Here is a 55,200-nt window from a genome sequence, read left to right as displayed (position 1 = left end):
GAGGCGGCCGCCACCGAGTCGGCGTACTTGTCCAGGCACCGGCCCCGGAAGTAGGCCCGGGTGTCCTCCGGCGGGTGGTCCACCGCACGGCGGATCTCGGCGTCGGTGGTGATCCGCTCGAACCGGCCGCGGGCCGCCAGCCGCTGGTAGAGGCCCTTCTCCGGCCGCACGTCGGAGTACTGCAGGTCGACGAGCTGGAGCCGGGAGGAGTCCCAGTCCAGGCCGTCCCGCTTGCGGTAGCCGAGCAGGATCTCGTACTTGGCGACCCAGTCCAGCTCCCTGGACAGCGTCATGGGATCGCGCTCCAGGCGCGTCAGGACCGACTCCCAGCGCTCCAGGACGTCCTTGGTGACGTCGTCCACGTCGGAGCCGTACCGGTCCTCCACGAACTTCCGGGCCTGGTCGCAGTACTCCATCTGGAGCTGGACCGCGGTGAGCTTGCGGCCGCTGCGCAGCGTGACCAGCTGCCGCAGCGTGGGGTCGTGGCTGACCTGGTGCAGGGTCCGCACCGGCTGGTCCACCGACAGGTCGGTGGACAGGAACCGCTCCTCGATCATGGCCAGCACCAGCGCCGTGGTGCCCATCTTGAGGTAGACCGAGATCTCGGCCAGGTTGGCGTCGCCGATGATGACGTGCAGCCGCCGGTAGCGCTCCGGATCGGCGTGCGGCTCGTCCCGGGTGTTGATGATCGGCCGCTTGAGCGTGGTCTCCAGCCCGACTTCGACTTCGAAGAAGTCGGCCCGCTGGGAGATCTGGAAGCCGTGCGCCCGGCCGTCCTGGCCGACGCCGACCCGGCCGGCCCCGCACACCACCTGGCGGGAGACGAAGAACGGCGTGAGGTTGCGCACGATGTCGGCGAACGGCGTGGTCCGCTGCATGAGGTAGTTCTCGTGCGACCCGTACGAGGCGCCCTTGTTGTCGGTGTTGTTCTTGTAGAGGTTGATCGGCGCCGTCCCGGGGATCTCCGCGGCCCGGCGCGAGGCCTCGGCCATGATCCACTCGCCGGCCTTGTCCCAGATCACGGCGTCGCGGGGGTTGGTGATCTCGGGCGAGGAGTACTCGGGGTGCGCGTGGTCGACGTAGAGCCGGGCCCCGTTGGTGAGGATCACGTTGGCCAGGCCGGCGTCCTCGTCGGTGAGCTGGCTGGCGTCGGCGATGTCCCGCGCCAGGTCGAAGCCCCGGGCGTCCCGGAGGGGGTTCTCCTCCTCGAAGTCCCAGCGCGCGCGGCGGGCCCGGTGCATGGCCGCCGCGTAGGAGTTGACGATCTGGGAGGAGATCAGCATCGCGTTGGCGCCGGGATTGCCCGGCACGGAGATGCCGTACTCGGTCTCGGTGCCCATGATTCGCCACACGCTCATACCGGCCACCTTATTCCGCGGGACTGACGTGTGGCAGTGCCTTGTGCACGGTTTCTGGGGGTGCGATGGGGTGCCACTCGGTGTGTGTACCCGGAGGGTGATCATCGAATCGTGGCCCGGGCGCCGCGAAGCGATCCCGCCCGAAGTCCGCCGATACCGCCGTGAACAGGGTAGAGCCATCGGAACACGACCGCCCCCGGGGCCGCGAGGCGGTCCCGGGGGCGGTCGGCGCCGGACGGGCTACAGGTACTGCCCCGTGCTGGCGATCGTGTCGATCGAGCGGCCGGTGTCGCTGCCCCGCTTGCCGGTGACCAGCGTGCGGATGAACACGATCCGCTCGCCCTTCTTGCCGGAGATGCGGGCCCAGTCGTCGGGGTTGGTGGTGTTCGGCAGGTCCTCGTTCTCCTTGAACTCGTCGACGCAGGCGCCGAGCAGGTGGGAGACGCGCAGGCCCTTCTGCTTGTGGTCGAGGAAGTCCTTGATCGCGGTCTTCTTGGCGCGGTCGACGATGTTCTGGATCATGGCGCCGCTGTTGAAGTCGCGGAAGTACATGACCTCCTTGTCCCCGTTGGCGTACGTCACCTCCAGGAACCGGTTCTCGTCGATCTCGCTGTACATCCGCTCGACCGTGGCCTGGATCATCGCGCCGACCGTGGCCTCGCGGTCCCCGCCGTGCTCGGCGAGGTCCTCGCTGTGCAGCGGCAGCTCCGGCGTGACGTACTTGCTGAAGATGTCCTTCGCCGCCTCGGCGTCCGGGCGCTCGATCTTGATCTTCACGTCCAGCCGGCCCGGCCGCAGGATCGCCGGGTCGATCATGTCCTCGCGGTTCGAGGCGCCGATGACGATGACGTTCTCCAGGCCCTCGACGCCGTCGATCTCGCTGAGCAGCTGCGGGACGATGGTGTTCTCCACGTCCGAGCTGATCCCGCTGCCCCGGGTCCGGAACAGCGAGTCCATCTCGTCGAAGAACACGATGACCGGCGCGCCCTCGCTGGCCTTCTCCCGCGCCCGCTGGAAGACCAGGCGGATGTGCCGCTCGGTCTCGCCGACGTACTTGTTCAGCAGCTCCGGACCCTTGATGTTGAGGAAGTAGCTCTTCACGTTGTCCGAGCCGGTCACTTCCATGACCTTCTTGGCCAGCGAGTTCGCCACCGCCTTGGCGATCAGGGTCTTGCCGCAGCCGGGCGGGCCGTACAGCAGCACGCCCTTGGGGGGCCGCAGCTGGTGCTCCTTGAACAGGTCAGGGTGCAGATACGGCAGCTCGACGGCGTCGCGGATCAGTTCGATCTGCCCGTCCAGGCCGCCGATCTCCTCGTAGGAGATGTCCGGCACCTCCTCCAGCACGAGGTCCTCGACCTCGGACTTGGGGATGCGCTCGTACACGTAGCCGCTGCGCGGCTCCATCAGCAGCGCGTCGCCGGGACGCAGCTTCACGTCCAGCAGCGGCTCGGCCAGCCGGACCACGTGCTCCTCGTCGGTGCGCCCGGTGACCAGGGCCCGGGTGCCGTCCTCGAGGATCTCCTTCAGGCTGACGATCTCGCCGACGCTCTCGAAGCCGAAGGCCGCGACGATGTTCAGCGCCTCGTTCAGCATCACCTCCTGGCCCGGGCGCAGGGTGTCCGGGTCGATGGAGGGGCTGACCGACACCCGCATCTTGCGGCCGCCGGTGAAGATGTCGGCGTTGCCGTCCCCGGCGTCCTCCAGGAACACGCCGAAGCCGCTCGGCGGCTGCGCGAGCCGGTCGATCTCCTCCTTCAGCGCCACGATCTGGTCGCGCGCTTCGCGCAGCGTCGCCACCAGGCGCTCGTTCTGGCTCGTGAGCCCGGCCACGGTGGCCTGCAGCTCGTTGATGCGCTCCTCCACGGCCCGTCCGCCCCGCGGGGCGTCCGCCGTGTCCCGGAGTCTGCGCCGAAGGACGGCGATCTCCTGCTCCAGGTACGTGACCTGGGCAGCGAGGTCCTCCGAACCCCGCGCCGAGCGCCCACTGCCCTCGCGGATGTCGTCGTCGTGTGCTGGCACGGTCCTCACCTCCCGCCGGAAGCTGCGATCATCAAGAACTTCCTTGCTGCCTTCCTGCGCCGCGGAGGCGTTCTTGAAACCGCTGAATGTTGTGCACTTGCCGCCGAGGCCGGACGCGCCGCACCGCGCGGATCCGGAACCCGGGTGTCGGTCGTAGGAACAACAAGGCTTGTCGTCATCACGATTCCCCCTCACTCGGCTGGTTATGTGGAAGCCGGTCCGGAGCTATGGCCCGATCCTTGCACCCCGCCGTCAGTGGATCAACGGATAACTCCCGCTGAAGGTTCTCCTTGAGGAGAAAACAGTGCGTAGCTCGATGAGGGGTGGAGGTCGGGCGACGGGTGGGCTTGATAGCGTCTTGAATCATGACCGCCACTACCGACACGGATGCACTGGAAGTCTGGATCGACCACGACCTCTGCACCGGGGACGGCATCTGCGCCCAGTACGCACCAGACGTCTTCGAACTCGACATCGACGGTGTGGCCTATGTCAAGGACCATCCGGGAGGCGAACTGCTGACGGGCGCCGAAGCGCGCGTCCCCGTGCCCTCTGACCTGGTGTTGGCCGTCATCGACTCGGCCAAGGAGTGCCCGGGAGAGTGCATCCGCGTCCGGCGTGTCGCGGACCAGGTGGAGATCGCCGGACCCGGCACGAACGAACAGTAAAAAAGTGGTAAGAAAGCCCGGCGGACCCGCCGCTTCCGACGGCGGGTGACCGGTTCCGCCCCAGCCCGGCACCAGTCCCCGCCGTCGCGCGTCCCCGTTTCCCTACGCCCGAGTCCGTGACGCGCCCGCTGTCGCACAGCGCGTCACGGCTAAGGGACGTTCCAGGACCCACCCAGGTTCCAGATCAAGCACCGGTAATTCGGACCGGGCTCCCGCCCAGGTCATAGGCCCGTGCCAGCTCCGGCAGCAGGCGCCGGGGCCCACCCACCGGGTGCAGCAGCTCCGGCGCGCCGGTGTGGATCGGCACCACGGTCCGCGGCGCCACCCGGTGCACCAGGGTGTGCAGGTCGTCGGAGGTGGCGTGGCCGAACGACCCGATGCGGCGCAGCGGGATGCCCAGGACCTCCAGCCACTCCACGAACAGGTCCCAGCGCGACTCGAACGGCCCGAGCGGCTCGCCGTTGGCGTGCAGCCACACCGTGCCGGGCCCGACCGGCAGGTCGGCCAGGTCCGGGATGCCCCGCAGGTCGCGCAGGTCCGGCTGGTAGACGAAACCGCCGGGATCGTCCTTGATCCCCTCCAGCCCCGGCTCGGCGTGGCCGACGGCGTCCTCGACGCCCAGCTCCCGCAGGAACCGGGCCACGGCGTCGCCCCAGACGATGCGGCGGCCGGCCGCCGCCGCCACGTCGAGGAACTCGCGCACCCGCTCCAGGTCGCGCGGGTACATCGCGAGCAGCACCAGGTCCCCGCGGGCCGCCTCGAGCGCTTCAGCGAAGTCGCGGACGACGTCGTCCTCCGTGCGCACCGGCCCCGGGAACACCGGCAGCCCCAGGGCCGTGCCCTCGGTGACGAACATCTCACAGCCCGCGGCCCGCTCGGCCAGCCGCCAGGCCCGCTCCGGCGCCCGGCCGTGGAACCGGATGTCGCCGGTGAACGCCAGCACCCCGTCCGAGGTCGTGACCAGGTAGCCGCTGGCCCCCGGCACGTCGTGGTCGACGGTCACCCGCTCGACGGTCAGCGGTCCGAAGGCCAGCGGCGTCTCGTCGGCCAGCGGCCGCCAGTCCGGCTCTCCGCCGGGCAGGCCGTCCCCGGCGGCCGCCAGCGCCTCCATGACCGCGATGGTCTCCGGGGAGGCGTGGACGGCCGTGCCCGGCCGCAGCGTGCCCACCAGGCCGCAGTGGTCGATGTGGGCGTGGCTGACGAACACCGCGGTCCGCGGCCCCTGCTCCCCAAGCCCGTCGCCGGGGTCGAGCATCGCCGGGTCGTACACGCCGGGCAGCCGCGGGGCCGCGCCGACCCGCAGCCGGTCGGCGAGGTAGCGCTGCGGACGGGGGACGACCGGCGGCCGGAACAGATCGCTGCCGCGCGGGATGTCGAGGCCGAAATCGAGCAGGACGCGGTGGTCGCCCTCGGTGATCAGGACCTTGCTGGAGCCGATGACGCCGACCCCGCCCCAGAACTCGACGGTGGTTGCCATGTATATACGTGTTCTCTTCCTATGAAATGACGGTGCGCACTAGGAACCGACCGTGCGCACCCACGCGAAGATCCCGGGCAGGACGTCCTCGACCGCCTCGGCGGTCACCGTCGCGGGCCCGTCCGCGCGCCCGAACCGGTCGATGTAGCCGGCGCGCGCGCCGACCGCCATCGCGGGCTCGATCTCGTTGAAGTAGTGGTCGCCGAGCGAGAACAGCTCGCCGGGCGGCCGGGCCGCCACCTGCCAGGAGATCCAGCGCCGCAGCCCGTCGGGCTTGTTGGAGCCGGGGCGCACCTCGTCGAACAGGCCGGTGACCCCGAGCCGGTCCAGCAGCGGCGCCAGGCCCTCGGCCGGACTGTTGGTGGCCAGCACGATCCGCACCGGCCCCCGCAGCTCCTCGAAGGCCTCGACGAGCGCCGGGATCGCGGTGACGGCGCACTCCGCGGTCAGCATGAACTTCCGGCTGGCCAGGAAAGCCGTCTCCAGCGCCGCACCGTCGACACCGTGCAGCGCCCCCAGGCCGGCCGCGGCGCCCCAGGCGTCGACCGAGCTGCTCAGCACGGCCGCCTCGGTCTCGTCGGCGGCCCCCGCGGCGGCCGCCACGCCCTCGGCGAGGTAGGCCTCGAACCGGTCCAGCATCCGGGCGCGGGCCGCCGCCGGCAGGGTCGCGGCGGCGTGCTCGGCGTAGAACCGGACCGGCGCGTCGTCGCGGTAGACGGTCCCGTCGAAGTCCACCACCAGCAGCGGCTTGCAGGGGGGAAAGGTCTGCTCAGCCACGCACACCCCCGGCGGCCGACAGCGCGCCCCGGATGAACTGCCGCTGGAGCAGCAGGAAGAACACCATGACCGGCAGCGTGGTGAAGGTGACCGCGGCGGCCAGGCCCGGGAAGTCCGTGCCCTCGGCGTTCGCGAAGGTGGACAGCCCCACCTCGATCGGCTGCACGGTGTCGCCGGACTCCATGTTGGTGTTCGTCATGATCACCGGCCACAGGAACGAGTTCCAGGAGCCCAGGAAGACGTTGATGGCGATGATGACCAGCGCCGGACGCACCATCGGGATGCCGATCGAGCGCAGGAACCGCAGCCGCGAGGCTCCGTCCAGCGCCGCGGCGTCCAGGATCTCCGCGGGCATGGTCAGGAAGAACTGGCGGACCAGGAAGATCCCGAACACGCTGGCGCCCCACGGGATGATCTGGATCCAGTAGGTGTTCAGCAAGTGCAGGTCGTTGGCCAGCACATAGTCCGGGATGATCAGAACCGTGCCGGGCATCATCAGCACCGAGAGCACGACCAGCGTCAGGAGCTTGCGACCCGGGAAGCGCAGCACGCCGAAGGCGAAACCGGCCAGCAGCGAGGTGATCAGGCAGAGCACGACCGTGCACGAGGCGATCAAAACCGTGTTGCCGAACAGGCGCAGCCACGGGGCCGAGTGCCACGCGCGGGACCAGTTCGACCAGTCCCAGTGCGGGACCAGCACCGGCGGGAAGTTGCTGAACTCGCCGGGGTGCCCCAGGGAGATGACGACCGTCCAGTAGAACGGGAAGACGAACGCGACACCTATGAGGACGGCCAGCGCGCGCCGGGCGTAACGCCCGGCGCGGCTGGCGCCCGCCATGCCGCGGGAGGCGGAGGGCTTGCTCACCCCCGCGTCACCCCTGCGCCTTCGCGGCCGCGCACGCGGACTGCGCGGTGTTCAGCGCGTCGGCGGGCTGCTTGCCGTTCTCCAGCGCCTCCTGGATCGCGGTGGCCTCGTAGCCCTGGCACTTGAAGATCCACGAGAAGCCGGGCAGCGCGAACGCGGTGTCCAGCTCGGAGACGGCGGCGGTCTCGTACGGGTTCTTCGCGATGAAGTCCTTCAGCGCCGGCTGGTCCAGCGCCTGGCCGGTCACCGGCAGGTAGCCGGAGGTGGCGGCCCAGCCGGCCTGCTCCTCGGGGCTGGTGATGAACTTCAGGAACGCCCAGGCGGCGGCCTTCTGCTCGGCGCTGGCCGACTTGAAGACCACGATGTTGGTGCCGGTGAGCTCGTTGGCGGCGCCGGCCGGACCGGAGGGCAGGGCGGTGATGCCCAGCTTGAACTTGCCGCCGACGGTCTTGTTCTCGAAGCCGTAGCCGGCCGCCGAGGAGATGTCGAACATGCCCTTCTGGGCGCCCAGGGCGGTCTCGCCGGGGTAGTTCTTGCCGGTGGCCAGCGCGTTGGCGTCCTTCAGGTCCTTCATGTACTGCAGGGCCTTGACCACCCCGGCGTCGCTGAGGTGCGGGGTGCCGTCCTTGTCGTACAGCGTCGCGCCGTTGGCCTTGGCGAGGATCTCGAACCACTGGGTGCCGAAGGCGGCGGCGGTGGCCGAGCCCGGGTCGATGGTGGAGCCGGTGACGCCGTCCTTGGAGACCGCCTTCATGACGCCGGCGTAGTCGTCCCAGGTCTTGGGCTCGCTCTGGCCGTCCTTGGCCATCAGGTCGGCGTTGTAGAACAGGATCAGCACGCTCTTGTTGAACGGCCACATCCAGGTCTTGCCGTCCGGCAGCTTCATGTCCTCCTGGATGCCCTTGTAGAACGTGGACATCGAGGCCGGCGTGTCGGTGCCGGCCAGCTCGCTGATCGGGGTCAGCACCCCGGAGCCCTGGAAGTAGGAGGCCCAGCTCTCGTACGCCTGGCCGATGGTCGGGGCGTTCCCGGCCTGCACCTCGGCCTTCTCCTTGGTGTACATCGTGGCGTAGTCCGGCTCGCCCTGGAGCTTGACCGTGATGTTCGGGTACTTCGCCTGGAAGTCCGCGACCAGCTTGTCCATCGCCGGCTTCAGGGTGCCGATCGTCATCGCCTCCTCGAAGGTGATGGTGACCGGGCCGGTGGGGACGGCGAGCTCGGTGCCGGAGCCGCTGGTCTTGCCGCCGGCGGCCGCACCGCCATTGGACGTGTCGGACTTCGGCGTCGAGGTGCCGCCGCCGGCGCAGGCCGTCGCGGTCAGGGCGAGGGCGGCCAGGCCCGCGGCTGCGGAGATGCGCTTACGCATGGTTTTTCGGGTCTCCCGGTGTGGAGGTGGGTGGTGGGGATCAGACGAGAGCGTGGGACTCGCCCGTGGCGGTGCGCCGGCGGACGAGGGTGAAGAAGACGGTGATGGCGAACAGGACCACGGCCAGCGCCGCGCCGTAACCGGTGTCGCTGAAGACGAAGGCTTCTTCGTAGACCAGATAGCTCAGGGTGGTGGTGGCGTAGGCCGGACCGCCGGCGGCCAGCTGGTAGAACTGCGTGAACGCCTGCAGGCTGGTGATCGCGGTGATCGCGACGACGAACACCGTGACCGGCTTGAGCTGGTGCCAGGTCACGTGCCAGAACTCCTGCCAGGCCGAGCAGCCGTCGACCCGGGCCGCCTCGGACAGCTCGTCCGACAGCATGGCCAGGCCGCCGAGGAACACCACGGTGGTGAAGCCGACTTCGTGCCACAGGCTGTAGATCACGACCGCGGGCATCGCCGAGGACGAGGACTGAAGCCACTGCGACGTCGGCAGATGCAGGCTGTGCAGGACCCAGTCAGCCAGACCGAACTTGTAGTTGAAGATCCAGGTCCAGATCATCGAGGTCGCGATCACCGGGGTGGCGTGCGGCAGGAACACCGCCACCCGGGTGCCGTTCAGGAGGGCGCCGCCACGCTGGAGCAACAGGGCCAGCGCCAGCGAGATCGCCGTCCCGCCGAGCACCATGGCACCGGTGAAGTACAGCGAGTGCCACAGGCTGCTGAGGAAGGACGGCTGCGTCGACTCCCACAGCCGCCGGTAGTTGCCCAGGCCCTTGAACTTCGACAGCGCCGGGTTCAGCGCGTTCCACTTCCACAGCGAGACGTAGAACGTGTACCCGGTCGGGACGATCACGAAGGCCAGGAAGACCAGCACCGCCGGGGCTGAGTAGGCCCAGCCCCAGCGGGTGGCGCGGAAGTCACGGGCCGCACCGCGCCGCGCAGGGCGGGTCGGCGCGGCGGCGGCCGGCGAGGCCTGGGTCGCGGTGGTCACGAGGTGAAACTGTCGCGGGCGTTGATGACACTCCGGCGACGTTTCGGTGAACAGTCAGCTACAAGGCTTCTTATATTCGTGATCTTGTGATGTCCTGGAATGTTGGCCAGTCCCTAACCCAGCCGGACCGGTCCAACTCCGCCCTGCCCCGCGGCCACACCCGCGTGCGCGGGCGGCCCGCGCCGGGCGCGACCGGTCCGACTACGGGAGCACCCGGCGCGCGACGCTCGACGTCACGGTGCCGTCCTCGTTGAACTCCGGGTCCGGCATCGTGCCGTCGGCGGGCGTGGCGCCCTCGGCGAGATAGTCCGCCGCGTAGGCACCCTTGGACGGCCGACGGCGTCGCACAGGCGGGGTGACGCCGTCGGCCAGCCGCCGCGCGGTCACCAGGAAGCCGGTGTGGCCGATCATCCGGTGGTCCGGTCGCACGGCCAGACCCTCGACGTGCCAGCCGCGCACCATCGACTCCCAGGGCTGCGGCTCGGTGAACGCGCCGTGCGACCGCAGCGTCTCCACGGTGCGCGACAGCTGAGTGGTGGTGGCGACATAGCAGCAGATCACACCGCCGGGCACCAGCGCCTTGGCGACCGCGTCCACGCAGTCCCACGGCGCCAGCATGTCCAGCACGACACGGTCGACCTCCTCGTCGGCGAGCTTCTCGGCCAGGTCGCCGATGGTCAGCCGCCACGCCGGGTGCTCCGCGCCGAAGAAGGACCGGACGTTCTTCGCGGCGATCTCCGCGAACTCCTCCCGGCGCTCGTAGGAGTGCACCATGCCGCTGTCCCCGACCGCCCGCAGCAGCGAGCAGGTCAGGGCGCCGGAGCCGACCCCGGCCTCGACCACGCGCGCGCCGGGGAAGATGTCGGCCATCTGCACGATCTGCCCGGCGTCCTTCGGGTACACCACCGCGGCGCCGCGCGGCATCGACAGCACGAAGTCCGACAGCAGCGGCCGCAGCGCCAGGTACTCGTTGCCGCCGGAGGTCTTGACCACCACGCCCTCCGGCGAGCCGATCAGCTCGTCGTGGTCGAAGGCGCCCTTGTGCGTGTGGTACTGCTTGCCGGCCTGCAGGGTGATGGTGCTCATCCGGCCCTTGGCGTCGGTGAGCTGAACCTGGTCTCCGGCCTTGAACAGGCCGCGGCGGTGTTCGGCGCCGGTCGGAACGGTGGAGGTGGGCGTGCTGTCCATCCCTCCAGCCTACCGGCGCGGGGATGACCGCCCGACCGCCGCCGGACGGCCTGGAAAGGGCCCGGGGACGGGCTGGGAGAGGCCTGGCTAGCGCTGGGGCGCCATCCGCCGCGGCGCCGGCGGCGGGCCGGGCGGCCGGCCCAGGAACGCGGCCTGCACGTCCGAGGCGGCCAGCACCCCGACGATGCTCCCGTCCGGCTCCACCACCAGGTACTCCGGCGCCGGGTTCGCGCGCAGCACGTCCAGCAGCGCCTCGCCGGTCAGCTCGGCGGCCACCATGAGCCCGGCCTCCAGCGGCCGCGCCACGTCCCCGGCCTCCACCCACGGCCGGCGCTGCTCGGGGGTGGCGATCACCTGCGCCTCGTTCATCAGCCCGGTCGGGCGCCCGGTGCCGTCCACCAGCACGATGCCGCGGGCGTCCACCTCGTGCGCCCGACGCAGCGCCTCGGCCAGCGGCACCCGCGCCTCGACGCTGATCGCGCGGCGGGTCATGGCGCGCGCCGACAGCCCCGGGATGCGCTGCCGCAGCTTGGCCACCACCAGCGCCTGGGAGGCGCCGAACCAGATGAACATCGCCATGAACACCGCCAGGCCCAGCCCGAACGGGTCGATGGTCCCGTCGCGGACGTAGACCAGGTTCATGACGACGAAGACGGCCAGCGCCAGCCCGCGGCCGGCCCAGGCCGCGGCCGTGGTCCCGGTCATCGCCTTGCCGGTCATCTTCCACACCGTGGCGCGCAGCATCTGGCCGCCGTCCAGCGGCAGCCCGGGCAGCAGGTTGAACAGCGCGACCAGCAGGTTCGAGGCCCAGAAGCCGAAGACCAGGGTGGCGGCGACCTTCTGCCCCAGGCCCACGGTGTCGCCGTGCGGGATGAGCTGGTACACGCCGAAGCCCAGGGCGGCCAGGACTCCGGAGGTCAGCGGCCCGACGAAGGCGATCCAGAAGGCCTTGCCGGGGGCGTCGGACTCCTTCTCGATCTCCGACACGCCGCCCAGGAAGTGGATGACGATCCGCCGCACCGGCAGGCCCAGCCGCTTGGCCAGCGCGGAGTGCGCGAGCTCGTGGACCACGACGGAGGCGTAGAGGAAGACGGCGTAGGCCAGGGACATGACGTAGCGCCAGGCGCCCAGCTCGTTGCCGAAGTCGTTGGCCGGGTCGGACGTGTCTCCGTGCTGCGGCGCGAGCAGGACGGTGATGAAGGCGGCGATGACGAACCAGGACGGGGAGACGTAGATCGGGATGCCGAACGGACGGCCCAGGCGGATCCCGGGCCCGGGGGCTACCGGTGGCTCGCTCTTCGTGTTTTCGGGCAGCCGCGCGCCGTCGTTCTGCTTGCCCTCTTCGTCCGCCACACCATCGACTCTATGCGTAGCCCAAGTAAGTAGACCACTCACCGCGCGGTAGGTTCTTCTCACACCGGCGACACACCGCTCGACCGAAGTGTCGGCACCGGGGCGTAAGGTCGTGCCCCATGGACGCGACGGACGCCGCTCTTGAGACCCCTGTGTCGACGAACCCTGTGACGCTGCCGATGGCGCTTTCGCCGTCCCGCGCCTCGGATTTCATGACCTGCCCGCTGCTGTTCCGCTTCCGCGTCATCGACAAGCTGCCGGAGCGCAAGAGCGCGGCCGCGACCCGCGGCACGCTGGTCCACGCCGTCTTGGAACGCCTCTTCGACCTGCCCACCGGCGACCGCACGCCGACCTCCGCGTCGCAGATGCTCTCGCCGGAGTGGGAGCGCATGGTCGCCGGCGACCCGGAGCTGAAGGCGCTCGCCGAGGAGGCCGGCGGCGACGACGCGTGGCTGGCCGGCGCGGTGGAACTGCTCGAACGCTACTTCCGCCTGGAGGACCCGAACCGGCTGGAGCCCGCCGAGCGTGAGCTGTTCGTGCACACCCGCATCGGCGACGGCCTGCTGCTGCGCGGCTTCGTCGACCGCCTGGACGTGGCCCCGGACGGCGCGCTGCGGGTGGTCGACTACAAGACGGGACGCGCACCGGGGCCGGCGTTCGAGGGCAAGGCCCTGTTCCAGATGAAGTTCTACGCGCTGGTGCTGTGGAAGACCCGCGGGGTGGTCCCCCGGCGCCTTCAGCTGATGTACCTGGGCGGCGACAGCCAGATCGTCACCTACGACCCCGACGAGCAGGACCTGCGCGCCACCGAGCGCAAGGTCGCCGCGCTGTGGACCGCGATCCGCGCGGCCGCCGAGCGGGGCGAGTGGCGGGCGAACCCGTCCCGGCTGTGCGACTGGTGCGATCACAAGGCGCTGTGCCCCGAGTACGGCGGCACACCCCCGATCCTGCCGCGGGTCGAGGTGATCGAGGCTGCTGACACGGTGCCGCGCCCGAAGGGGGCGGGGGCCGCTGCGGAGGTGGCCGCGGTGGGCACCGCGGAAGTCAGCGAGCCCGTCGAGGCCTGAAGGACCCGCTGGCCACGGAGGGCGAGCATTCCGCACCCCACGGCGAGCGGGAGCTCGACGGCCGCGGCCAGACCCAGAGCCCGGCCGAACGCCGGGCCGCGGACGTCACAACGACGAACCAGGCGTCGACCGCGAGCATCGCCGCCAGGACGGCGGCCACCAGCGGCAGGCACGCGTCCCGCCGGGCAGACCAGCCCGGACGCGATGGCCGAACTCGCCGTCGTGGGCAACCTGCTCGGCGACGCGCCGCTGGCAGCGTTACGACGGATGGCCCAGGCGAACCGCTCGACGGAAAGCTTCCGGCGCCGAGCCGCCGAGCCGCCGAGCCGCCGAGCCGTCGAGCCGTCGAGCCGTCGAGCCGTCGAGCCGTCGAGCCGTCGAGCCGTCGAGCATCAGCCCTCTACGGCACCAAGTCCACCCCGCCGACCGTCCCCGGCCGGCACCTCCGCAGCCGCCCCACCGCCAGCCGCGCGCCCCGCAGCGCGCCATGCCGCCGCAGCGACTCGGCCGCGTACGCCGAGCACGTCGGCGTGTACCGGCAGCCCCCATAACCCGGCCGCCGCGCGCTGAGCCGCAGCTGGTAGTACCGCACGCCTCGGTGTAGCGCCGCCGCCATCGGCGAACGCGGCGCCCACGCCTCGCTCCTGAGCCGCCGACCCGTCGCACCGGTCCCCGTCACAGCCGCTGCCAGGCCGCCCATCGCACCGATCAGCGTCATGAAACTCGCCAGCAGACACGGGTCGAATTCCCCGAGGCAGCCGAAGTCGCCGCAGCCGTCACAGCCGAGTGCCCAGTCCGGCCCGCAGTACAGCGGCGTGTCGCAGCAGTCTTCGCCGCGCCGCCTCCGCTGCCTCCGTCTCCGTCGGCCCTCTTGATCCCCCTGGTCTTGCCCCGGCACATTCCCGGTACCGAAGTCCTCGCCCACGAAAGCTCCCCCCTCAGGTCCCCGCGACGCACAGCCTCCGGGGGCCAGTTATCTGATATCCCCGGTCTCGTCGAACAGGCGGCGCAGGAACGCCAGGTTCACGCGTCGGAGCGAGTCCACGATAGTCACCCGTTCGCGCGGTTCCACCTCGGCCACGTGCGGGACGGCGACCACGCGGCAGCCGGCCGCGTGGCCGGCCGCGGTGCCGGTGGGTGAGTCCTCCAGGACGACGCAGGCGGCCGGGTCGACGCCCAGCAGCTGCGCCGCCTTCAGGTACGGGTCCGGGTTGGGCTTGCCGCGCGCGACGTCGTCGCCGGAGACCGTGAAGCGGAAGTGGTCGGCGCCGATGGCCGGGAGACAGGCGTCGACGATGCGGCGGGAGGAGGCGGAGACCAGGGCGAGGGGGATGCCGGCGGATTCGAGGGCGACCAGGAGCTCCTTGGCCCCGGGCATCATGGGGACGCCGTCACGGAGGCGCTCGATCATGGCGAGTTCGATGCCGTTCTCGAACTCGGCGGCGGCGACCGGGTGGCCGGTGATCTCCAGCAGGTAGGCGGTGGAGACCTCAAGGGGCTTACCCAGGACGTGCGGGTAGTGTTCCTCGCCCAGGGTGTGGCCATAGCCGGCGAGCATGTCCACCTCGGCCTGGAACCAAGTGGGTTCGGAGTCGATGAGCAGGCCGTCCATGTCGAACAGGACGGCGGCCGGGGGCACAGGCTGGGTCATGGCGATCAAGATACCAATCGGCGAATGACTGCCATCGACGATGGCGCGGGCCGCTATGCGCCGAACCCGAGAAAGACCGGCGCGGCGCGACTAATCTTGGGACTTGTGACCACCACCGACGCCTCCCATCGCGCCGGCCGCACCCGCGGCGAGGATCGCGAATGGCTCAGCACCGCCGTCGACCTCGCCTGGCGCTGCCCGCCGTCCCCGTCCGCGTTCAACGTCGGCGCCGTCATCGTCGACGCCGATGACCGCGAGCTGGCCCGCGGCTGGTCCCGGGACACCGATGAGACCGTCCACGCCGAGGAGTCGGCGCTGCTCAGGCTGGGCCCGGACCACCCGCGCCTGCCCGGCGCGACGATCTACTCCTCGCTCGAGCCGTGCTCCGTGCGCCGCTCCCGCCCCGCCAGCTGCACCCAGCTGATCATCGCCTCCGGCATCCGGCGGGTGGTCTTCGCCTGGCGCGAGCCGTCGCTCCTGGTCGAGGACTGCCAGGGCGTCGAGCAGCTGGAGGCGGCCGGTATCGAGGTGATCGAGTTCCCGGAGTTCGCGGCGCAGGTCCAGGCCGCCAACGCCCACCTGCTGCGCGAGCAGTAGATCGAGGTAGCACCTACCCCCAGGGCGGCTACGCCCCCGCGCCGCCGCCCTTCTTCCGCACCGACCGCCGCACCGCCGCCCGCACCGCCCGCCGGGTGGCCGGCCCGAGCTCGTCCAGGTACTCGATCAGAGCCCCGAGCTGGTCCATCGCGCGGAACGCCGCCTCGTCCCCGTCCGGGTCCACGACGGCCATCAGCTCCATCCCCATGAACGACGCCGACACCGCGCGCGCCAGCCCCGGCACGTCCGCCACCTCGCCCAGCGGCGAGTCGGCCAGCACCCGGATCAGGACCTGCTCGATCTCCACGACCCACAACTGCACCGCTTCGCGGGTGGCCGCCGCGAACACCGGGTTGGTCTGCGCCCCGGCCAGCATCTGCCCCAGGACGGCGACGTTCCCCTCCGCCCGCTCCTGCGCGTGCAGCGCCCGGCCCACGCCCTGCAGCTCCCGCAGCGACCGGACCCCCTCAAGCCGCTCGCGGTACTCCTCCACCTGCTTCCGGGTCGACCACAGCGAGGCCGCGACGAGCAGTTCGTCGACGCTCCCGAAGTGGTAGAACACCAGCGCCTGGTTCACCCCGGCCGCGGCGGCGATGTTGCGGGCCGACACCCCGGCGATGCCCTGGGCCCGCAGGGCGTCGATCGTGCCCTGCAGGAGACGGGTCCGGGTGTCGGTGCTCATGAGGCGACCGTACCGGATCGCGCTTGTCGGTCCGTCTTAGGAAGATGAGGACATGACGCCCGACATGACGCCTGATGAGGAGCACGCCGCGCTGGAGCGCCTGCGCGCCGTCTGCATGACGTTCCCCGAGGTCGAGGAGCGCCTCAGCCACGGCGAGCCGACCTGGTTCGTCCGCGGCAGGCGGACCTTCGTCATGTTCTGCGACCACCACCACGGCGAGCGCCTGGGCTTCTGGTGCCCGGCCGCCGAGGGGGTCCAGGAGCTCCGCATCGAGGAGGATCCGGACACCTTCTACCGCCCGCCCTACGTCGGCGTCCGCGGCTGGCTCGGAGTCAACCTCGACAACGCCCCGGACTGGGACGACGTCGAGGAGATCGTCCGCGCCGCCTACCTGAAGGTCGCGCCGAAGACGCTGGCGGCCCGCCTTGCCTGAGCTCCGCGTCCACGCCGACGTCGCCGTGCCGGCCGAGCGCGCCTGGGCCGCGATCGCCGACTGGGAATCGCAGGGCGCGTGGATGATCGCGACCCGGGTGAGCGGTGCGGCGGAGGCCGTCGGCGGGCGCCTGGAGGGCTGGACCGGCCTCGGGCCGATCGGCTTCCTGGACACGATGACGGTCACCGAGTGGGATCCGCCGCACCGCTGCGTGGTCCTGCACACCGGCCGCGTCGTCCGCGGCACCGGCGGCTTCGAGGTGGCGCCGAACGGCGAGAACCGGTGCCGGATCACCTGGTGGGAGCGCGTCGACCTGCCCCTCGGCGCCGTCGGACGCGCGGGATGGCTGGTGGCCGGGCCGCTGACCCGCCTGTTCTTCGCCGCGTCGCTCCGCCGGCTGAAGAAGATCCTGGAGGGTGCTTGATCAGTCCAGCATCCCGGCCAGTTCTTCGACGGTCCGCGCCGCCGCGTTCCGCAGCCCGGCCACCGACGGCCCCTCGCGCAGGATCTCCCGGCTGCTCGACGGCACCACGTTCCGCGCCCCGGCCCCGAAGATCCGCCGCACGTCGGCCGCCGTCGCGCCCTGCGCGCCGATGCCCGGGACCAGGTAGGGACCGTTGAGCCGCCCCAGGTCGAAGTCCGGGGTCGCGACGGTGCCGCCGACCACGACCCCGATCGGGCCCATCGGCGAAGCCCCGGCGTTCCGCTCGGCGGCGGCCATGACCATCTCCTCCGCCACGCTGCGCCCCGACGCCCCGACCGCGCTCTGGACCTGCGCGCCTTCGGGGTTCGAGGTCAGTCCGAGCACGAAGACGCCGGCGCCGTTCTTCTCCGCCAGCGCGTACAGCGGCTCCAGCGAGCCGAAGCCGAGGTAGGGGCTCGCCGTCAGGGCGTCGGAGAACAACGGCGAGGCCGGGTCGAGGTAGGCGTCCGCGTACGCCGCCACCGTCGAGCCGATGTCGCCGCGCTTGGCGTCCATGATCACCACGGCGCCGGCCGACCGCGCGTCGGCGACGACCCGCTCCAGCACCGCGATCCCCCGGCTGCCGAAGCGCTCGAAGAACGCGGACTGCGGCTTCAGCACCGCCACCCGGTCGGCGAGCGCCTCGACCACCGTGTACGAGAACTGCTCCAGGCCCGCGACGTCGTCATCGAGGCCCCACTGCGCCAGCAGCGAGGCGTGCGGGTCGATGCCCGCGCACAAGGGGCCGCGGGTGTCGAGAGCCGTTCGCAGGCGTGCACCGAAGGTCTCCATGGCAAGGCTCCTCACTAAGTTCTCGATGTACCTCGACTCCGATGTACCTCGATTTTTTATGTACCTCGATTCCGATGTATTTCGGCTTCGATGTACCTCGGCCGCGGTATACATCGGTCTCGATTCAGGTTCTAGGGAACCCGGGCCGCCTCCACGGCGTCCCGCAGGTTCGTGTAGCCGCCGGCCCGCACCTTCTCGGCGATGCCGCGGTTGATCCGCGCCGCCCACGCCGGCCCCTCGTAGATGAACCCCGTGTAGCCCTGCACCAGGTCGGCCCCGGCGACCAGGCGCTGCCAGGCGTCGGCGACGGTCTCGACGCCGCCGACCGAGATCAGGGCCAGGCGGCCGTCGGTGCGCTCGCGCAGCCGCTTCAGGACCTCCAGCGAGCGGGCCTTCAGCGGTGCGCCGGACAGCCCGCCGCCGCCGGCCGCCTCGACCTTCGCCGCGGAGGACTTCAGCCCGCCGCGGCCGATCGTGGTGTTGGTCGCGATGATCCCGTCCAGGCCCAGGTCCAGCGCCAGGTCGGCGACCGCGTCGACGTCGGCGTCGGCGAGGTCCGGCGCGATCTTGACCAGCAGCGGCACGTGCCGGCCCGGGACGGCCGCGTCGGCCGCCGACCGGACCGCCGTCAGCAGCGGCCGCAGCACCTCCACGGCCTGCAGGTTCCGCAGGCCCGGCGTGTTCGGCGAGGATACGTTCACGACCAGGTAGTCCGCGTAGGGCGCCAGCAGCCTCGTCGAGGCGACGTAGTCGGTGGCGGCCTCGGACTCCGGCACCGTCTTCGTCTTGCCGATGTTGACGCCGACCACCGGCGGCACCTTGTCCCAGCGCTCGGGCTTGGCCACCCGCCGCTTGAGCCGCCGCGCGGCCTCCTCGGCGCCGACGTTGTTGAAGCCCATGCGGTTGACGACCGCGCGGTCGGCGATCAGCCGGGCCAGGCGCGGCCGCTCGTTGCCGGGCTGGGCCCGCCCGGTGACGGTGCCGATCTCCACCGAGCCGAACCCGAGGGCGGCCAGGGCGTCGATGCCCTCGGCGTTCTTGTCGAAGCCGGCGGCCAGGCCGAACGGCGCCGGGAACTCGACCCCGAACACGGTCTGCTTCAGCACCGCGTCCCGGGCCGGGAACGCACGCTCCAGCAGCGCCAGCCCGGTGCCGGCGGGCAGCGCGCCGACGGCCCGGATCGCGCCGAAGCCGAGGCGGTGCGCCCGCTCCGGATCCATCCGGCGGAACACCAGGTTGAACAGCTTCGGGTAGATCCGCACCTCAGGCACCTTTCCTTGGACAGCGGTCGCGGGCGCCCGCCGCCCCGCGCGGGGCGGCGGGCAGAGGCCTCAGCCCTCGGCGCGCGAGGCGTTGATCTTCTCGGCGTACTCCTGCAGCGACCCGATCTCGATCTCGCCGCGCTGGAGCGCCTCGATCCCGTGCACCGCCGCGGCGAAGCCCTGGACCGTGGTGATGCACGGCTTGCCGGCCTGCACCGCCGCGGTCCGGATCTCGTAGCCGTCCAGGCGCGAGCCCACCCCGAACGGGGTGTTCACGATCAGGTCGATGTCGCCGTCGACGATCATCTGCACGATGGTCGGCTCGCCGTCCGGGCCGGTGCCCTGCGACAGCTTGCGCACCGTGGTGGCCGGGATGCCGTTGCGCCGCAGCACGTCGGCGGTGCCGTCGGTGGCCAGGATCTCGAACCCGAGGTCGTGCAGGGCCTTGACCGGGAACACCATGGAGCGCTTGTCGCGGTTGGCGACCGAGACGAAGGCCCGGCCCTTGAGCGGCAGCGAGCCGTAGGCGCCGGCCTGCGACTTGGCGAAGGCCTTGCCGAAGTCGGCGTCGATGCCCATGACCTCGCCGGTGGAGCGCATCTCCGGGCCGAGGATGACGTCCACGCCCTGGCCGTCCCGGGTCCGGAAGCGGGACCACGGCATGACCGCCTCCTTCACCGAGATCGGCGAGTCCGACGGCAGCGTGCCGCCGTCGCCCTCCCGGGGCAGCAGGCCCTCGGCGCGCAGCTGGGCCACGGTGGCGCCCATCCCGATCCGGGCGGCGGCCTTGGCCAGCGGCACCGCGGTGGCCTTGGCCACGAACGGCACCGTGCGCGAGGCGCGCGGGTTGGCCTCCAGCACGTAGAGGATGTCCCCGGCCAGCGCGTACTGGATGTTGATCAGGCCCCGCACGCCGACGCCGCGCGCGATCGCCTCGGTGGAGGCCCGCAGCCGCTTGACGTCGTGCCCGCCCAGGGTGATCGGCGGCAGCGCGCACGCCGAGTCGCCGGAGTGGATGCCGGCCTCCTCGATGTGCTCCATCACGCCGCCGAGGTAGAGCTCCTCGCCGTCGTACAGGGCGTCGACGTCGATCTCGATCGCGTCGTCGAGGAACCGGTCGACCAGCACCGGGTGCTCCGGCGAGATCTCGGTGGCGCGGCCGATGTAGTCCCGCAGCATGGTCTCGTCGTAGACGATCTCCATGCCGCGCCCGCCGAGCACGTAGGACGGCCGCACCAGCACCGGGTAGCCGATCTCGTCGGCGATGGCCTTGGCCTCGGCGAAGGAGAACGCGGTGCCGTGCTTGGGGGCGGGCAGCCCGGCCTCGGCCAGCACCCGCCCGAAGGCGCCGCGGTCCTCGGCCAGGTGGATCGCCTCCGGCGAGGTGCCGACCACCGGCACCCCGGCGTCCTTCAGCGCCTGCGCCAGGCCCAGCGGCGTCTGCCCGCCGAGCTGCACCACGACGCCGGCCACCGGTCCGGCGGCGCGCTCGGCGTCGACGATCTCCAGCACGTCCTCCAGGGTGAGCGGCTCGAAGTAGAGCCGGTCGGAGGTGTCGTAGTCGGTGGAGACGGTCTCCGGGTTGCAGTTGACCATCACGGTCTCGTAGCCGGCGTCCCGCAGCGCGAACGAGGCGTGCACGCAGGAATAGTCGAACTCGATGCCCTGCCCGATCCGGTTCGGCCCGGAGCCCAGGATGATCACCGCGGCCTTGTCGCGCGGCTCGACCTCGGTCTCCTCGTCGTAGGAGGAGTAGTGGTAGGGCGTGCGCGCGGCGAACTCGGCGGCGCAGGTGTCGACCGTCTTGTAGACCGGCCGCACCCCGAGCGAGTGCCGCAGCTCGCGGACCACCGGCTCGGACAGGCTCCGGATCTCGGCGATCTGCTTGTCCGAGAAGCCCGTGCGCTTGACCCGGTGCAGCAGCTCGGGCGAGAGCCGCTCGGCGTCCCGCAGCTCGCACGCGGTCTCGTGGATCAGCAGCACCTGGTCCAGGAACCAGGGATCGATCTTGGTGGCCTCGTGCAGCTCGGAGATGGAGGCGCCGGCGCGGTAGGCCTCGACCAGCAGGTTGATCCGGCCGTCGGTGGGCCGCGCGGCCTCGGCCAGGACGGTGGCCTTGTCGCGGATCGGGCCCACCCAGGTGAACTCCGAGCCCTTGCGCTCCAGCGAGCGCAGCGCCTTCTGCAGCGCCTCGGGGAAGGAGCGGCCGATGGCCATGGCCTCGCCGACCGACTTCATGGTGGTGGTCAGGGTGCTGTCGGCGACCGGGAACTTCTCGAAGGCGAACCGCGGCACCTTCACCACGACGTAGTCCAGCGCCGGCTCGAACGAGGCCGGGGTCTCGCGGGTGATGTCGTTCGGGATCTCGTCCAGGGTGTAGCCGACGGCCAGCCGGGCGGCGATCTTGGCGATCGGGAAGCCGGTGGCCTTGGACGCCAGCGCCGAGGAGCGGGAGACCCGCGGGTTCATCTCGATCACGATGATCCGGCCGTCGGCCGGGTTGACCGCGAACTGGATGTTGCAGCCGCCGGTGTCGACGCCGACCGCGCGGATCACGGCGATGCCGATGTCCCGCAGCCTCTGGTACTCGCGGTCGGTCAGGGTCATGGCCGGCGCGACGGTGATCGAGTCGCCGGTGTGCACGCCCATCGGGTCGAAGTTCTCGATGGAGCAGACCACGACGACGTTGTCGTGCTTGTCGCGCATCAGCTCCAGCTCGTACTCCTTCCAGCCGAGGATGGACTCCTCCAGGAGCACCTCGGTGGTCGGCGACAGGGCCAGGCCGGTGCCGGCGATGCGGCGCAGCTCCTCCTCGTCGTGCGCGAAGCCCGAGCCGGCGCCGCCCATCGTGAACGAGGGCCGGACCACGACCGGGTAGCCGCCGAGCTGCTCGACGCCCGCCAGGCAGTCGTCCATGGAGTGGCAGATCACCGAGCGCGCGGACTCGGCGCCGATCTTGTCGACGATCTGCTTGAACTTCTCGCGGTCCTCGCCGGACTGGATCGCGGCGATGTTCGCGCCGATGAGCTCGACGTTGTACTTGTCGAGCACGCCGTTCTCGGCGAGCGCGACCGCGGTGTTCAGCGCGGTCTGGCCGCCCAGGGTGGGCAGCAGCGCGTCCGGGCGTTCCTTGGCGATGATCTTTTCGACGAACTCCGGGGTGATCGGCTCGACGTAAGTGGCGTCGGCGACCTCCGGGTCGGTCATGATCGTCGCCGGGTTGGAGTTCACCAGGATCACGCGCAGGCCCTCACTGCGCAGCACGCGGCAGGCCTGGGTGCCGGAGTAGTCGAACTCGGCGGCCTGCCCGATGACGATCGGGCCGGAGCCGATGACGAGGACGGACTTCAGGTCTTGGCGCTTCGGCATCTCAGCTCTGGCCCTTCTTCTTGTTCTCGGCCATGAGATCGGCGAATCGGTCGAACAGGTAGGCGGCGTCGTGCGGTCCGGCCGCCGCCTCCGGGTGGTACTGCACGCTGAAGGCCGGGACGTCGAGCGCCTTCAGGCCCTCGACCACGTCGTCGTTCAGGCACACGTGGGAGACCTCGACCCGGCCGAACGGCGTCTCGGAGACCCGGTCCAGCGGGGCGTCCACGGCGAACCCGTGGTTGTGCGCGGTGACCTCGACCTTGCCGGTGGCGCGGTCCTGCACCGGCTGGTTGATGCCGCGGTGGCCGTACTTCAGCTTGTAGGTGCCGAAGCCGAACGCCTTGCCGAGGATCTGGTTGCCGAAGCAGATCCCGAACACCGGGATGCGGCGCTCCAGGACCGCCCGGACGATCGGGACCATCGTCTCCTCGGTGGTCTCCGGGTCGCCGGGGCCGTTGCTCATGAAGAAGCCGTCCGGGTTCAGCGCCAGGACGTCCTCCAGGGTCGCGGTGGCGGGCAGCACGTGCACCCGGGCGCCGCGCTCGGCCATCCGGTGCGGTGTCATGGACTTGATACCGAGGTCGTAGGCCGCCACGGTGAACTTGTGCTCGCCGATCGGGTCGACCACGTAGCCCTGCTTGGTGGTGACGTCACCGACCAGGTCGGCCCCGGCCATCTCCGGGCTCGCCTTCACCTTGTCGACCAGCGCCGTCGGGTCGGCCGAAGCCGCCTCGCCGGAGAACACGCCGCAGCGCATCGCACCGCGCTCGCGCAGGTGCCGGGTGATGGCGCGGGTGTCGACGCCGGAGATCCCGACGATGCCCTGGTCCTGCAGCTCCTCGTCCAGCGTGCGCTGCGAGCGCCAGTTGGAGGCGATCCGGCTGGGATCGCGCACCACGTAGCCGGCGACCCAGATCTGCCGGGACTCCGGGTCCTCGTCGTTGACGCCGGTGTTGCCGATGTGCGGCGCCGTCATCACGACGACCTGCCGGTGGTAGGAGGGGTCGGTGAGGGTCTCCTGGTAGCCGGTCATGCCGGTGGTGAAGACCGCCTCGCCGTAGGTCTCGCCGACCGCGCCGTACGCGTCGCCGCGGAAGGTCCGCCCGTCCTCCAGGACCAGGATCGCCGGGGGTCGCATGCTCATTCGGACGGCCTTTCTGTTGTGCTTACCGCGAAGTGGGCCTCGAGCGCCTGGACCAGTTCACCAGTCCCGTGCCGGGGCTTGAGGCCGGTGTCCAGCGTGCGGTCACCGTGCTGCCAGGTGATGACGACCAGCCCCTCCTCGCGGAGGTACTTGCCGGCCATGCCGGTGGCGAGGCGGACGCCGCGGACCGCCGCGGCCGGGATGAAGACGTCGGAGGCGCCCTCACGGTCGATCAGGACACCGCGCGGGGCGACGTGGACCAGGGCGTTGCTGCGCTGGCCCAGGCTGTGCACGGCGATCCGGTCGAGCCAGTCGCCCTCGGAGGTCGTGGACACGTAGACGGCCTCGACGCCCTCGCCGGTGAACGCCCCTTCGGGCACCTCGTTCAGCGGCGGCACGTCGGCCTGCCGGGCCTGGCGCTTCTTCCACCCGCGCCACATCAGCAGGTAGATGCCGGCCAGCACGACGAGGGTGACGACGGTCCACAGGATCCGCTCGCCGATGTGGGTGACGGGCGCGGAGTGCTTGGCGGCCAGGAAGGCCGCGGAGTGCGGGTAGTTCAGGTTGTCCATGGTCACGCGAGCTTCCCGTCGAGCACCGTCGCGGTCCCCCGCAGGAAGGTGGCGACGACCGCGCCCGGCAGCTCCATCCCCTGATACGGGGTGTTCTGCGACAGCGAGGCCAGCGCGGTGCGGTCCACGGTCCGCCGCGCCCGCGGGTCGACGAGCACCAGGTTGGCGGGCTCGCCGGCGGCGATCGGGCGGCCGTGCCGGTCGTCGACCTGGCCGATGCGGGCCGGCCGCACCGACATCCGGTCGGCGACCTCCTCCCAGGTCATCAGGCCGCTGTCGACCATGGTGTCCTGGACGATCGACAGCGCGGTCTCCAGGCCGAGCATGCCCATGGCGGCCGCGGCCCACTCGCAGTCCTTGTCCTCCTGCGGGTGCGGGGCGTGGTCGGTGGCCACGGCGTCGATCGTGCCGTCGGCCAGGCCGGCGCGCAGCGCCTCGACGTCCGCGGCGGTGCGCAGCGGCGGGTTCACCTTGTAGATCGGGTCGTAGCCCTTGACCAGGTCCTCGGTCAGGATCAGGTGGTGCGGGGTGACCTCGGCGGTCACCGGCCAGCCCTTGGCCTTGGCCCAGCGGATCAGCTCGACCGAGCCGGCCGTGGAGACGTGGCAGACGTGCAGGCGGGACTGGGTGTGCGCGGCCAGCAGGATGTCGCGGGCGATGATCGCCTCCTCGGCGACCGCCGGCCAGCCGGCCAGGCCCAGGACGCCGGACAGCTCGCCCTCGTTCATCTGCGCGCCCTCGGTCAGCCGCGGCTCCTGCGCGTGCTGCGCGACGACGCCGTCGAAGGCCTTCACGTACTCCAGCGCGCGCCGCATCAGGTTCGCGTCGGAGACGCACTTGCCGTCGTCGGAGAACATCCGGACGCGGGCGGCGGAGTCGGCCATCGCGCCGAGTTCGGCCAGGCGCTCGCCGCCCAGGCCGACGGTGACCGCGCCGACCGGGAAGACGTCGCAGAACCCGGCCTCCCGGCCCAGGCGCCAGACCTGCTCGACGACGCCGGCGGTGTCGGCGACCGGGTCGGTGTTGGCCATGGCGTGCACGGCGGTGAACCCGCCGAGGGCGGCGGCGCGGGTGCCGGTCTCGACCGTCTCGGCGTCCTCGCGGCCGGGCTCGCGCAGGTGGGTGTGCAGGTCGACCAGGCCCGGCAGGGCGATCAGGCCGGTGGCGTCGATCTCAACGGCGCCCTCGGCGGCCGCGACAGATCCGACCTCTGCGATGACTCCGTCGCGCACCAGGATGTCTTCCGCGTCGCCACCCAGGATGCTCGCGTTCTTGATCAGGTAGGTGGTGGTGCTCACGCGGCGGCGCCCTTCTGCTCTGCTCTCTTGGTGTTTTCCGCGGACAGGTTCTCGGCGACGTCGGGGCCGATGGCGGACTCGCTGCCGGACAGCAGCAGGTAGAGGACGGCCATGCGGACGCTGACACCGTTGGCGACCTGCTCGACGATGACCGAGCGGTCGGAGTCGGCGACCTCGGCGGAGATCTCCATCCCGCGGACCATCGGGCCGGGGTGCATGACGATCGCCTTGTCCGGGAGCCGGGCCATGCGCTGGGCGTCCAGGCCGTAGCGGCGGCTGTACTCGCGCTGGGTGGGGAAGAAACCGCCGTTCATCCGCTCGCGCTGTACGCGCAGCATCATGATCGCGTCGCTGTCCGGCACCACCGCGTCCAGGTCGTAGGAGACCTCGCAGGGCCAGTTGCCGATCCCGACCGGGAGCAGCGTGGGCGGCGCCACCAGCGTCACCCGCGCGCCGAGGGTGGCCAGCAGGTGCACGTTGGAGCGGGCGACCCGGGAGTGCAGGACGTCGCCGACGACGGTGATCCGCCGGCCGTCGAAGCCGCCGAGGTGGCGGCGCAGGGTGAAGGCGTCGAGCAGGGCCTGGGTGGGGTGCTCGTGGGTGCCGTCGCCGGCGTTGACCACGTGGCTGGAGGTCCAGCCGGCGTTGGCCAGCCGGTAGGCGGCGCCGGAGGCGCTGTGCCGGACCACGACCGCGTCGGCGCCCATGGCCTCCAGCGTCAGCGCGGTGTCCTTCAGGGACTCGCCCTTGGAGACGCTGGAGCCCTTGGCGGAGAAATTGATCACATCGGCGCTCAGCCGCTTGGCCGCGACCTCGAAGGAGGTCCGGGTGCGGGTCGAGTCCTCGAAGAACAGGTTGACCACGGTGCGGCCGCGCAGCGTGGGCAGCTTCTTGATCGGCCGGGCCGACAGCCGGGCGATCTCCTCGGCGGTGTCCAGGATCAGGACGGCGTCGTCCCGGGAGAGATCGGCGGTGGACAACAGGTGGCGCCTCATATGACCGTCTCGCTCTCGATCCCCAGGTAGACGGCATCATGCTCCACACCGTCGTGTTCGCGCAGCCGGACCTTCACGCTCTCGCGCTGCGAGGTCGGCAGGTTCTTGCCGACGTAGTCGGCGCGGATCGGCAGCTCGCGGTGGCCGCGGTCGACCAGGACCGCCAGTTGCACGGCCCGCGGGCGGCCGAGGTCGTTCAGGGCGTCCAGGGCGGCGCGGATGGTGCGCCCGGAGTACAGGACGTCGTCCACCAGGACGATCAGGCGGCCGTCGACCCCCTCGTCCGGGATCTCGGTGCGCTCCAGCGCGCGGGCCGGCTTCAGGCGCAGGTCGTCGCGGTACATGGTGACGTCGAGCGAGCCGACCGGGACGGTGGTGCCCTCCACGTCGGCGACGCGGGCGGCGAGGCGCTTGGCGAGGACCGCGCCGCGGGTCGGGATGCCCAGGAGCATGACGTCCTCGGCACCCTTGGCGCGTTCGAGGATCTCGTGGGCTATCCGGGTCAGCGCCCGGGAGATGTCCGCCTCATCGAGGACGGCTCTTGCACCCTGCGGTATTGCGGGCATACGAAATAGACCCCCTTCTCTGCCTCACGGGACAGATCGTTAAAGGACTCGGCCGTCATCGACTCTACCAGGGTGATCACCGTGGTCCGGCAGCCGCACTCCGCCATCCGAGTGCGGAGCACTGCTCTGAGTGACATAAGCTGATTGGACCAGACCACCGGCAGTCATCGGTTGTCTTGACCGTGATGGGACTTGCGCAGACGAACAAGCGCGCGTACCGTCACGCTAAGTCACCAACGGGTCATACCGGGGAACTGCCGATCCGCTGAACTGTGCCAGCCGTGTGGCGAGGGGAACACGTAAGGCCGCAGTTGTGTCTATGGGGAGCTACATGTCCACCGAGTACGCGAAAGCGCTGGGCGTCCGACTGCGCGCCATCCGGTCCCAGCAGGGCCTGTCCCTGCACGGCGTGGAGCAGAAGTCGCAAGGGCGCTGGAAGGCTGTCGTCGTCGGCTCTTACGAGCGCGGCGACCGGGCCGTCACCGTGCAGCGCCTGTCCGAGCTGGCCGAGTTCTACGGGGTTCCGGTCCACGAGCTGCTGCCGGGCACCGGCGCGCCGTCGTCCGCGAGCCACGAGCCCGGCGGCAAGCTGGTCCTCGACCTCGAGCGCCTGAAGGCGCTGCCGGTCGAGCAGGCCGGTCCGCTGCTGCGCTACGTCGGCAGCATCCAGAGCCAGCGCGGCGACTGGAACGGCCGCGTCATGACCATCCGCGGCGAGGACCTGCGGACGCTCGGCGTCATCTACGAGATGGCCCCGAACGACCTGGTCAAGATGCTCACCGAGTGGGACGTCCTGAACCCGGCCGCGGCCCGTCCGTTCACGGACGAGGACGGCGAGTCCGGCGGTTTCGCCGGCGGGTTCGCCGACGAGGACGAGGCGTAGAACACCTCGGCGCTCTCGCCTACCGGCAAGGCTTTCAGCCCGCCCGCGCTCCGGCGCGCGGCGGGCTTTAGGCTGTTCGGGGGATTCCCGCCGCCCCGAAGAAGTCCAGCAGGATCAGCCCGGCCAGGTCCGCCTGCCCCTCGGGCAGCAGCCGTGACGGCCCCGGCAGCACCGCCAGCCGCCCGTCCGGCACCGTCCTGGTCAGCGCGGCACTGTGGGCGACGTCCAGAGCTTCGTCATCGCCCTGCAGGACCAGCAGCGGCGTGGTCATGGCGGCCAGGGCCGCCAGCCGCACCCGGCACGGGAGGCCGTCGCCGGTCGGCAGCGGACCGATCACCGCGAGCCGGCGAACCAGGTCCGGGCGCTCCAGCGCGAGGCGGAGCGCGGCCGACGCGCCCTCGCCCCAGCCGATGAGGCGGACCGGTCCCACGTCGAGGTTCTCGATGAAGGCGGCGAGGGTGGCGAGCGGGCCGGCTGTGGCCTGATCTCCACGGACCGGCTGACCGACCGACGGATCGGCGAGGTCGGCCGCTCCTCCGACCCAGTCGGGGGCGAGGAGCTGGAACCAGTCGTTCAGCAGCCCGAAGTCGGCGGGGTCGGCGGGGTCGCCGATCACCACCACCGGGTCGCCCTCGCCGGTGGTCTCGTAGGACATCTTTCGGCCGTTCACGTCGGCGCTCGCCTGCATGGCCGCTCCCCCTCTTGCTCACAGCGGGACGGGATTCCCACCGCGTCCACCGTCGCGCGGGCGGCTGGTATAGCGCTGACACGGGGCTGACAGCGGGCGTCAGCGCTGGTCGGCGGCCGCCTGTCTGCGGGCCCGGTGGGCGCGGACGCGGCCGCGGCTGGCGCAGGCCGGGGAGGGGCACCAGCGGCGGCGGCCCTCGGGATCGGCGAAGACGCCGCGGCAGTCCGCTTCGGGGCAGGACTTGAGGGTGTGGCGCTCGGGGCCGGTCAGGTGGTCCGCGGCCTGGCGGGCGATGCGGGCGAGGGAGGAGGCGGCGGTCGGCGGGGCGGCGCGGGTCAGGCCCGGGGGCTCCGGAGCCGCCGCCAGGTCCAGCGGGTCGTCGTGAGCCTCCAGGAAGGCGATCAGGTCGCGGGCCGCGCCGGGCGACGGTGCCTCTCCGGTGGCGGCCGCCAGTGCCAGCGGCCGCAGGGTCTCTCGCAGGGAGACCGCCAAGCCCAGATCCTCGGCGGTGATCGGCGCACCGGGTGTGAGCTCCACCGCTTCCAGCCAGTCCGCGAACCGTTCCGGCGTGGGAATGCGCTCCACCGGGTGCTTGCCGAAGGCGCTGCCGCGCGTCGCGAGCAGGTTCAGCCAGGTCGCGCCGGTGTCGAGGCGGAAGGGGATCGGCTCCATGCGATGAGGGTAACGCCTTCGCCGTTACATCTGCTACGTTCTCACGTAACGCTTGAGCCGTTACACACTCTGGGGAGGACCACCATGCCCTTCGAACCCGCGACCCTGGACCGCGACGCCGGATACGCCTTGCTCGACGTGCTGCAGGACGAGCGGACCCAGCGCGCCGCGCTGCCGGCGCTCGAGGGGCTGGCGCCGGGCTTCGCCGACTGGATCGTCACAGCACTGTTCGGCGGCACCTACCAGCGCCCGGGGCTCGACCTGCGCGAGCGGCAGATCGCGAACCTGGCCGCACTGACCGCGCTCGGCGGCGTGGAGCCGCAGCTGGTCGGGCACGTGAAGGCCAGCGAGCGGATCGGCATGAGCCGTGAGGAGATCGTCGAGGTGTTCGTGCACCTGGCGCCGTACGTCGGCGTGCCGAAGGCGCTGGCCGGCCTGCGGGCCGCGGCCACGGCGTTCGAGGCGGAGGCCGCGAAGTGATCCGCACCGTCCTCGGCGACATCGCGCCCGACGCGCTGGGCGTCACCGACTCCCACGATCACCTCTTCTTCGCCTCGGTGAAGCTGCCGGGCCAGGAGCTCGACGACGTCCCGGCGGCCGAAGCCGAACTCCGGGCGTTCGCGGCGGCGGGCGGCCAGGCCCTCGCGCAGTGGACCCCGATGGGCCTGAACCGCCGCGCGGAGGAACTGCCGGCGCTCGCGCGGGCGGCCGGCGTGCACATCATCGCCGCCACCGGCCTGCACCAGGCCGCGAACTACCGTCCGGAGGTGCTCCCGCGCCTGCTGGACGGGCTCGCGGACCGCTTCGTCGCGGAGCTCACCGAGGGACTGCGCCTCGACGCGGACCCGGACGGCGAACCGCTCCCCGCGCGCGCCGGCCTGATCAAGATCGCAGGGGACTTCCACCACCTTGACTCGCACGCACAGACGGTGTTCGCGGCCGCGGCGGCCGCGCACCACGCGACCGGCGCCACCATCGCCGTCCACCTGGAGGGCGGCACCCACCCGCTGGGCGTCCTGGACGAGCTGCACGGCCGGCACGCCGTCCCGGCCTCGTCGATCATCCTCGGCCACCTGAACCGCTTCCCCGACACCGCGCCCCACCGCGAGGCCGCCGAAGCCGGGGCCTGGCTCGGCTTCGACGGGCCCTCCCGCGGGAACCACGCCACCGACTGGCGTCTGTTCGACCTGCTCACGGCCCTGGTCGCGGCCGGCCACGCCGACCGGGTCCTGCTCGGCGGGGACACGACGACCGCCGCCGCGCGCGGGTCGAGCGGCGGCGGTCCCGGCATCCCGTTCCTGCTGACCGGCATCAGGGCCCGCGTGATCCGGGAGCTGGGGACCGAGGCCGCCGACGCCTTCTTCCTCCGGAACCCGGCGCGCGCGTTCGACGTGGACTGGCGGGGCTGAGGCGGACGGACCGGAACACATGGAAGGGCCCGTTCCCCGCATTCTCGGGGGAACGGGCCCTGCGTCGTGGGGCGACCGAACGCTAGCGCGTCGTGCGCTCCTTGACTTCGGCGATCCGCGCCAGCAGTCCGTTGACGAACTGCGGCGACTCGTCGGTCGACATCAGCCGGGCCAGCGAGACCGCCTCGTCCAGCACCACCGCGTCCGGCACGTCGGCCTGCCACAGCAGCTCGTAGACGCCGATCCGCAGCACGTTGCGGTCCACCGTGGGCATCCGGTCCAGCGCCCAGCCCTCGCTGTGCTCCTCCAGCAGGTCGTCGATCTTGTCGACGTGCTCCAGCACGCCCTCGACCAGGGTCGCGGCGTACGGCTGCACCTGCGGGATGGTGCCCTCGGGCCCCTGGGCCCGCACCCGGGCCTGGGTGTCGGCCAGGACGGTGCGCGGGTCGACGCCCCGCAGATCCGCCTCGAAGAGGATCTCCAGGGCCCGCTGCCGGGCCTTGCTGCGCGGGGAGGCCATCAGCTGCTGATGCGGCCGAGGTAGGAACCGTCGCGGGTGTCGACCTTGACCTTCTCGCCGGTGGTGAGGAACAGCGGCACCTGGATCTCGTAGCCGGTCTCCAGCTTGGCCGGCTTGTTGCCGCCGGTGGAGCGGTCGCCCTGCAGGCCCGGCTCGGTGTACTCGATCACGAGCTCGACGGCGGCCGGGAGCTCGACGTACAGCGGGGTGCCGTCGTGCGTGGCCACCAGCGCCATGGTGCCCTCGAGCATGAAGTTCGCCGCGTTGCCGACGACGTCGCCGCTGACGTGCAGCTGGTCGTACGTGTCCATGTCCATGAACACGTAGTCGGCGCCCTCCTTGTAGAGGTACTGCATGTCGCGCCGGTCGACGTTGGCGGTCTCGACCTTGACACCGGCGTTGAAGGTCTTGTCGACCACCTTGCCCGAGAGCACGTGCTTGAGCTTGGTGCGCACGAAGGCGGGGCCCTTGCCCGGCTTGACGTGCTGGAATTCCACAACGGACCAGAGCTGTCCGTCGAGGTTGAGCACCAGGCCGTTCTTCAGATCGTTCGTGGTCGCCACGTCGGTGAGTACTCCTGCGTCCGACTGCCGGCCCTGGCGAGCAAGGCCGTCGGCGGCCTACAGCACCAGCAGTTCCTTGGTGGTAATGGTGAGCAGCTCCGGACCGCCCTCGGCCTTCGGCCTGACCACGAGCGTGTCCTCGATGCGGACGCCGCCCCGGCCGGGCAGATAGACCCCGGGTTCGACGGTGACCGGAGTGCGATCATCCAGTGTACCCGGCAGACCTGCGCCGAGACGCGGGTCCTCGTGGATCTCCAGGCCGACGCCGTGTCCGAGGCCGTGCCCGAAGTACTCCCCGTACCCGGCGGCCTCGATGACCGACCGGGCCGCGGTGTCCACGTCCGCGCACCGCGCTCCCGGCGCCAGCGCCTGCCGCCCCGCCTTCTGGGCGGCGAAGACCAGGTCGTACACCTCGACCTGCCAGTCCGCCGGCGCCCGGCCGACCACGAAGGTCCGGGTCATGTCGGCGTGGTAGCCCTGGTAGCGGGCTCCGAAGTCGATCTTGAGGAACTCGCCCTCGCCGACCCGCCGCTCCCCGGGCCGGTGGTGCGGCACCGCGGCGTTGGGCCCGGAGGCCACGATCGTGTCGAAGGCCCGCCCGTCGGCCCCGTGGTCGGTCATCCGCCGCTCCAGCTCCTGCGCGATGTGCCGCTCGGTGCGCCCGATCAGGATGGACTCGGTGAGCTCGGCCAGCGCCCGGTCCGAGATCGCGCACGCCTCCCGGATGAGGGCGATCTCCCGCTCGTCCTTGACCCGGCGCAACTCCTCCACCGCGTGCCCGAGCCCGGTCAGGACCGCCGCCGGCGCGGCCGCGGTGAGCTCCGCGGACAGCTTCCGGTGCTCCTCGACCGTGATCTCGTGCTCCTCGACCGCGATCCGCCGCAGCCCGTCCTTCGCCGCCCGCTCGACCAGCGCCGGCGCGCAGTGCCGCACGATGATCCGTTCGACGTCCGGCACCTCGGCCGCGGCCTGGGTGTCGTACCGGAAGTCGGTGCAGAAGACGACCCCGTTCCTGGTGACCAGCACCGCGCCGTTGGACCCGGTGAAGCCGGTGAGATAGCGGACGTTGACCAGCTTGGTCACCAGCGCCGCGTCCGCGTCCACCGCCTCCAGCCGGGACCGCAGCCGCTCACGGCGGGCGGCGTACGCGTCGGGTTCGATGACGACGGGGGCGGAGACGGTGCGGTCTGCGGTCATGCCCCCCAGACTACGAAGCCGGGCTCACTCCGGCAGCTCAGACAGGGCCCTCAGTGCGAGCAGGTACGAGTTGACGCCGAACCCGGCGATCGTCCCCGAGGCCACGGCCGCGATGACGCTGGTGTGCCGGAACGCCTCCCGCGCGTAGGGGTTGGAGATGTGCACCTCGATGAGCGGGGCGGTGCGCTGGGCCGCGGCGTCGCGAAGGGCGTAGGAGTAATGGGTGAACGCGCCCGGGTTGATGACGACGGGCGTCCGGCCGTCGGCGGCCTCGTGCAGCCACCGGACCAGCTCGCCCTCGTCGTTGGTCTCCCGCACCTCGACCTCGAAGCCGAGCTCGGCGCCGGCCTCCTCGCACGCCTTCACCAGGCCGGCGTAGGACGTGGAGCCGTAGACGTCGGGCTCGCGGCTGCCGAGCCGGCCCAGGTTGGGCCCGTTGAGAACCAGCACCTTGCTCACAGGTCCACTCCATGGGATGGGTTCCGGCCGCGGCCCCCGGCACCGCTCTCCTCGGCGACCTCTCCGTACGCCGCGACGAGCAGCGACGGGTCCGGACCCTCCAGCACCGACGGCTTCGCCAGACCGTCCAGCACGATGAAGCGGAGGACGTCGGCCCGGGACTTCTTGTCCACCCGCATGGCGTCCAGCAGTTTGGGCCAGGCGTGGGCGTCGTAGCCGGTCGGCAGCCCGAGCTCGGTCAGGATCTCGCGGTGCCGGGCCGCGGTGGCGTCGTCGAGCCGTCCGGCCAGCCGCCCCAGCTCGGCGGCGAAGACCATGCCGACGCTGATCGCCGCACCGTGCCGCCAGCGGTAACGCTCGTTGCGCTCGATCGCGTGGCCCAGGGTGTGGCCGTAGTTGAGGATCTCCCGGCGGCCGGCCTCCTTCAGGTCGGAGGACACCACCTCCGCCTTGACCTGGATGGCCCGCTCGACCAGCTCCCGCGTGTGCGGCCCGTCGAACCGCCCGGCCCCCGCGACGTCGGACTCGATCAGCCGCAGGATCTCCGGGTCGGCGATGAACCCGCACTTCACCACCTCGGCCATCCCCGCGACGAAGTCGTGCGGGGGCAGCGTCTGCAGGGTGTCCAGATCACACAGCACGCCGGCCGGCGGGTGGAACGCCCCGACCAGGTTCTTGCCCTCGGCGGTGTTGATGCCGGTCTTGCCCCCCACGGCGGCGTCGACCATGCCCAGCAGGGTGGTCGGCAGGTGCACCACGCGCACGCCCCGCAGCCACGTCGCCGCGGCGAAGCCGGCCAGGTCGGTGGTCGCGCCCCCGCCGAGCCCCACGATCGCGTCGGTCCGCGTGAAGTTGGACTTGCCGAGCACTTCCCAGATGTAGGCCAGGACGTGAACCGACTTGGCCTCCTCCGCGTCCGGCACCTCGATGGTCAGCGCCTGGTACCCGCCGTGCTCGGCCAGGTCGTCGCGCACGGCCTCGGCTGTGGCCGTCAGGGCGCGCGGGTGGACGACCGCCACCCGCGCCGCCTTGGGCCCGATCATCGAGGGAAGTTCGGCAAGCAGGCCGTTGCCGACGACGACGTCGTAAGGGGCCTCGCCCCCGACCTTGATACGGGTCTCGGTCACTTCTCCAGGCTTTCGACGATCTCGGCCGCGACCTCTTCGGGCTCGCGGTCGGTACGGACGGTCAGAACGGCGACCTCCTCATAGAGGGGACGGCGCTCGTCCATGAGCTTGAGGAGGGTGCCCCGCACATTGCCCAGCAGCAACGGCCGGTCCCGGTTGAGCCCCACCCGCGACGCGGCGTCTGCCAGCGTCACTTCGAGGAAGGCGACCCGGTGCTCCTTCAGGAGCACTCGCGTGTCGGCGTCCAGGACGGCACCGCCGCCGAGGGCCAGCACTCCGTCGTGACTCGCCAGCGCTTCCTTCACCGCGGCCTTCTCCAGCGCGCGGAAGTGCGGCTCGCCGTACTCCACGAAGATGTCGGAGATCTTCCGGCCGGCGGCGGCCTCGATGTCCTCGTCGGAATCGCGGAACCCGGTCCCCAGCCGCTCGGCGACCAGCCGCCCCACCGTCGACTTCCCCGACCCCGGCGCGCCGACCAGCACCACGACCGGGCTCATGCCTGCGCTCCCGCCGAGTGCTCCGGCCCCGCGACCCGCACCGGCAGCCCGGCGAGGTAGGCCTGGTAGTTGCGCCGCGTCTCCTTGACCGAGTCGCCGCCGAACTTCTCCAGCACCGCGTCGGCGAGCACCAGCGCCACCATCGCCTCGGCGACGATGCCCGCCGCCGGGACCGCGCAGACGTCGGAGCGCTGGTGGTGCGCGACAGCCGGCTCGCCGGTGGCGGTGTCGACGGTGCCCAGCGCCCTCGGCACCGTCGCGATCGGCTTCATCGCGGCCCGCACCCGCAGGACCTCGCCGGTCGACATGCCGCCCTCGGTCCCCCCGCTGCGCCCGGTCCGGCGCCGCACCGCGAGCGGGTCGTGCGAGGCGACCTCCATCTCGTCGTGCGCCTGCGACCCGGGGATGCGGGCGAGTTCGAAGCCGTCGCCGACCTCCACGCCCTTGATGGCCTGGATGCCCATCAGCGCGGCGGCGAGCCTGGCGTCCAACCGCCGGTCCCACTGCACGTGCGACCCCAGGCCGGGCGGCAGTCCGTAGGCGAGGACCTCGACCACGCCGCCGAGCGTGTCGCCGTCCTTGTGGGCCTGGTCGATCTGGGCGACCATCGCCGCGCTGGCCTCGGAATCCAGGCAGCGGACGGGGTCCGCGTCGAGCCGGTCGACGTCCGACGGCAGCGGCACCACCCCGCGCGGCGCCTCGGCCGCCCCCAGCCCCACGACGTGGGACACCAGCTCGATCCCGATGGCCTGCCGCAGGAAGTCGCGCGCCACCTCGCCGAGCGCCACCCGCGCGGCCGTCTCCCGCGCCGACGCCCGCTCCAGCACCGGCCGGGCGTCGTCGAAACCGTACTTCTGCATTCCGGCCAGGTCGGCGTGGCCGGGACGCGGCCGGGTGAGGGGCGCGTTCCGCGCCTGAGCCTCGAGGACGTCGTCGGGCACCGGGTCGGCCGCCATGACCGTCTCCCACTTCGGCCACTCGGTGTTGCCGACCTGGATGGCCACCGGCCCGCCCTGCGTCAGGCCGTGCCGCACGCCGCCGAGGATGGTGACCTCGTCCTGCTCGAACTTCATCCGCGCGCCCCGTCCATAACCGAGCCGGCGCCGGGCCAGGGCGTCGGCAATGGCCTTGGTGGACGTCTCGACCCCGGCGGGCAGCCCTTCCAGGACTGCGGTGAGCGCGGGACCGTGGGATTCCCCTGCGGTGAGCCAGCGTAGCGACATGCCGTGATTCTCCCATGTCTCGCCTGACGAGCCGGACCGTGTCCGAAGATCGGACCTCCGGCGGCGGCCGCCGAATCCCGTTGCGTCACACCCCACGCCCTGGCAGAGTCGCAAGTTCGCCCCTGGAAGGACACGACTGTGAAGAACACGACCGTGCCCGTCTACACCCTCGTCGCGCGTCAATCCTTCCGCCGCTACGTCACCTACCGGGGCGCCATGCTCGGCGGTGTCGTCACCAACACCGCCTTCGGCGCGGTGAAGGCGCTCATCGTCACCGCCGTCTGGCGCCAGCGGACCGCCATCGGCGGCTACGACCTCGCCGACGTGCTCACCTACACCTTCATCGCGCAGGCCCTGATCGGGCCGATGTCGCTGCTCACCAACAACCTCGACATCCCCGCCCGCGTCCGCTCCGGCGACATCGGCACCGACCTCTTCCGCCCCGTCGACTTCCAGGCCTACTGGCTCGCGCAGGACATCGGCCGCGCCGCCTTCACGGTCGTGGGCCGCGCCCTGCCGCCCTTCGTGGTAGGCGCCCTACTCTTCCGGCTGCGGGTGCCCGCCGACCCCCGGGTGTGGGCCGCCTTCCTGGTGGCCGTCGTCCTTGGTGTCTTCGTGAGCTTCGCGCTGCGCTATCTCGCGGCGATGTCGGCGTTCTGGCTGCTCGACGAAAAGGGCATCACCGGCTTCATGAACATGCTGACGATGTTCTTCGGCGGCTTGACGGTCCCCGTGGTGTTGTTCCCGGGATGGCTGGGCTCCCTCGCCAGGATGCTGCCCTGGGCCTCGGTGATCCTCGTGCCTGTGAACACGTTGCTCGGGAAGCTGTCGGGGGCGTCGCTGCTCGGGGCCTACCTGTTCGAAGCGTCGTGGGCGGTGGCGCTCCTGGCTCTCGGCCGCCTCGTCACGAAACGGGCCCGGCATCGCTTGGTGGTGCAAGGTGGCTGAGCCGGCCGGCACCCCGGGTCCTGTCACGACCTATCTCGCGGCGATGCGCATGTGGGCCCGCTCCGCCATGCAGTACCGGGCCTCGCTGGTCCTCCTGATGGTGAACGCGACGCTCATCGCCGGGCTGGAGTTGGCGGCGCTGCTCGTGGTCTACGGCAACGTCCCGTCGCTCGGCGGCTTTTCGCTGTCTGAGGCGCTCTACCTTTACGGGACCGCTCAGGCCGCCTTCTTCGCCAGCGACCTCCTGTTCACCGGAACTGAATACCTCGGCGCACGGATTCGCATGGGAACCTTCGACGCGCTGCTGGTCCGTCCCGTAGCGGTCCTCCCGCAGGTCTTCGCCGACCAGTTCACACCCCGCCGCTTCTGCCCTCTGATCCCGGCGTTCGGTGCGATGACGGCCGGCCTGGTCACGGCCCCCATCCGCTGGACCTGGCTCAGGGCCGCGCTCGTGCCCTACACGCTCCTCACCGGCGTCGCGGTCTTCGGCGCGATCTGGATATTCGTCGGAGCGTTCCAGATCATGGTGACCGACGCCTCCGAAGCGATGAACGTCGTCACCTACGGCGGCCAGTACATGACGTCGTACCCACTGTCCCTCTACGGCCGGAACCTCATGCTGTTCCTGACTTTCGGAGTCCCGCTGGGCTTCGTGAACTGGCAGCCCACCCTGTACGTCCTGGACCATCCCGATCCCCTGGATCTGCCCTCGGTGTTCCGCTTCGCCGGGCCGCTTTTCGCGGCCGCATTGTGGGGCCTGGCCTTGCTCGCTTGGCGCGGGGCGTTGCGCCATCACCGTTCCACCGGGAGCTGACCGTGACCATGCTGATCGAAGCCGAACGCCTCTCGAAGACGTATACCCTCCGCAAGAAGACCAGCCGCCTGAAACGGGAACGGACCACCGTGGAGGCGGTCCGCGACCTCAACCTCGCCGTCCCCGAAGGCGAGCTCCTCGGCTATATCGGTCCCAACGGCGCCGGCAAGTCCACCTCCATCAAGATGTTCACCGGCATCCTCTCCCCCTCCGGCGGTCGGCTCCGCGTCGCAGGCCTGGAACCCATCCGCGACCGCAAGCAGCTGGCCCGCCGCATCGGTGTCGTATTCGGTCAGCGGACCACCCTCTGGTGGGATCTCCCTCTAAGAGATTCCTTTGCACTGCTGCACCGCATGTACGCGATCCCCGACGCCCGCTTCCGCGAGAACCTCGCCCGCTACGTCGACCTCCTCGACCTGGGCCCGCTTCTCGACACCCCCGTCCGCCAGCTCTCCCTCGGCCAGCGCATGCGCGGCGACCTCACCGCCGCCCTCCTCCACGACCCGAGCGTCCTCTACCTCGACGAGCCCACCATCGGCCTGGACGTCACCAGCAAGATGGTCGTCCGCGACTTCCTCGCCGAGCTGAACCGCGAACGCGGCACGACCATCGTCCTCACCACCCACGACCTCGACGACATCGAGCGGCTCTGCCGCCGTGTCGTCGTCATCGACCACGGCACGGTCGCCTACGACGGCGACCTCGCCGCCCTGCGCGCCCGCGTGGCGGCCGACCGCACGCTGGTCGTCGACCTCGTCGCACCGGGGCCCGCGATCGACGTCCCCGGCACCGTCGTCACCCGCCTCGACGGGCGCCGCCAGTGGCTGGCGTTCCCCGTCGAGACCAACGCCGCGGCGCTGATCGCCACGATCGCGTCCCGATACGGTCTCGTCGACGTCTCGATCCGCGAACCCGACATCGAGGACGTCGTCAGACAGCTTTATTGCAGGTGATACGGTGTCTCGCGCAAACTGGCGCGTGGCTGCAGAAGCAGGGGGGAAGCACGTTGACTGGTTGGACTGTGCCCGGCTACACCGAGACCGCGTCCCTCGGCTCCGGCGCGACCGGCCGGGTGGTGTCGGCGGTCGAGGACGCCACCGGCGTCCCCGTCGCGATCAAGTATCTGAGCGGCAAGTTCCTCGACGACGAAGCCTTCCTCGAACGCTTCCGCGCCGAGGCCGAGCTGCTGGCCGGCCTGGACCACCCGAACGTGGTGCGCTTCCACCGCTACGTGGAAGCTTTCGACGCACCCGAGGCCGCCGCGCCCGAGGCCGCCGCGCCCGAGGTTCCGGCGCCCGAGGCTCCCGCGACGCCCGATCCGGCGGCGGCGACCGTGATCATCGACGCGTCCGCACTGTCCGAGGAGGCGGACGCGCCCGACGGCGCCGACGCCCCACCGACGGCTTCCGACGGCCCCGTCCGCGGCGCCGCCCTCGTCATGGAGCTCGTCGAAGGCGCCACCCTCCGCCGCGTCCTGAAGTCCCGCGGCCCGGTCTCCCCCGAAGCCGCGCTGTCCATCATGCGCGGCTCGCTCCTCGGTCTCGACGCCGCCCACGGCCTGGGCATCGTCCACCGCGACTACAAGCCCTCCAACGTCCTCCTCACCACCGACGGTGTCAGCAAGCTCGCCGACTTCGGCATCGCCGAGAAGGCCGGAACCGAGATGCCGGCCATCGGCACTCCGTCCTACATGGCCCCCGAGCAGTGGGAAGGCGCGCCGGCCGAGCCGGTCACGGACATCTACGCCGTCACCGCCTCCTTCTACGAGTGCCTCACCGGCCACGTCCCCTACGCCGCCGACACGGTCTTCGAGCTCGAAGAACTCCACCGCACCGCCCCGATCCCGCTCGCCGACGTCCCGCCCGCCGTCCGCGGCCTGGTGGCGCACGGCCTGGCCAAGGAAGCGGGCCTGCGCCCGGCGGACGTCTCGACGTTCATCGCCGAACTCGAAGAGGCCGCGATCTCCGAGTACGGCGTCGAGTGGGAGGAGCAGGGCCGCCGCGATCTGGCGGTCTTCGTCTGGCCGCTCTCCTCCGGCAGCGCCGGAGGCGGCTCCGGCGGCCCGGCCGGCCCCGAGCAGGGCGGCGGCGCCTTCCCGCAGCCCGACGGCGACTTCTTCGACGGCATCGGAGGCCCCGAAGAACCGGAAGGCTTCGAAGAAGACCCGGGCCGCTCCTGGAAGCGCGTCGGCCGCGGCACCAAGGCCGGCCTCGCCGCGGCGGCCGTCGCCGTGATCGGCAGCGCCCTCGCGGCGATGGCGTTCGGCTCCGACACCACGGGCAAGGCCCCCGTCGCGGGCAGCACCGGCATCACCGTGTCCGCGCCGTCGTCGGCCTCGCTCAGCGGAACCCCGTCGTCGACCCTCGCCGCCGGCACCAACGCGCCGACGCCCGGCACGCCGACGCCGACCAGTCCGACGACGACCTCGAGCAGCACCAAGCCGACGCCCACGCTCAAGACGCTGACGTCGAGCTCGTCGCTGAACATCCTGCCGCCGGCGTCGCCGCCGTCGTCCGCCGGCGTCCCGACGCCCACCGGTCCGGCCCCGAGCTCGCCGTCCTCGCCGTCCTCGGCGCCGACGTCCCCCGCGCCGACGACCCCGACGTCGTCGTCCTCGACGCCGGCCCCGGTGACGATCGTCGCCCAGCTGGAGCTGGTCAAGAGCGCCCCGGCCCAACCGTGCCCGCCGGCGGATCTGCCGACCTACCGGGTCACGTTCACCGTTCGCGGGCTGCCGGCCGGGACCACGATCCCGATCAGCTACAGCTGGCGCCTGCAGAAGGCCGGCACCGGCGGCAAGGGATCGCTGAACGCGGGCGACGGCGCCAGTTCGGGCGACTTCTCAGTCGGCGCGCGGACCACGAGGTCGATCTCCGACTCCGTCGTCGTGACGTGGAACGCCGACGGCCAGAGCGGCACCACGAACTCGCAACCGGTCGACATCTACTGCGAAGTCATCGGCTGACGACGCCCGCCACCACCCGCCGCACCTCCGCCGGCCCCGGCGGCACGTCGCCGTGGTCGGCGTAGGTCATGTGCACGGTGCCGATCAGCATCAGGGCCATGAGGTCGACGTCCGTGTCCGGCGCCAGCCTTCCCAGCCCCCGCTCCGCCTCCAGGTACCCGGCCAGCATCCGCTGCCCCTCCCCGAGCACCGGGACACCGGTCGTCCCGGCCGCGCGCAGTCGTGCTCTGACTCCGTCCCGGAACGCGATGAGGGCGACGATCTTCGTGGCCAGAGGGCTGAAGAGCTCGTAGACGGCCTCGGTGAGGTTGTCGACGACCTCGCCCTGCCCGGCCCGCCCCCGAAGGCGCTCGTCCAGCTCCGCCACCCGCCGCGCGCGGTCCAGCACATAGTCGGTCAGGAACGCGTCGAAGTCGGCGAAGTGGCGGTGCAGCACCCCCTTCGCCACTCCGGCCTCCTCCGTGACCGCGCGGCTGGTCAGGGCTTCCGTCCCGGAACGGAGCAGCACACGTTCGGCGGCGGCGAAGAGCTGCTCGCGGGGGTCGCGGATGGCGATTCCGGTCGGCACGGTACGGGGTTCCCCTTCGGCGTCCTGGACGAGTGGGCAAGCGCCCACTAGAGTGGGCACATGGTCACTCTAGTCTCCGAGTCGTTCGGTGAGAACTCCGCCCAGTACGACCGGGCCCGTCCGCGCTACCCCCGCGCGCTGATCGACCGTGTCCTGGCCGGACTCCCCGGTCGGTCCGTGCTGGACGTCGGCTGCGGAACCGGCATCGCCGCCCGCCAGTTCCAGGAAGCGGGCTGCGCCGTGCTCGGCGTCGAGCCCGACGAGCGCATGGCGGCCCTCGCCGGGGAGCGCGGCCTGCCGGTCGAGATCGCGAAGATCGAGGACTGGGATCCGGCGGGCCGCACGTTCGACGCCCTCGTCGCCGGCATGACCTGGCACTGGGTCGATCCCGTCCGGGGCGCGGCACAGGCGGCGGATGTCGTCCGCCCCGGTGGCCGGGTCGCCCTGTTCTGGAACGCCTTCCAGATACCGCCGGACCTGGCCGACGCCTTCGCCGAGGTCTACACGCGCCACCTGCCCGACCACCCGATGTATCAGCACGGCCTGAAGGCGGGCCGCGACATCTACGCGCCCTTCCTCGCCAGCACCGCCGACGTGCTGCGCGACACCGGCGCCTTCGAGCCCGCCGAGCAGTGGCGCTTCGACTGGCGGCAGACGTACACCCGCGACCAGTGGGTGGACCTGGCGCCGACCTTCGGCGGGCACGCCCTGCTGCCCAGGGACACGGTGGCCGAGCTGATGGCCGACATCGGCGCGGAGGTCGACAAGGTCGGCGGGTCGTTCGTCATCGAATACGCGACGGTCGCGGTGACGGCACTCCGGAAGAACGACTGAGGCCGCCCGCTCGCGGCCGGCGACAGCCCGGTGGCGGGTTCCCGACTCAGCGCGCTGCGAGCGCCGCTTCTCCCGCCGCTCGCATCTCGGCCAGCGGCGCCGGCGCGCGGCCGGTCATCAGCTCCACCTGGAGCACCGCCTGGTGCACCAGCAGGTCCAGCCCGCCGAGCACCTTCCCTCCGCGCTCGGACCACGCCGCTGCCAGCGGCGTCGGCCACGGGTGGTAGAGCACGTCGAACAGCGTGCCCGGCCGCGCCGGCACCGAGTCCGCGAGCTCGTCGGTCGCGCCGGCCGGCGTGGTCCCGATGACGAGCTCCGCTTCGAACGCGTCCGCGGCGTCGGACCAGTCCCGGACGCGCACCGCCGTCCCGACCGCCTCGGCGATCGCGTGGACCTCGGCGTCCCGGGCGCGGTTGCGGATGTAGACCTCGACCTCGCCCTTCGTGATGCCCGACAACGCCGACAGCGCCGAGGACGCGGTCGCCCCGGCGCCGAGCACCGCCGCCGAGCCGGCCTCGGTCACGCCGCGTTCCGCCAGTGCGTTGACCAGGCCGGGCACGTCGGTGTTGGTGCCGGTGCGCGAGCCGTCGGGGTGGAAGAGCACCGTGTTGACCGCCTCCACCGCGGCCGCCGTCGCGCTGATCCCGTCCAGCAGGGGGATGACCGCGCGCTTGAGCGGCATGGTCAGCGACAACCCGGCCCACGAGGCGTCGAGCCCGGCCAGGAAGGCGGGCAGCGACGCCTCGTCGACCTCGTGCGCGTCGTAGGACCAGTCGGTCAGGCCGAGCGCGGCGTACGCGGCCCGGTGCAGGACCGGGGACAGCGAGTGCGCGATCGGCGAGCCGAGGACGGCGGCGTGGGTGGTCGGCATGCGGGTCATCGGAACAGCGGGGGCATCAGGAGGTGATCGCCTTCGCCTTGCAGGGGTTGTGGTCCTGAGCCTTCAGGAAGTCGGCCTTCTTCACGAAGAAGGTACCGGTGTCACCCTCGCACCAGGCGTAGGCCTTGATGGTGCTCGGCTTCAGCACCGCGGCGATGGTGTCCTTCGACGGGATCGCGACCGGGGTGGGAGGGAAGCCGTGGTGGGGGGCGTAGGTCGAGTAGTCGCCGCCGCCGTTCACCACCTGGTCGTGGGTCGGCGGGGACTTGAGGTGGCCGAGCACGAACAGCGATGTGGAGTCGACGTCCAGGAACTCGTTGTCCTTCAGGCGTGCGATGACCGCCTCGGCCACCTTGGAGGCGTCGTCCGGCGTCTTCACCTCGGCCTCGGCCATCGAGGCGAGGATGAGCACCTGCTCCTGGGTGCAGGGAGCGGTGCCGCAGGTCAGCGCCTTCGCCTTGTTGTCGAAGTCGAGCGCCTTCAGCTCGTCCATGCGGTTGGCCACCATCTGCTTCAGGATGGTCTGCGGGTTGTCGGAGGAGGTCAGTTCATAGGTGCCCGGGGCGAGCATGCCCTCGATCGTGAACTGCTTGGTCTTGGAGTCCCGCGACCAGTCCGGCAGCCCGATCTGGTTCTGGCTGATGGCGGTGTCGAAGTCGGACTGCTTCCATTTGCGCTTCTCGATGAGGCTGGCGATGACGTCCTTGCCCCACTCGTGCGGCGTCACGATGATCTGCGAGCCGTCGGACAGGTTCGTCTTCTTCAACAGCTCCAGCACCGCGGTGGCGCCGGAGATCTGCGGGCACACGTCGTAGGTGCCGGCGACGATGCCGGTGGAGCCCTGGTTCTGGTTGGCGGCGTTCAGGTAGGCGCGCTCGCTCTTGATGACGCCGGCCGTGTAGAGCGACTTGGCGATGTCCGCGCCGGTGGCGCCGCGCTTGACGTCGACCGTGACCTTGTCCTTGGCATCCTTCGCGCAGCTCGTCGCCGTGTAGTCCGGGGCGGGGCCGAACTTGTCCTTGTAGTACGAGTAGCCGGCGTAGATACAGCCGCCGAACAGGCTCAGGATGCCGACCAGGACGAACAGCGGGGCCCAGGCGCGCAGCTTGCCGCCGCGGCGGCGCGGCCGCTCGTCGTCGAAGAACCCCTCTTCCTCGCCCCAGTTGTCGCCGCCGCCCTGGTCGTACTGGTCGTACTGGTTGTATTCGTCCTCTGCGGCCCGTCCGCGGCCGCGCCGCGAGCCACGGGTGCTGCGGGAGTCGCGCGAGTAGGCGTCGCCGCCGTCGTCCCAGCCGCCGCTGGCGTTCTGGGCGTAACCGCGGTCGTCGGCGGTCGCGCCCCAGCCGTCGTCGGCGTAGGGATCGCCGCCGGAGTTGGGCGCGGCGTAGGGATCCTGGGTCTGCGACTGGGCGTACGGATCGATGACCTCGCTCTGCACCACCTTCGGACCGGTGCGCGGGGCGGCGCGGCGGCCGCGGCGCGGGTCCGGGCCGGCGCCCTGCGGCGGGACTTGGGGCTGCGCGTAGCCCTGCTGGGTCGGCTGGCCATAGCCGGGCTGCTGGTAGCCGGGTTGCTGGTAGCCGGGCTGCTGCTGACCCGGCTGGCCCTGCTGCGGCTGCCCGTAGCCCTGCTGGCCGCCGTATCCCTGCTGGCCGTAAGAGGGCTGCTGCGGCTGCTGCTGCCCGTACGAACCCTGCTGCTGGCCGTAGGACGAGCTCTGGCCGTACGGGTCCGACGGCTGGCCGTCGGCCCGTCGGCGACCCCGCCCCTGGGGATTGTCGCCCCCGTATCGCCAATCGCCGTCGCTCATCAGTTGCCGTCCTCCAGCTGGACCGTCGTGCCGGGCGGACGTCCGGACATCCGTTCGGCATCTAGTGCGTTCTGCAAGATAACCACGGCGGCCGCCTGGTCCACCACCGCCCTGCCCTTCTTCGCCTTGACCCCCGAGGCGCGCAGGCCCTGGGCCGCGGTGACGGTGGACAGCCGCTCGTCGACCAGCCGCACCGGCACCTCGGGACCGAGGCGGCGGACCAGGTCGCGGGCGTAGTCACGGATCTTGGCGGCCGCCGGGCCCTCGCCTCCGGACAGCGAGCGCGGCAGGCCGACCACGACTTCGAAGGCCTCGTATTCGGCCGCCAGGGCCGCCAGCCGGTCCAGGGACGCGCGGCGCGGCTCGGCGCGCACCGTCTCCACCGGGGTGGCCAGCAGGCCGTCACGGTCGCAGGAGGCCACGCCGATGCGGACCGTGCCGACGTCGACGCCCAGGCGGACGCCACGGCGCATGACGCGCTCCGACCCCGGGGCCGCCGGGGAGCCGGCAGCGTCCGGGGACTCCGGGGAGTCCGGCGTCCGGCGCTCGGGTTCCTGCATCGTCGGCGACTCTCCTCCATCGTGCGACGCGAGCCGTTCGTGATCCCGCCACTGGTTCGTGACGCGTCCGTGACCGTACCTGGTTCCGGGCTCCGCTGTCGCCTCCGCGGACCATGTCCGACCAACCCGGACACGCTATGTCAACGCCTGAATTGTCGGACATGACGGGGCCCGGAGCCGGTCCGCCGGCTCCGGGCCCCGTCACCCGTTCCGCGAACGGTCAGGCCTGCACCTTCGCCGCGACCGCGCGGCCGATCTCGGCCAGCGCCGCCGGGATCGCGGCGGTGTCCGTCCCGCCGCCCTGGGCGACGTCGTCCTTGCCGCCGCCACCGCCGCCGAGGGTCTTGGCCGCCGCGCGGACCAGTTCGCCGGCCTTCAGGCCGAGCCCGCGCGAACCCTCGTTGGTGGCGATGACCACGACCGGGCGCTCCCCGGCCGCCGCCGCGACCGCGACGACCGCCGGGCGCGCGCCGAGCCGGCCGCGGACGTCGAGGACCAGCTTGCGGAGGTCGTCCGCGGACGCGCCGTCCGGCGCCTGGTGCGCGACGACGGCGACGCCGTGCACGTCCTGCGCGCCGTCCGCGAGCGAACCCGCGATCTGGAGCAGCTGGCCGGCCTTGAGCGCGGAGATCTCCTTCTCCGCGTCGCGCAGCTTGGCCATGATGCCGCCGACGCGCTCGACGAGCTCCTCCGGACGCGCCTTCACGACGTCGGCGAGCTGCGCCACCAGGACGTGCTCGCGCGCCAGGAAGTCGTAGGCGTCGGTGCCGACCAGCGCCTCCACGCGCCGCACCCCGGAGCCGATGGAGGACTCCGACAGCAGCTTCACCAGGCCGAGGCGGCCGGTGGTGTCGACGTGCGTGCCGCCGCAGAGCTCGTGCGCCCACTCGCCGACCGAGACCACGCGGACCCGGTCGCCGTACTTCTCGCCGAACAGCGCCATCGCGCCCATCGCCTTGGCCTCGGGCTGGCTCATCACCTGCGCGGTGACCGACAGGTCGTCGATCAGCAGCTCGTTGACGCGCTGCTCGACGTCGGCCAGCACCGAGTGCGGCACGGCGCCGGGCGAGGCGAAGTCGAAGCGGAACCGGCCGGGCGAGTTCTCGGAGCCGGCCTGGGTCGCGGTCTCGCCGAGGAGCTCGCGGAACGCCTTGTGGACCATGTGCGTGGCGGTGTGGGCGCGCGAGATCGCGGCGCGGCGCGCCACGTCCACCTCGCCCCACGCCTCGCTGCCGACGACGACCTCGCCGTCGCGGACGATCGCCCGGTGCGCGATGAGCTCGCCGACCGGCTTCTGCACGTCCACGACCTCGGCCAGCGCGCCGTTGCCGAGGCGGATCAGGCCCTGGTCGGCGAGCTGGCCGCCGCCCTCGGCGTAGAAGGGGGTGCGGTCCAGGACCAGCTCGACCTCGTCACCGGGCTTCGCCGACCGGCCCACCCGGCCGTTGACGAGCATGCCCTTGAGCAGGCCCTCGGACTTCGTCTCGTGGTAGCCGGTGAACGCCGACGGGCCGGCGCCGTCGAGCAGCTCCCGGTACGCGGACATGTCGGCGTGGCCGGTCTTCTTCGCCCGCGCGTCCGCCTTCGCCTGGTCCCGCTGCTCCTTCATCAGGCGGCGGAAGCCCTCCTCGTCGACCGTGAGGCCGGCCTCGGAGGCCATCTCCAGAGTCAGGTCGATCGGGAAGCCGAAGGTGTCGTGGAGCTTGAACGCCTCGGCGCCGGAGAAGGTCGTGGAGCCGGTCCTGCGCGCGTCCTCCGCGACCGTCTCGAACATCGCCGAGCCGGTGCGCAGGGTCTGCAGGAAGGAGGCCTCCTCGGCGACCGCGACCGCCTCGATGCGGGAGCGGTCCGCGATCAGCTCCGGGTACGCCGCGCCCATCGCCTCGATCGTGGTCTCGACCAGGTCCTTCATGGTCGCGCCGGAGGCACCGAGCAGCCGCATGTTGCGGATCGCGCGGCGCATCAGGCGGCGCAGGATGTAGCCGCGGCCCTCGTTGCCCGGCGTGATGCCGTCGCCGATCATCATCGTCGCGGACTTCACGTGGTCGGTGACCACGCGCAGCGACACGTCGTTCTTCTCGTCGGCGCCGTAGGCGACACCGGCGATGGCCGCCGCCTTGTTCAGGATCGCGCGCGAGGTGTCGATCTCGTAGAGGTTGTCGACGCCCTGCAGGATCGAGGCCAGGCGCTCCAGGCCCAGACCGGTGTCGATGGACTTGCTGGGCAGCTCGCCGAGGATCGGGAAGCCGTGCTTGTCGCCGCCCGCGCCGCGCTCGAACTGCATGAAGACCAGGTTCCAGATCTCCAGGTAGCGCTCGCCGTTGACGGCCGGGCCGCCCTCCTCGCCGTAGGCGGGACCGCGGTCGTAGTTGATCTCCGAGCACGGGCCGCAGGGGCCGGGCACGCCCATCGACCAGTAGTTCTCGGCCATGCCCAGGCGCTGGATGCGCTCGGCCGGGACGCCGACCTTCTTCCAGATCTCCTCGGCCTCGTCGTCGTCGAGGTAGACGGTGATCCACAGCTTCTCCGGCTCCAGGCCGAAGCCGCCGTCGGCGACCGGCGACGTGAGCAGCTCCCACGCCAGGTTGATCGCCTTCTCCTTGAAGTAGTCGCCGAAGGAGAAGTTGCCGCACATCTGGAAGAACGAGCCGTGGCGGGTGGTCTTGCCGACCTCCTCGATGTCCAGGGTGCGCACGCACTTCTGGACCGAGGTGGCGCGCGGCCAGGGCGCCGGCTGCTCGCCGAGGAAGTACGGCTTGAACGGGGCCATGCCCGCGATGGTGAGCAGGGTGGTCGGGTCGTTCGAGATGAGCGACGCCGACGGGACGACCGTGTGGCCCTTCTTTTCGAAGAAGTCGAGCCAGCGGCGGTGGATCTCCGCGGATTCCATGAGCTTTTCAGCCTTCTAGGGAAAGCGGCGCGCGTCGGGCAACTCCCAGGCGCCGCGAGGATGACGGGCCTCGGGGTGGGGCGAGTCGGCCGATGAAGCGCGACTGGCCCCTAGATAGCTCGCGCCGTACCGCCCTCTGGGCGCCCCGACGAACGCGGCGAGGAACCGTCACCCTTCGGGTCGTCCTTCGGGCGGTCCGTGGCCGGGGGCACGTCGATGCCCAGGGCGACGTTCAGCTCCTCCTCGCGGTCGTGCGCCAGGTCGCGCACGTCCTCGAAGAACTCCTTGACCGAGTCCAGGAAACCGCCGCCGGAGATCGACACCCGGTCGGCGATGCCCGCCGGGGTCAGCTCCTTGGCGGTCGAGGTGACCTTGCGGAAGACCAGCACGCCCGCGGTCGCGCCCATGGACACCCAGAAGAGACGGCGCACTGTACCGGTGAACATCAGCCCGTCATCCCTTCTTCTTGTCGGCGCGGCGAGCCCGGCGATCGGCCTTCAGCTCGGCCTTCACGCGCTTGGCCACATCCTCATTCTTGCGCGAGGTGATGGCCGCGCGCACACCATAACTGAACGACGCCACCTTGACGAGCGGGCCGCCGATCGCCGACGTGGCGGTGCCGACCAGGCCGGAGATGTTCTTCGACATGGTCTCGACGTTGTCGGTGATGGCATCGACCTTGACCAGCTGGTTGTTGCCGTTCTTGACCGTGTCGGTGATCTCGTTCAGCAGCGGGACGGTCTCCTGGGTGATGCCGGCGACGAGCCTGGTGGTCTCCTTCAGCACTTCGGCCAGCCGTACCAGGACGAAGGCGAAGAAGCACACTCCCACCGCGAAGAAGATCGCGAAGATCAGTCCGACAATCGCTCCAGCGGACACCGCGGGCTCCCTGAGTATTGGTTGAGATGGCAAAGAGGATCAGCAAACGCTGTATGAGCACAGCACCCTACCGCGCGGCTGTGCGGGGAAAGCACGTCGGGGGCGTGTCTCAGCCCTTTTGCGGAGGCGTTTTGGGCTCGGCGGGAGCGGGTCGGTCGCCTGCCAGAAGAGCCCTGACTCGGTCGTAGACGTCGGCGTACCGGGCCTCGGCGCCGTGGCGCGTCGGCTCGTAGTACTGCTGGCCGTGCACCGCGTCGGGGGCGTACTGCTGGGCGGCGACACCGCCCGGGACGTCGTGGGCGTAGACGTAGCCCTGACCGTGGCCGAGGGACTGGGCGCCGGAGTAGTGCGCGTCGCGCAGGTGCGGCGGGACCGGTCCGGCCAGTCCCTTGCGGACGTCCTCCATGGCGGCGCCGATCGCCTTGACGGCGGAGTTCGACTTCGGCGCCAGGGCGAGATGGATCACCGCGTGGGCCAGGGTGATCTGGGCCTCGGGCCAGCCGATGAAGGAGACGGCCTGCATCGCGGCGACGGCGACCTGCAGGGAGCTCGGGTCGGCCATGCCGATGTCCTCGCTGGCCGAGATCACCAGGCGGCGGGCGATGAAGCGGGGATCCTCACCGGCCTCGACCATCCGGGCCAGATAGTGGAGCGCGGCGTCCGCGTCGGAGCCGCGGACGGACTTGATGAAGGCGCTGGCGACGTCGTAGTGCTGGTCACCGTCGCGGTCGTAGCGGACGGCGGCGCGGTCCACCGCTTGTTCCAGGATCTCCAGGGTGAGCGGGGTGGGGCTCTGTACGCCGCGTTCGCGGGCGGCGGCGATGGCACCGGCCGCTCCGGCTTCGAGTGCGGTGAGCGCGCGGCGGGCGTCTCCTCCCGCGATGCGCAGGAGATGGGCTTCGGAGTCTTCGGGGAGCGAGACCTTGCCGGCGAGGCCGCGGTCGTCCGCGACCGCGCGGTGGACGACTTCGCGGATGTCGTCGTCGGTCAGCGGCTGGAGCGTCAGCAGGAGGGAACGGGAGAGCAGCGGCGAGATGACGGAGAAGTGGGGGTTCTCGGTGGTCGCCGCGACCAGCGTCACCCAGCGGTTCTCGACGGCGGGGAGCAGGGAGTCCTGCTGTGCTTTGGAGAAACGGTGGATCTCGTCGAGGAACAGGAGGGTCTCGCGGCCGTACATCCCGAGTTCGCGCTTGGCGCGGTCCACGACCGCGCGGACCTCCTTGACGCCCGCGTTGATGGCGGAGAGCTCGGCGAAGGTGCGCTCGGTGGCGTCGGCGAGAACGTAGGCGAGGGTGGTCTTGCCGGTTCCCGGCGGGCCCCAGAGCAGGATCGAGGAGGGGACGGTCACGCCGTCCCCGGCCTTGACCAGGCGCCAGAGGGGCGAGCCGGAGCGCAGCAGGTGCTTCTGGCCGACGATTTCGTCGAGGGACCGGGGGCGCATGCGCACGGCGAGGGGGGCCGAGGTGCGGGCCTGCTCGGTTCCGGCTTCCTCGAACAAGTCCAGCTGTTCCACGTCACGACCTTAACCCTCCGGGCCGACAGGATGATCGGCCACAATGATCGACGTGGATGACGCTGAGATACGCAGGCTGGAGTCGGTCGAGGAACTGTTCGCGCTCGCGGGTGACGACTACCTGCTGCGGACCGACGCCTCGCCGGAGCAGTCGCTGGCCGAGCAGGGAGCGGCCTGGTACGCGGCCGACGGCGGTTTCGCGTTCGGGGGGTCGCAGGACGGGCCGGGACTGGTGGACTGGCTGACGGTCATCGGGCCGCCCGGTGCTTCCGGCCCGCTGCTGCGGCACGTCCTGGACGATCTGACACGGCCGCCGCACGGGATCAGCGTGCCGCGCGGGACGGATACCGCCGCGGCGGGTATCGAGGTCGCCGAGCCGGAACCCTGGGACTACATGGTGTTCGACCCGGCCTGGGGTGTCGGCCTGGAAGTACAGCCCGGGGAGGAGCGGGTCGAGGAGCTCCTGCCGTCACCCGAAGCAGATGCGGAGATCGGCGACTTCTTGAAGGTCGCCAACCCCAGTCACTCGGCGAAGCCCGGATGGGAGGCGATCCAGGCCTGGGGTGTGGTGCGCGGGGCGAATGGGAACCTCCTCGCATGCGGGGCGTACTGCCGACGGTCCGGAGGGAACGGGTATCTGGCGTCGATCGGGACCCATCCCGATGCCCGGGGTCAGGGGCTGGGAGCGGCGGTGTCAGGATGGCTGACGCGGCGGTCGTTGGACAGGGACGGGTTCTGCTCCCTGGGGCACTGGCATCCGAACGAGCCGGCGCGGCGGATCTACGCACGGTTGGGCTATCGGACGACGCATCGGATGCTGAGCGCGAGGCTGGTCGGGTGACCCGCTTCGACCTGCGTGACGTCACTGTGCGACGGGAAGGGCGCCTGATCGTCGATCGGGTGACGGCGACGCTCGCGGCGGGTCGGTGCACGGCTCTCGTGGGCCCCAGCGGCGCGGGCAAGTCGACCTTGCTCCGGCTGTTCAACCGGCTCGACGATCCGACGTCGGGCAGTCTGCTGATCGACGGCGCGGCGCTGGAGTCGCTGGACGTGCTGGCGCTCCGTCGGCGCGTGGGGCTGGTCGGACAGCGTCCGGTGCTGGTGGCCGGGACGGTCTTCGAGGAGTTGCGGGCCGGGGCGCCGACGTTGGAGCGGGAGCGGGCCCTGGACCTGCTGGCTCGCGTCGGATTGCCCGAGGCGATGCTCGATCGGGCCGGCGTCGGCCTGTCGGGTGGAGAGGCGCAGCGGATATGTCTGGCGCGGACCCTGGCGGTCGGCCCCGAAGTGTTGCTTCTGGACGAGCCGACGTCGGCGTTGGATCCGGAGGCGGCGCGGGCTGTCGAGGAGACGCTCTGCGGGTTGTTGCGCGACGGGCTGACAGCCGTTCTCGTGAGCCACAGCGCTGAGCAAGTCCGACGGATGGCCGACGACGTGCTGGTGTTGCGGGAGGGGCGCCTCGTCGAGAGCGGCGCCGTCGCGGACGTCGCGTACGTCAACGGCGCGGGAGGGTCGCACCCGTGAACTCACCGGCCGTCCCCGAATGGACCGGCGTCGCTCTGTCGATCAGCCTCGTCGCCGTCGCCGTGGTCATCGCCTGGCGCCAGCACCTGGGTCTGGCCCGCGAAGTCGTCATCGCGGCCGTGCGCGCCGGGGTGCAGCTGTTCGCGGTCGGTGCCGTGCTGCTGTTCCTGTTCCAGCACGCCGGCCTGCCCGGCGGCTTCGCCTGGCTCATCGTGATGGTCGTCATCGCGGGCCAGGTCGCGGGACGCCGTGGGGCGGGGCTCCACCGCTCGCGGTATGTCGCCACCGGCGCCGTCGCGCTGGCCGCCGCCGTGACCCTCGGCGTGCTGATCGCCTTCGGCGTCATCCAATCCGCGCCGCGCGTCGTGGTACCGGTCGGCGGCATGGTCGTGAGCGGGGCGATGCAGGCCACAGGGGTCACCCTGGCGCGGATGGTGGCGGAAGCCCGCGGACAGCGCGCGGTCATCGAGGCGCGGCTGGCTTTGGGGCTGTCCGCCGGCGACGCCTTCGCACCGCACCGGCGCGAGCTGATGCGGACGGCTCTGATCCCGACGCTGGACGCGACGAAGGTCGTGGGCCTGATCAGCCTGCCGGGGGCCATGACCGGGTTGATCCTGGCCGGGGTGTCGCCGGAGGTGGCCATCCGGTATCAGATCGTGGTGATGTACATGTTGCTGGCGGCGGCCGTGATGGCGGCCCTGGCCGCGGCTGAGCTGGGGCAGCGGATGCTGTTCACAAGTGCGCAGCAACTGCGTTAGCGGCTCCTTCATCAGACTCTCAGAGTGGTCTGCCTAGGATCCGGTCTCATGACTACGTCTAGCGCGACCAAGAGCACCGTCGACGAGGTGCCGGAGATCGAGATCGTCCCCGAGCTCGTCGAAGAAGACCTTGACGGCGGCCTGGGGAGCGCCGACCTGGTCGACGGCGCGGAGGGGACGGAGGCGGCCGAGCGGCCGGGTTCGGTCATCGCCGCCGGGGCCGCGGCGGTGGCCGCCGCGGGCGTCGGTCTGGTCTCGCTGACCGGGAGCTGGCTGGGCGACGTGCTGGCCCAGCGGCAGACGCTGATCGGGCAGATCGCCTCGTCCAACGGCACGGCGGACGTCCTCATCAAGCGGCGCTACACCGATCCGTGGCACAGGACCGCGTTCGTGAGCATGGGCTTCGCCGTCGCGGCGATCGTCATCGCCGCGGCGACGTTGTTCCTCGGGCGCTTCGCGGCACGGGCTCAGGCGCCGGTGTGGGTGCGGGCCGTCGCCTGGGGTGCACTGGCCCTCGGGGCGGTCGGCCTGGGCGTGTCGGCGGCGATGTACTTCGACGTGTTCGCCGGCGCGATCACTGTGCCGGCTGGCAGCTAGCCCACTGCTCGGCGGTGATTTCGTAACGGACTTCCCCGTGCTCCGAGTCCTTGATGGGGGCCAGGTCGGGGAAGTACGTGTCCACGTGCTTCATGCCGAGCTTCTCCATGATGTTGCGCGAGCCGGCGTTCACGAACATCGTCTCCGCCCAGACCATGCGGACGCCCAGCTCGGTGAAAGCCTTACGGAGCAGGGCACGTGAGCCCTCGGTGGCGTAGCCCTTGCCCCACGCCGCCTGGCGGAGGCGGTAGCCGAGCTCGACCTCGTCCAGCGGACCGTCGGCCTTGGGGCGCAGGATGAACCAGCCGATGAAGGCTCCGCCGTCCTTCTCGTGGGCGGCCATCAATCCGAAGTCGCCGCCCCACTTTTCGTAGTTGGCGAGGATGTTCGGCAAGTACTGCCGACGGATGGTCTCCGGCGGGGTGGGCTCGCCTCCGGTGAGGTAGCGCATCACCGCCGGGTCGCTGTCCAACTCGATGAGCAGGTCCGCGTCGTCGGCGGTGAAGCGGCGGAGGATCAGGCGGCTGGTCTCAAGGTACGTGTCCACACCGTCGATCTTGGCCTACCGCCGGTCAGGCCACCCAACGGTTTTCCTCCGGAAGCGGCGGCAGCGTGGCCTCGCAGCGGTGAGCGGAGGCCAGGCGGCGCACCGCCTCGCGGAGGGTGTCCTCCGGAAGCGTGTAGGGGATCCGGACCCGGTGCTCGAAGGTGCCGGGGTCCACGCCGAACTTCGGGCCGCCGACCAGGCGGACACCGAAGGCCGCCGCGCGGTCGGCGAGCATCGAGGACGTAGGCTCGCCGATGTCCACCCACAGCGACAGGCCGCCGGGCGGCGTGCGCCACGACCATTCCGGCAGTTCGGCGGCCAGCGCCGCTTCCAGGGCCGCGCGCTGACGGCGCAGGGCCTCGCGGCGTTCCTCCACCACGCCCCAGCCGCGCCGCAGGAGCGCGATGGCCATGAGCTGGTCCACCACCGAGCCGGCCATGTCCATGGTCACGCGGTGGCCGGCCAGTTCGGTGGCCATGCGCGGGGAGGCGCGGATCCAGCCGATGCGCAGGCCGCCCCAGTGGCTCTTGGACATGGAACCGACGCTGAGCACCTGTTCGGCGGCCGCTTTCGACACGGAGGCGGGGAACGGCAAGGGCGCCGGGACGTCGAGCGCCATGTCGGTCACGGTCTCGTCGTTGATCAGCCAGGTGCCGGCGGCGCGGGCGGCCTCGGCGGCCTCGGCGCGGCGGGCGGCGGACATCAGGGTGCCGGTCGGGTTGTGGAAGTCGGGGATCAGGTAGGCCACCCGCGGCACCGCCTGGCGGAGCTGGGCGATCAGCGCCGCGGACTCGACGCCGTCGTCGCCGACCGGCACCGGGACGGGCCGCAGCCGGGCGCGGCGCATCGCCTCGACGCTGTTCGGGTACGTCGGGCTCTCCACCACCACCCGGTCCCCCGGGCCGCAGAGCAGCGACAGGGC

At 71.3% G+C, this 55,200-nt stretch carries 56 protein-coding genes (2 of these 56 running past the window's edge); 17 read left to right on the top strand and 39 right to left on the bottom strand.

The features are described from left to right. Positions 1-1,358, bottom strand: partial view of a depupylase/deamidase Dop gene (dop, locus tag ABD466_RS05010; RefSeq protein ID WP_344655723.1) — the 5' portion only. 154 nt of this gene lie to the left of the window's left edge; the window shows 1,358 of its 1,512 coding nt (coding positions 1-1,358); its start codon is at positions 1,356-1,358; the stop codon falls past the left edge of the window. 240 nt (positions 1,359-1,598) lie between these two features. Then, positions 1,599-3,377: a proteasome ATPase gene (arc, locus tag ABD466_RS05005; RefSeq protein WP_344655722.1), complete on the bottom strand. Its 1,779-nt coding sequence runs from the start codon at positions 3,375-3,377 to the stop codon at positions 1,599-1,601. A gap of 365 nt (positions 3,378-3,742) precedes the next feature. Between arc and ABD466_RS05000 the strand changes: the two genes are divergently transcribed. Then, entirely contained in the window at positions 3,743-4,045 is a 303-nt protein-coding gene (locus tag ABD466_RS05000; RefSeq protein WP_344655721.1) for a ferredoxin, read from the top strand. Positions 4,046-4,229: 184 nt separating this feature from the next. Here the strand turns inward: ABD466_RS05000 and ABD466_RS04995 are convergent, their stop codons facing one another. The 7 genes from ABD466_RS04995 to ABD466_RS04965 all read right to left on the bottom strand — a co-directional run bounded on the left by ABD466_RS04995 (position 4,230) and on the right by ABD466_RS04965 (position 12,065). Beyond that, positions 4,230-5,522 carry an MBL fold metallo-hydrolase gene (locus ABD466_RS04995; protein WP_344655720.1) on the bottom strand — a complete coding sequence of 431 codons (1,293 nt, stop codon included), beginning with the start codon at positions 5,520-5,522 and terminating at the stop codon, positions 4,230-4,232. Between the two features lie 39 nt (positions 5,523-5,561). Then, positions 5,562-6,299, bottom strand: a complete 738-nt coding sequence (locus tag ABD466_RS04990) for an HAD family hydrolase (protein ID WP_344655719.1) — start codon at positions 6,297-6,299, stop codon at positions 5,562-5,564. After that, complete coding sequence (locus ABD466_RS04985) at positions 6,292-7,164, bottom strand: carbohydrate ABC transporter permease (RefSeq protein ID WP_344655718.1); 873 nt, start codon at positions 7,162-7,164, stop codon at positions 6,292-6,294. The genes ABD466_RS04990 and ABD466_RS04985 overlap by 8 nt, the downstream gene beginning before the upstream one ends. A 7-nt stretch (positions 7,165-7,171) precedes the next feature. After that, a complete protein-coding gene (locus ABD466_RS04980) occupies positions 7,172-8,530 on the bottom strand; it encodes an extracellular solute-binding protein (RefSeq protein WP_344655717.1) in 1,359 nt (452 codons plus the stop codon). A 40-nt stretch (positions 8,531-8,570) separates the two neighbouring features. After that, complete coding sequence (locus ABD466_RS04975) at positions 8,571-9,524, bottom strand: carbohydrate ABC transporter permease (protein ID WP_344655716.1); 954 nt, start codon at positions 9,522-9,524, stop codon at positions 8,571-8,573. A 201-nt stretch (positions 9,525-9,725) separates the two neighbouring features. Beyond that, a complete protein-coding gene (locus ABD466_RS04970) occupies positions 9,726-10,712 on the bottom strand; it encodes a tRNA (adenine-N1)-methyltransferase (protein ID WP_344655715.1) in 987 nt (328 codons plus the stop codon). Positions 10,713-10,799: 87 nt separating this feature from the next. Next, positions 10,800-12,065 carry a site-2 protease family protein gene (locus tag ABD466_RS04965; protein WP_344655714.1) on the bottom strand — a complete coding sequence of 422 codons (1,266 nt, stop codon included), beginning with the start codon at positions 12,063-12,065 and terminating at the stop codon, positions 10,800-10,802. Positions 12,066-12,184: 119 nt separating this feature from the next. Between ABD466_RS04965 and ABD466_RS04960 the strand changes: the two genes are divergently transcribed. Then, positions 12,185-13,132, top strand: coding sequence for a RecB family exonuclease (locus tag ABD466_RS04960; RefSeq protein ID WP_425558534.1), 948 nt, complete (start codon positions 12,185-12,187; stop codon positions 13,130-13,132). A 400-nt stretch (positions 13,133-13,532) separates the two neighbouring features. Here ABD466_RS04960 and yidD read toward each other — a convergent pair whose 3' ends face one another. Both yidD and ABD466_RS04950 read right to left on the bottom strand, forming a co-directional pair. After that, positions 13,533-13,850 (bottom strand): membrane protein insertion efficiency factor YidD, encoded by a 318-nt coding sequence (gene yidD / locus ABD466_RS04955; RefSeq protein WP_344655713.1) that lies wholly within the window; start codon positions 13,848-13,850, stop codon positions 13,533-13,535. 255 nt (positions 13,851-14,105) lie between these two features. Continuing rightward, on the bottom strand, positions 14,106-14,783 hold the full coding sequence (locus ABD466_RS04950) for an HAD family hydrolase (RefSeq protein ID WP_344655712.1): 678 nt from the start codon (positions 14,781-14,783) through the stop codon (positions 14,106-14,108). Positions 14,784-14,888: 105 nt separating this feature from the next. Here ABD466_RS04950 and ABD466_RS04945 point away from each other — a divergent pair, with 105 nt between their 5' ends. Beyond that, complete coding sequence (locus ABD466_RS04945) at positions 14,889-15,380, top strand: cytidine/deoxycytidylate deaminase family protein (protein ID WP_344655711.1); 492 nt, start codon at positions 14,889-14,891, stop codon at positions 15,378-15,380. A gap of 28 nt (positions 15,381-15,408) precedes the next feature. Here ABD466_RS04945 and ABD466_RS04940 read toward each other — a convergent pair whose 3' ends face one another. Then, the gene (locus ABD466_RS04940; RefSeq protein ID WP_344655710.1) at positions 15,409-16,062 is read right to left on the bottom strand and encodes a TetR/AcrR family transcriptional regulator; all 654 of its coding nucleotides are present in this window, start codon (positions 16,060-16,062) and stop codon (positions 15,409-15,411) included. 52 nt (positions 16,063-16,114) lie between these two features. Here ABD466_RS04940 and ABD466_RS04935 point away from each other — a divergent pair, with 52 nt between their 5' ends. Together ABD466_RS04935 and ABD466_RS04930 are read left to right on the top strand one after the other, a co-directional pair. Next, a complete protein-coding gene (locus tag ABD466_RS04935) occupies positions 16,115-16,495 on the top strand; it encodes an MmcQ/YjbR family DNA-binding protein (protein WP_344655709.1) in 381 nt (126 codons plus the stop codon). After that, on the top strand, positions 16,488-16,919 hold the full coding sequence (locus tag ABD466_RS04930) for an SRPBCC family protein (RefSeq protein ID WP_344655708.1): 432 nt from the start codon (positions 16,488-16,490) through the stop codon (positions 16,917-16,919). The genes ABD466_RS04935 and ABD466_RS04930 overlap by 8 nt, the downstream gene beginning before the upstream one ends. Here the strand turns inward: ABD466_RS04930 and pyrF are convergent, their stop codons facing one another. From pyrF to pyrR, 8 genes are all read right to left on the bottom strand, one after another. Then, a complete protein-coding gene (gene pyrF / locus ABD466_RS04925; RefSeq protein ID WP_344655707.1) occupies positions 16,920-17,750 on the bottom strand; it encodes an orotidine-5'-phosphate decarboxylase in 831 nt (276 codons plus the stop codon). It lies immediately after the preceding gene. 131 nt (positions 17,751-17,881) lie between these two features. After that, complete coding sequence (locus ABD466_RS04920) at positions 17,882-19,012, bottom strand: quinone-dependent dihydroorotate dehydrogenase (protein WP_344655706.1); 1,131 nt, start codon at positions 19,010-19,012, stop codon at positions 17,882-17,884. Between the two features lie 69 nt (positions 19,013-19,081). Continuing rightward, positions 19,082-22,381, bottom strand: coding sequence for a carbamoyl-phosphate synthase large subunit (gene carB / locus ABD466_RS04915; RefSeq protein ID WP_344655705.1), 3,300 nt, complete (start codon positions 22,379-22,381; stop codon positions 19,082-19,084). 1 nt (position 22,382) lies between these two features. Further along, complete coding sequence (carA, locus tag ABD466_RS04910; RefSeq protein ID WP_344655704.1) at positions 22,383-23,525, bottom strand: glutamine-hydrolyzing carbamoyl-phosphate synthase small subunit; 1,143 nt, start codon at positions 23,523-23,525, stop codon at positions 22,383-22,385. Beyond that, on the bottom strand, positions 23,522-24,097 hold the full coding sequence (locus tag ABD466_RS04905) for a PH-like domain-containing protein (RefSeq protein ID WP_344655754.1): 576 nt from the start codon (positions 24,095-24,097) through the stop codon (positions 23,522-23,524). Before ABD466_RS04905 ends, carA begins: the two co-directional genes overlap by 4 nt. A 2-nt stretch (positions 24,098-24,099) precedes the next feature. Further along, positions 24,100-25,395, bottom strand: a complete 1,296-nt coding sequence (locus ABD466_RS04900; protein ID WP_344655703.1) for a dihydroorotase — start codon at positions 25,393-25,395, stop codon at positions 24,100-24,102. Continuing rightward, positions 25,392-26,390 (bottom strand): aspartate carbamoyltransferase catalytic subunit, encoded by a 999-nt coding sequence (locus ABD466_RS04895; RefSeq protein ID WP_344655702.1) that lies wholly within the window; start codon positions 26,388-26,390, stop codon positions 25,392-25,394. Before ABD466_RS04895 ends, ABD466_RS04900 begins: the two co-directional genes overlap by 4 nt. Beyond that, on the bottom strand, positions 26,387-26,956 hold the full coding sequence (pyrR, locus tag ABD466_RS04890; RefSeq protein WP_344655701.1) for a bifunctional pyr operon transcriptional regulator/uracil phosphoribosyltransferase PyrR: 570 nt from the start codon (positions 26,954-26,956) through the stop codon (positions 26,387-26,389). The genes ABD466_RS04895 and pyrR overlap by 4 nt, the downstream gene beginning before the upstream one ends. Before the next feature lie 331 nt (positions 26,957-27,287). Here pyrR and bldD point away from each other — a divergent pair, with 331 nt between their 5' ends. Continuing rightward, on the top strand, positions 27,288-27,839 hold the full coding sequence (gene bldD, locus ABD466_RS04885; protein WP_344655700.1) for a transcriptional regulator BldD: 552 nt from the start codon (positions 27,288-27,290) through the stop codon (positions 27,837-27,839). Between the two features lie 67 nt (positions 27,840-27,906). On the opposite strand, the gene ABD466_RS04880 is transcribed toward bldD, so the two are convergent. Next, complete coding sequence (locus ABD466_RS04880) at positions 27,907-28,527, bottom strand: alpha/beta fold hydrolase (RefSeq protein WP_344655699.1); 621 nt, start codon at positions 28,525-28,527, stop codon at positions 27,907-27,909. Between the two features lie 99 nt (positions 28,528-28,626). Further along, a complete protein-coding gene (locus tag ABD466_RS04875; RefSeq protein ID WP_344655698.1) occupies positions 28,627-29,199 on the bottom strand; it encodes a CGNR zinc finger domain-containing protein in 573 nt (190 codons plus the stop codon). Positions 29,200-29,283: 84 nt separating this feature from the next. On the opposite strand from ABD466_RS04875, the gene ABD466_RS04870 reads away from it, so the two are divergent. Both ABD466_RS04870 and ABD466_RS04865 read left to right on the top strand, forming a co-directional pair. After that, on the top strand, positions 29,284-29,679 hold the full coding sequence (locus ABD466_RS04870) for a carboxymuconolactone decarboxylase family protein (RefSeq protein WP_344655697.1): 396 nt from the start codon (positions 29,284-29,286) through the stop codon (positions 29,677-29,679). Next, positions 29,676-30,608 carry a phosphotriesterase family protein gene (locus ABD466_RS04865; RefSeq protein ID WP_344655696.1) on the top strand — a complete coding sequence of 311 codons (933 nt, stop codon included), beginning with the start codon at positions 29,676-29,678 and terminating at the stop codon, positions 30,606-30,608. Before ABD466_RS04870 ends, ABD466_RS04865 begins: the two co-directional genes overlap by 4 nt. Positions 30,609-30,690: 82 nt before the next feature. Here ABD466_RS04865 and nusB read toward each other — a convergent pair whose 3' ends face one another. The 7 genes from nusB to aroC are packed head-to-tail and all read right to left on the bottom strand — an operon-like array spanning position 30,691 to position 36,194. Then, positions 30,691-31,128, bottom strand: coding sequence for a transcription antitermination factor NusB (gene nusB / locus ABD466_RS04860; protein WP_344655695.1), 438 nt, complete (start codon positions 31,126-31,128; stop codon positions 30,691-30,693). Then, positions 31,128-31,691, bottom strand: coding sequence for an elongation factor P (efp, locus tag ABD466_RS04855; protein ID WP_344655694.1), 564 nt, complete (start codon positions 31,689-31,691; stop codon positions 31,128-31,130). Before efp ends, nusB begins: the two co-directional genes overlap by 1 nt. A gap of 57 nt (positions 31,692-31,748) precedes the next feature. Further along, a complete protein-coding gene (locus tag ABD466_RS04850; RefSeq protein ID WP_344655693.1) occupies positions 31,749-32,888 on the bottom strand; it encodes an aminopeptidase P family protein in 1,140 nt (379 codons plus the stop codon). Between the two features lie 24 nt (positions 32,889-32,912). After that, positions 32,913-33,347: a type II 3-dehydroquinate dehydratase gene (gene aroQ, locus ABD466_RS04845; RefSeq protein WP_344655692.1), complete on the bottom strand. Its 435-nt coding sequence runs from the start codon at positions 33,345-33,347 to the stop codon at positions 32,913-32,915. Next, entirely contained in the window at positions 33,344-34,474 is a 1,131-nt protein-coding gene (gene aroB, locus ABD466_RS04840) for a 3-dehydroquinate synthase (RefSeq protein ID WP_344655691.1), read from the bottom strand. The genes aroQ and aroB overlap by 4 nt, the downstream gene beginning before the upstream one ends. Next, the gene (locus tag ABD466_RS04835) at positions 34,471-34,971 is read right to left on the bottom strand and encodes a shikimate kinase (protein WP_344655690.1); all 501 of its coding nucleotides are present in this window, start codon (positions 34,969-34,971) and stop codon (positions 34,471-34,473) included. Before ABD466_RS04835 ends, aroB begins: the two co-directional genes overlap by 4 nt. After that, positions 34,968-36,194: a chorismate synthase gene (gene aroC / locus ABD466_RS04830; protein WP_344655689.1), complete on the bottom strand. Its 1,227-nt coding sequence runs from the start codon at positions 36,192-36,194 to the stop codon at positions 34,968-34,970. The genes ABD466_RS04835 and aroC overlap by 4 nt, the downstream gene beginning before the upstream one ends. A 138-nt stretch (positions 36,195-36,332) precedes the next feature. On the opposite strand from aroC, the gene ABD466_RS04825 reads away from it, so the two are divergent. The 4 genes from ABD466_RS04825 to ABD466_RS04810 are packed head-to-tail and all read left to right on the top strand — an operon-like array spanning position 36,333 to position 40,921. Next, complete coding sequence (locus tag ABD466_RS04825) at positions 36,333-37,142, top strand: ABC transporter permease (RefSeq protein WP_344655688.1); 810 nt, start codon at positions 36,333-36,335, stop codon at positions 37,140-37,142. Next, positions 37,135-37,956 carry an ABC transporter permease gene (locus tag ABD466_RS04820; RefSeq protein ID WP_344655687.1) on the top strand — a complete coding sequence of 274 codons (822 nt, stop codon included), beginning with the start codon at positions 37,135-37,137 and terminating at the stop codon, positions 37,954-37,956. The genes ABD466_RS04825 and ABD466_RS04820 overlap by 8 nt, the downstream gene beginning before the upstream one ends. Before the next feature lie 8 nt (positions 37,957-37,964). After that, positions 37,965-38,909, top strand: coding sequence for an ABC transporter ATP-binding protein (locus tag ABD466_RS04815; RefSeq protein WP_344655753.1), 945 nt, complete (start codon positions 37,965-37,967; stop codon positions 38,907-38,909). A gap of 53 nt (positions 38,910-38,962) precedes the next feature. Continuing rightward, a complete protein-coding gene (locus ABD466_RS04810; RefSeq protein ID WP_344655686.1) occupies positions 38,963-40,921 on the top strand; it encodes a serine/threonine-protein kinase in 1,959 nt (652 codons plus the stop codon). Here ABD466_RS04810 and ABD466_RS04805 read toward each other — a convergent pair. Then, positions 40,911-41,489, bottom strand: a complete 579-nt coding sequence (locus tag ABD466_RS04805; RefSeq protein ID WP_344655685.1) for a TetR/AcrR family transcriptional regulator — start codon at positions 41,487-41,489, stop codon at positions 40,911-40,913. The two genes, ABD466_RS04810 and ABD466_RS04805, sit on opposite strands and share 11 nt — an antisense overlap. Positions 41,490-41,549: 60 nt before the next feature. Here ABD466_RS04805 and ABD466_RS04800 point away from each other — a divergent pair, with 60 nt between their 5' ends. After that, positions 41,550-42,323: a class I SAM-dependent methyltransferase gene (locus tag ABD466_RS04800; RefSeq protein ID WP_344655684.1), complete on the top strand. Its 774-nt coding sequence runs from the start codon at positions 41,550-41,552 to the stop codon at positions 42,321-42,323. A 46-nt stretch (positions 42,324-42,369) separates the two neighbouring features. Here the strand turns inward: ABD466_RS04800 and ABD466_RS04795 are convergent, their stop codons facing one another. The 7 genes from ABD466_RS04795 to ABD466_RS04765 all read right to left on the bottom strand — a co-directional run bounded on the left by ABD466_RS04795 (position 42,370) and on the right by ABD466_RS04765 (position 50,855). Continuing rightward, positions 42,370-43,194 (bottom strand): shikimate dehydrogenase, encoded by an 825-nt coding sequence (locus ABD466_RS04795; RefSeq protein WP_344655683.1) that lies wholly within the window; start codon positions 43,192-43,194, stop codon positions 42,370-42,372. A 25-nt stretch (positions 43,195-43,219) separates the two neighbouring features. Continuing rightward, positions 43,220-45,013 (bottom strand): endolytic transglycosylase MltG, encoded by a 1,794-nt coding sequence (locus ABD466_RS04790; protein ID WP_344655682.1) that lies wholly within the window; start codon positions 45,011-45,013, stop codon positions 43,220-43,222. Continuing rightward, the gene (ruvX, locus tag ABD466_RS04785; RefSeq protein WP_344655752.1) at positions 45,013-45,486 is read right to left on the bottom strand and encodes a Holliday junction resolvase RuvX; all 474 of its coding nucleotides are present in this window, start codon (positions 45,484-45,486) and stop codon (positions 45,013-45,015) included. The genes ABD466_RS04790 and ruvX overlap by 1 nt, the downstream gene beginning before the upstream one ends. A gap of 307 nt (positions 45,487-45,793) precedes the next feature. Continuing rightward, positions 45,794-48,463 (bottom strand): alanine--tRNA ligase, encoded by a 2,670-nt coding sequence (alaS, locus tag ABD466_RS04780; protein ID WP_344655681.1) that lies wholly within the window; start codon positions 48,461-48,463, stop codon positions 45,794-45,796. A gap of 110 nt (positions 48,464-48,573) precedes the next feature. After that, positions 48,574-48,909: a hypothetical protein gene (locus ABD466_RS04775; protein ID WP_344655680.1), complete on the bottom strand. Its 336-nt coding sequence runs from the start codon at positions 48,907-48,909 to the stop codon at positions 48,574-48,576. A gap of 7 nt (positions 48,910-48,916) precedes the next feature. Continuing rightward, a complete protein-coding gene (locus tag ABD466_RS04770) occupies positions 48,917-49,342 on the bottom strand; it encodes a DUF948 domain-containing protein (protein WP_344655679.1) in 426 nt (141 codons plus the stop codon). Positions 49,343-49,451: 109 nt separating this feature from the next. After that, entirely contained in the window at positions 49,452-50,855 is a 1,404-nt protein-coding gene (locus tag ABD466_RS04765; protein ID WP_344655678.1) for a replication-associated recombination protein A, read from the bottom strand. A gap of 52 nt (positions 50,856-50,907) precedes the next feature. Between ABD466_RS04765 and ABD466_RS04760 the strand changes: the two genes are divergently transcribed. From ABD466_RS04760 to ABD466_RS04745, 4 genes are read left to right on the top strand one after another with little or no spacing between them, the layout of a single operon-like run. Then, positions 50,908-51,696, top strand: coding sequence for a GNAT family N-acetyltransferase (locus tag ABD466_RS04760; RefSeq protein WP_344655677.1), 789 nt, complete (start codon positions 50,908-50,910; stop codon positions 51,694-51,696). After that, complete coding sequence (locus ABD466_RS04755; protein ID WP_344655676.1) at positions 51,693-52,376, top strand: ABC transporter ATP-binding protein; 684 nt, start codon at positions 51,693-51,695, stop codon at positions 52,374-52,376. Before ABD466_RS04760 ends, ABD466_RS04755 begins: the two co-directional genes overlap by 4 nt. Continuing rightward, positions 52,373-53,134, top strand: coding sequence for an ABC transporter permease (locus ABD466_RS04750; protein WP_344655675.1), 762 nt, complete (start codon positions 52,373-52,375; stop codon positions 53,132-53,134). Before ABD466_RS04755 ends, ABD466_RS04750 begins: the two co-directional genes overlap by 4 nt. Positions 53,135-53,182: 48 nt before the next feature. Then, on the top strand, positions 53,183-53,731 hold the full coding sequence (locus ABD466_RS04745; protein WP_344655674.1) for a hypothetical protein: 549 nt from the start codon (positions 53,183-53,185) through the stop codon (positions 53,729-53,731). Here the strand turns inward: ABD466_RS04745 and ABD466_RS04740 are convergent. After that, positions 53,709-54,278 (bottom strand): GNAT family N-acetyltransferase, encoded by a 570-nt coding sequence (locus ABD466_RS04740; RefSeq protein WP_344655673.1) that lies wholly within the window; start codon positions 54,276-54,278, stop codon positions 53,709-53,711. The genes ABD466_RS04745 and ABD466_RS04740 overlap by 23 nt on opposite strands. A 25-nt stretch (positions 54,279-54,303) precedes the next feature. Then, positions 54,304-55,200: the 3' portion of a MocR-like transcription factor YczR gene (yczR, locus tag ABD466_RS04735; protein WP_344655672.1), read on the bottom strand. It continues 621 nt past the right edge of the window; only the last 897 of its 1,518 coding nucleotides appear in the window; its start codon lies beyond the right edge, outside the window — the gene reads right to left on this strand; the stop codon is at positions 54,304-54,306.

The sequence above is a fragment of the Catenulispora subtropica genome, from assembly GCF_039531675.1.
Taxonomy (GTDB): domain Bacteria; phylum Actinomycetota; class Actinomycetes; order Streptomycetales; family Catenulisporaceae; genus Catenulispora; species Catenulispora subtropica.
Note: the sequence above shows the minus strand (reverse complement) of the source record. Positions and strands in the feature narration are given on the sequence as shown.

What these genes read in the sequence shown, in the direction of transcription:
- ABD466_RS05000 (WP_344655721.1), top strand. Translation starts at nt 3,743, where the DNA reads ATGACCGCCACTACCGACACGGATGCACTGGAAGTCTGGATCGACCAC.
- ABD466_RS04995 (WP_344655720.1), bottom strand. Translation starts at nt 5,522, where the DNA reads ATGGCAACCACCGTCGAGTTCTGGGGCGGGGTCGGCGTCATCGGCTCC.
- ABD466_RS04980 (WP_344655717.1), bottom strand. Translation starts at nt 8,530, where the DNA reads ATGCGTAAGCGCATCTCCGCAGCCGCGGGCCTGGCCGCCCTCGCCCTG.
- ABD466_RS04970 (WP_344655715.1), bottom strand. Translation starts at nt 10,712, where the DNA reads ATGGACAGCACGCCCACCTCCACCGTTCCGACCGGCGCCGAACACCGC.
- ABD466_RS04960 (WP_425558534.1), top strand. Translation starts at nt 12,185, where the DNA reads ATGGACGCGACGGACGCCGCTCTTGAGACCCCTGTGTCGACGAACCCT.
- yidD (WP_344655713.1), bottom strand. Translation starts at nt 13,850, where the DNA reads ATGACGCTGATCGGTGCGATGGGCGGCCTGGCAGCGGCTGTGACGGGG.
- ABD466_RS04950 (WP_344655712.1), bottom strand. Translation starts at nt 14,783, where the DNA reads ATGACCCAGCCTGTGCCCCCGGCCGCCGTCCTGTTCGACATGGACGGC.
- ABD466_RS04940 (WP_344655710.1), bottom strand. Translation starts at nt 16,062, where the DNA reads ATGAGCACCGACACCCGGACCCGTCTCCTGCAGGGCACGATCGACGCC.
- ABD466_RS04935 (WP_344655709.1), top strand. Translation starts at nt 16,115, where the DNA reads ATGACGCCCGACATGACGCCTGATGAGGAGCACGCCGCGCTGGAGCGC.
- pyrF (WP_344655707.1), bottom strand. Translation starts at nt 17,750, where the DNA reads ATGGAGACCTTCGGTGCACGCCTGCGAACGGCTCTCGACACCCGCGGC.
- carB (WP_344655705.1), bottom strand. Translation starts at nt 22,381, where the DNA reads ATGCCGAAGCGCCAAGACCTGAAGTCCGTCCTCGTCATCGGCTCCGGC.
- carA (WP_344655704.1), bottom strand. Translation starts at nt 23,525, where the DNA reads ATGAGCATGCGACCCCCGGCGATCCTGGTCCTGGAGGACGGGCGGACC.
- ABD466_RS04905 (WP_344655754.1), bottom strand. Translation starts at nt 24,097, where the DNA reads ATGGACAACCTGAACTACCCGCACTCCGCGGCCTTCCTGGCCGCCAAG.
- ABD466_RS04895 (WP_344655702.1), bottom strand. Translation starts at nt 26,390, where the DNA reads ATGAGGCGCCACCTGTTGTCCACCGCCGATCTCTCCCGGGACGACGCC.
- pyrR (WP_344655701.1), bottom strand. Translation starts at nt 26,956, where the DNA reads ATGCCCGCAATACCGCAGGGTGCAAGAGCCGTCCTCGATGAGGCGGAC.
- bldD (WP_344655700.1), top strand. Translation starts at nt 27,288, where the DNA reads ATGTCCACCGAGTACGCGAAAGCGCTGGGCGTCCGACTGCGCGCCATC.
- ABD466_RS04880 (WP_344655699.1), bottom strand. Translation starts at nt 28,527, where the DNA reads ATGCAGGCGAGCGCCGACGTGAACGGCCGAAAGATGTCCTACGAGACC.
- ABD466_RS04875 (WP_344655698.1), bottom strand. Translation starts at nt 29,199, where the DNA reads ATGGAGCCGATCCCCTTCCGCCTCGACACCGGCGCGACCTGGCTGAAC.
- ABD466_RS04870 (WP_344655697.1), top strand. Translation starts at nt 29,284, where the DNA reads ATGCCCTTCGAACCCGCGACCCTGGACCGCGACGCCGGATACGCCTTG.
- nusB (WP_344655695.1), bottom strand. Translation starts at nt 31,128, where the DNA reads ATGGCCTCCCCGCGCAGCAAGGCCCGGCAGCGGGCCCTGGAGATCCTC.
- ABD466_RS04850 (WP_344655693.1), bottom strand. Translation starts at nt 32,888, where the DNA reads ATGACCGCAGACCGCACCGTCTCCGCCCCCGTCGTCATCGAACCCGAC.
- ABD466_RS04835 (WP_344655690.1), bottom strand. Translation starts at nt 34,971, where the DNA reads ATGAGCCCGGTCGTGGTGCTGGTCGGCGCGCCGGGGTCGGGGAAGTCG.
- aroC (WP_344655689.1), bottom strand. Translation starts at nt 36,194, where the DNA reads ATGTCGCTACGCTGGCTCACCGCAGGGGAATCCCACGGTCCCGCGCTC.
- ABD466_RS04815 (WP_344655753.1), top strand. Translation starts at nt 37,965, where the DNA reads ATGCTGATCGAAGCCGAACGCCTCTCGAAGACGTATACCCTCCGCAAG.
- ABD466_RS04800 (WP_344655684.1), top strand. Translation starts at nt 41,550, where the DNA reads ATGGTCACTCTAGTCTCCGAGTCGTTCGGTGAGAACTCCGCCCAGTAC.
- ABD466_RS04795 (WP_344655683.1), bottom strand. Translation starts at nt 43,194, where the DNA reads ATGCCGACCACCCACGCCGCCGTCCTCGGCTCGCCGATCGCGCACTCG.
- ABD466_RS04790 (WP_344655682.1), bottom strand. Translation starts at nt 45,013, where the DNA reads ATGAGCGACGGCGATTGGCGATACGGGGGCGACAATCCCCAGGGGCGG.
- ruvX (WP_344655752.1), bottom strand. Translation starts at nt 45,486, where the DNA reads ATGCGCCGTGGCGTCCGCCTGGGCGTCGACGTCGGCACGGTCCGCATC.
- alaS (WP_344655681.1), bottom strand. Translation starts at nt 48,463, where the DNA reads ATGGAATCCGCGGAGATCCACCGCCGCTGGCTCGACTTCTTCGAAAAG.
- ABD466_RS04775 (WP_344655680.1), bottom strand. Translation starts at nt 48,909, where the DNA reads ATGTTCACCGGTACAGTGCGCCGTCTCTTCTGGGTGTCCATGGGCGCG.
- ABD466_RS04745 (WP_344655674.1), top strand. Translation starts at nt 53,183, where the DNA reads ATGACTACGTCTAGCGCGACCAAGAGCACCGTCGACGAGGTGCCGGAG.